At 52.8% G+C, this 56,692-nt stretch carries 55 protein-coding genes and 1 pseudogene (2 of these 56 only partly in view); 30 read left to right on the top strand and 26 right to left on the bottom strand.

Annotated elements, in window-relative coordinates:
* Window positions 1–721, top strand: the 3' portion of a protein-coding gene (fecE, locus tag ABSH60_RS21035; protein ID WP_390975961.1) for a Fe(3+) dicitrate ABC transporter ATP-binding protein FecE. It extends 47 nt beyond the left edge of the window; only the last 721 of its 768 coding nucleotides appear in the window; its start codon lies beyond the left edge, outside the window; it ends in the stop codon at window positions 719–721.
* Between the two features lie 25 nt (window positions 722–746).
* On the opposite strand, the gene ABSH60_RS21030 is transcribed toward fecE, so the two are convergent.
* Window positions 747–1,232 (bottom strand): type VI secretion system tube protein TssD, encoded by a 486-nt coding sequence (locus ABSH60_RS21030; protein ID WP_390975959.1) that lies wholly within the window; start codon window positions 1,230–1,232, stop codon window positions 747–749.
* 185 nt (window positions 1,233–1,417) lie between these two features.
* On the opposite strand from ABSH60_RS21030, the gene ABSH60_RS21025 reads away from it, so the two are divergent.
* The 4 genes from ABSH60_RS21025 to ABSH60_RS21010 all read left to right on the top strand — a co-directional run bounded on the left by ABSH60_RS21025 (window position 1,418) and on the right by ABSH60_RS21010 (window position 4,520).
* On the top strand, window positions 1,418–1,954 hold the full coding sequence (locus tag ABSH60_RS21025) for a tlde1 domain-containing protein (protein WP_390975957.1): 537 nt from the start codon (window positions 1,418–1,420) through the stop codon (window positions 1,952–1,954).
* A complete protein-coding gene (locus ABSH60_RS21020) occupies window positions 1,926–2,180 on the top strand; it encodes a hypothetical protein (RefSeq protein WP_390975956.1) in 255 nt (84 codons plus the stop codon). Before ABSH60_RS21025 ends, ABSH60_RS21020 begins: the two co-directional genes overlap by 29 nt.
* Window positions 2,181–2,371: 191 nt before the next feature.
* On the top strand, window positions 2,372–3,517 hold the full coding sequence (gene lldD / locus ABSH60_RS21015) for an FMN-dependent L-lactate dehydrogenase LldD (protein WP_390975954.1): 1,146 nt from the start codon (window positions 2,372–2,374) through the stop codon (window positions 3,515–3,517).
* A gap of 163 nt (window positions 3,518–3,680) precedes the next feature.
* Complete coding sequence (locus tag ABSH60_RS21010) at window positions 3,681–4,520, top strand: MetQ/NlpA family ABC transporter substrate-binding protein (protein ID WP_390975952.1); 840 nt, start codon at window positions 3,681–3,683, stop codon at window positions 4,518–4,520.
* Window positions 4,521–4,600: 80 nt separating this feature from the next.
* Here the strand turns inward: ABSH60_RS21010 and mntP are convergent, their stop codons facing one another.
* A complete protein-coding gene (gene mntP, locus ABSH60_RS21005) occupies window positions 4,601–5,173 on the bottom strand; it encodes a manganese efflux pump MntP (protein WP_056775123.1) in 573 nt (190 codons plus the stop codon).
* Between the two features lie 354 nt (window positions 5,174–5,527).
* Window positions 5,528–6,604 carry a membrane-associated sensor domain-containing protein gene (locus ABSH60_RS21000; RefSeq protein ID WP_390975950.1) on the bottom strand — a complete coding sequence of 359 codons (1,077 nt, stop codon included), beginning with the start codon at window positions 6,602–6,604 and terminating at the stop codon, window positions 5,528–5,530.
* Window positions 6,605–6,911: 307 nt separating this feature from the next.
* Here ABSH60_RS21000 and kup point away from each other — a divergent pair, with 307 nt between their 5' ends.
* Window positions 6,912–8,786, top strand: coding sequence for a low affinity potassium transporter Kup (gene kup, locus ABSH60_RS20995; protein WP_122096899.1), 1,875 nt, complete (start codon window positions 6,912–6,914; stop codon window positions 8,784–8,786).
* A gap of 45 nt (window positions 8,787–8,831) precedes the next feature.
* Here kup and ABSH60_RS20990 read toward each other — a convergent pair whose 3' ends face one another.
* Window positions 8,832–9,539 carry a hypothetical protein gene (locus tag ABSH60_RS20990; protein ID WP_390975948.1) on the bottom strand — a complete coding sequence of 236 codons (708 nt, stop codon included), beginning with the start codon at window positions 9,537–9,539 and terminating at the stop codon, window positions 8,832–8,834.
* A 207-nt stretch (window positions 9,540–9,746) separates the two neighbouring features.
* Between ABSH60_RS20990 and ABSH60_RS20985 the strand changes: the two genes are divergently transcribed.
* The 8 genes from ABSH60_RS20985 (at window position 9,747) to ABSH60_RS20950 (ending at window position 17,524) form a co-directional block, all read left to right on the top strand.
* Window positions 9,747–10,514: a basic amino acid ABC transporter substrate-binding protein gene (locus ABSH60_RS20985; protein ID WP_056775111.1), complete on the top strand. Its 768-nt coding sequence runs from the start codon at window positions 9,747–9,749 to the stop codon at window positions 10,512–10,514.
* A 60-nt stretch (window positions 10,515–10,574) separates the two neighbouring features.
* On the top strand, window positions 10,575–11,339 hold the full coding sequence (locus ABSH60_RS20980) for an amino acid ABC transporter permease (protein WP_056775108.1): 765 nt from the start codon (window positions 10,575–10,577) through the stop codon (window positions 11,337–11,339).
* A complete protein-coding gene (locus tag ABSH60_RS20975; protein ID WP_056775167.1) occupies window positions 11,326–12,048 on the top strand; it encodes an amino acid ABC transporter ATP-binding protein in 723 nt (240 codons plus the stop codon). The genes ABSH60_RS20980 and ABSH60_RS20975 overlap by 14 nt, the downstream gene beginning before the upstream one ends.
* Window positions 12,049–12,101: 53 nt before the next feature.
* Window positions 12,102–12,989, top strand: a complete 888-nt coding sequence (locus tag ABSH60_RS20970; protein ID WP_390975945.1) for a serine hydrolase — start codon at window positions 12,102–12,104, stop codon at window positions 12,987–12,989.
* 69 nt (window positions 12,990–13,058) lie between these two features.
* Window positions 13,059–14,072, top strand: coding sequence for an ROK family protein (locus ABSH60_RS20965; RefSeq protein ID WP_390975943.1), 1,014 nt, complete (start codon window positions 13,059–13,061; stop codon window positions 14,070–14,072).
* 79 nt (window positions 14,073–14,151) lie between these two features.
* The gene (locus ABSH60_RS20960; protein WP_056775098.1) at window positions 14,152–15,324 is read left to right on the top strand and encodes an MFS transporter; all 1,173 of its coding nucleotides are present in this window, start codon (window positions 14,152–14,154) and stop codon (window positions 15,322–15,324) included.
* 102 nt (window positions 15,325–15,426) lie between these two features.
* Entirely contained in the window at window positions 15,427–16,251 is an 825-nt protein-coding gene (locus ABSH60_RS20955; RefSeq protein WP_390975941.1) for a Cof-type HAD-IIB family hydrolase, read from the top strand.
* A 787-nt stretch (window positions 16,252–17,038) separates the two neighbouring features.
* Window positions 17,039–17,524: a LuxR C-terminal-related transcriptional regulator gene (locus ABSH60_RS20950; protein ID WP_162997903.1), complete on the top strand. Its 486-nt coding sequence runs from the start codon at window positions 17,039–17,041 to the stop codon at window positions 17,522–17,524.
* A 68-nt stretch (window positions 17,525–17,592) separates the two neighbouring features.
* Here the strand turns inward: ABSH60_RS20950 and ABSH60_RS20945 are convergent, their stop codons facing one another.
* The 3 genes from ABSH60_RS20945 to ABSH60_RS20935 form a co-directional block, all read right to left on the bottom strand.
* A complete protein-coding gene (locus tag ABSH60_RS20945; protein ID WP_390975939.1) occupies window positions 17,593–18,177 on the bottom strand; it encodes a helix-turn-helix transcriptional regulator in 585 nt (194 codons plus the stop codon).
* 472 nt (window positions 18,178–18,649) lie between these two features.
* Window positions 18,650–19,189: a glycine zipper family protein gene (locus ABSH60_RS20940; protein WP_056775086.1), complete on the bottom strand. Its 540-nt coding sequence runs from the start codon at window positions 19,187–19,189 to the stop codon at window positions 18,650–18,652.
* Between the two features lie 15 nt (window positions 19,190–19,204).
* Window positions 19,205–19,570, bottom strand: coding sequence for a hypothetical protein (locus tag ABSH60_RS20935; protein ID WP_390975937.1), 366 nt, complete (start codon window positions 19,568–19,570; stop codon window positions 19,205–19,207).
* Window positions 19,571–20,320: 750 nt separating this feature from the next.
* On the opposite strand from ABSH60_RS20935, the gene ABSH60_RS20930 reads away from it, so the two are divergent.
* Window positions 20,321–22,882, top strand: coding sequence for a YadA-like family protein (locus tag ABSH60_RS20930; RefSeq protein WP_390975935.1), 2,562 nt, complete (start codon window positions 20,321–20,323; stop codon window positions 22,880–22,882).
* Between the two features lie 52 nt (window positions 22,883–22,934).
* On the opposite strand, the gene mntR is transcribed toward ABSH60_RS20930, so the two are convergent.
* The gene (gene mntR, locus ABSH60_RS20925; protein ID WP_122096966.1) at window positions 22,935–23,384 is read right to left on the bottom strand and encodes a manganese-binding transcriptional regulator MntR; all 450 of its coding nucleotides are present in this window, start codon (window positions 23,382–23,384) and stop codon (window positions 22,935–22,937) included.
* A gap of 187 nt (window positions 23,385–23,571) precedes the next feature.
* Here mntR and ABSH60_RS20920 point away from each other — a divergent pair, with 187 nt between their 5' ends.
* From ABSH60_RS20920 to ABSH60_RS20895, 6 genes are all read left to right on the top strand, one after another.
* A complete protein-coding gene (locus ABSH60_RS20920) occupies window positions 23,572–24,513 on the top strand; it encodes a metal ABC transporter substrate-binding protein (RefSeq protein WP_122096907.1) in 942 nt (313 codons plus the stop codon).
* Window positions 24,510–25,316: a metal ABC transporter ATP-binding protein gene (locus ABSH60_RS20915; RefSeq protein WP_136377398.1), complete on the top strand. Its 807-nt coding sequence runs from the start codon at window positions 24,510–24,512 to the stop codon at window positions 25,314–25,316. The genes ABSH60_RS20920 and ABSH60_RS20915 overlap by 4 nt, the downstream gene beginning before the upstream one ends.
* Window positions 25,313–26,170, top strand: coding sequence for a metal ABC transporter permease (locus tag ABSH60_RS20910; RefSeq protein ID WP_056775072.1), 858 nt, complete (start codon window positions 25,313–25,315; stop codon window positions 26,168–26,170). Before ABSH60_RS20915 ends, ABSH60_RS20910 begins: the two co-directional genes overlap by 4 nt.
* Window positions 26,167–27,021 carry a metal ABC transporter permease gene (locus tag ABSH60_RS20905; RefSeq protein ID WP_122096909.1) on the top strand — a complete coding sequence of 285 codons (855 nt, stop codon included), beginning with the start codon at window positions 26,167–26,169 and terminating at the stop codon, window positions 27,019–27,021. Before ABSH60_RS20910 ends, ABSH60_RS20905 begins: the two co-directional genes overlap by 4 nt.
* Before the next feature lie 76 nt (window positions 27,022–27,097).
* Complete coding sequence (locus ABSH60_RS20900; RefSeq protein WP_390975932.1) at window positions 27,098–27,685, top strand: flavin reductase; 588 nt, start codon at window positions 27,098–27,100, stop codon at window positions 27,683–27,685.
* A gap of 141 nt (window positions 27,686–27,826) precedes the next feature.
* Window positions 27,827–28,006, top strand: coding sequence for a hypothetical protein (locus ABSH60_RS20895; RefSeq protein ID WP_056775066.1), 180 nt, complete (start codon window positions 27,827–27,829; stop codon window positions 28,004–28,006).
* Between the two features lie 183 nt (window positions 28,007–28,189).
* Here ABSH60_RS20895 and ABSH60_RS20890 read toward each other — a convergent pair whose 3' ends face one another.
* Entirely contained in the window at window positions 28,190–28,921 is a 732-nt protein-coding gene (locus tag ABSH60_RS20890) for a GntR family transcriptional regulator (RefSeq protein ID WP_056775062.1), read from the bottom strand.
* Window positions 28,922–29,228: 307 nt separating this feature from the next.
* On the opposite strand from ABSH60_RS20890, the gene ABSH60_RS20885 reads away from it, so the two are divergent.
* Window positions 29,229–30,875, top strand: coding sequence for an alpha-glucoside-specific PTS transporter subunit IIBC (locus tag ABSH60_RS20885; protein WP_390975929.1), 1,647 nt, complete (start codon window positions 29,229–29,231; stop codon window positions 30,873–30,875).
* The gene (locus ABSH60_RS20880) at window positions 30,875–32,197 is read left to right on the top strand and encodes a 6-phospho-alpha-glucosidase (RefSeq protein ID WP_122096967.1); all 1,323 of its coding nucleotides are present in this window, start codon (window positions 30,875–30,877) and stop codon (window positions 32,195–32,197) included. The genes ABSH60_RS20885 and ABSH60_RS20880 overlap by 1 nt, the downstream gene beginning before the upstream one ends.
* 71 nt (window positions 32,198–32,268) lie before the next feature.
* Here the strand turns inward: ABSH60_RS20880 and ABSH60_RS20875 are convergent, their stop codons facing one another.
* Window positions 32,269–33,210 (bottom strand): aminoimidazole riboside kinase, encoded by a 942-nt coding sequence (locus ABSH60_RS20875; protein WP_390975927.1) that lies wholly within the window; start codon window positions 33,208–33,210, stop codon window positions 32,269–32,271.
* A 251-nt stretch (window positions 33,211–33,461) separates the two neighbouring features.
* Here ABSH60_RS20875 and ABSH60_RS20870 point away from each other — a divergent pair, with 251 nt between their 5' ends.
* The 4 genes from ABSH60_RS20870 (at window position 33,462) to ABSH60_RS20855 (ending at window position 38,955) form a co-directional block, all read left to right on the top strand.
* Window positions 33,462–35,048, top strand: coding sequence for a carbohydrate porin (locus tag ABSH60_RS20870; RefSeq protein ID WP_390975925.1), 1,587 nt, complete (start codon window positions 33,462–33,464; stop codon window positions 35,046–35,048).
* Between the two features lie 74 nt (window positions 35,049–35,122).
* Window positions 35,123–36,493, top strand: coding sequence for a sucrose-specific PTS transporter subunit IIBC (locus tag ABSH60_RS20865; RefSeq protein ID WP_122096912.1), 1,371 nt, complete (start codon window positions 35,123–35,125; stop codon window positions 36,491–36,493).
* Window positions 36,493–37,902, top strand: a complete 1,410-nt coding sequence (locus ABSH60_RS20860; RefSeq protein ID WP_390975923.1) for a sucrose-6-phosphate hydrolase — start codon at window positions 36,493–36,495, stop codon at window positions 37,900–37,902. The genes ABSH60_RS20865 and ABSH60_RS20860 overlap by 1 nt, the downstream gene beginning before the upstream one ends.
* 30 nt (window positions 37,903–37,932) lie before the next feature.
* A complete protein-coding gene (locus tag ABSH60_RS20855) occupies window positions 37,933–38,955 on the top strand; it encodes a substrate-binding domain-containing protein (RefSeq protein WP_056775046.1) in 1,023 nt (340 codons plus the stop codon).
* 45 nt (window positions 38,956–39,000) lie between these two features.
* Here the strand turns inward: ABSH60_RS20855 and mtr are convergent, their stop codons facing one another.
* The 5 genes from mtr to ABSH60_RS20830 all read right to left on the bottom strand — a co-directional run bounded on the left by mtr (window position 39,001) and on the right by ABSH60_RS20830 (window position 44,596).
* Complete coding sequence (mtr, locus tag ABSH60_RS20850; RefSeq protein ID WP_122096915.1) at window positions 39,001–40,245, bottom strand: tryptophan permease; 1,245 nt, start codon at window positions 40,243–40,245, stop codon at window positions 39,001–39,003.
* Window positions 40,246–40,851: 606 nt separating this feature from the next.
* Entirely contained in the window at window positions 40,852–41,400 is a 549-nt protein-coding gene (locus tag ABSH60_RS20845) for a hypothetical protein (protein WP_390975921.1), read from the bottom strand.
* A gap of 457 nt (window positions 41,401–41,857) precedes the next feature.
* On the bottom strand, window positions 41,858–42,400 hold the full coding sequence (locus ABSH60_RS20840) for a DUF3916 domain-containing protein (protein WP_390975920.1): 543 nt from the start codon (window positions 42,398–42,400) through the stop codon (window positions 41,858–41,860).
* Window positions 42,401–42,617: 217 nt separating this feature from the next.
* On the bottom strand, window positions 42,618–43,652 hold the full coding sequence (locus tag ABSH60_RS20835) for an LD-carboxypeptidase (protein WP_390975919.1): 1,035 nt from the start codon (window positions 43,650–43,652) through the stop codon (window positions 42,618–42,620).
* 446 nt (window positions 43,653–44,098) lie between these two features.
* Window positions 44,099–44,596: a hypothetical protein gene (locus ABSH60_RS20830; protein WP_390975918.1), complete on the bottom strand. Its 498-nt coding sequence runs from the start codon at window positions 44,594–44,596 to the stop codon at window positions 44,099–44,101.
* A gap of 192 nt (window positions 44,597–44,788) precedes the next feature.
* Here ABSH60_RS20830 and ABSH60_RS20825 point away from each other — a divergent pair, with 192 nt between their 5' ends.
* Window positions 44,789–45,235 (top strand): hypothetical protein, encoded by a 447-nt coding sequence (locus ABSH60_RS20825; protein WP_056775032.1) that lies wholly within the window; start codon window positions 44,789–44,791, stop codon window positions 45,233–45,235.
* Window positions 45,236–45,472: 237 nt separating this feature from the next.
* Here ABSH60_RS20825 and ABSH60_RS20820 read toward each other — a convergent pair whose 3' ends face one another.
* On the bottom strand, window positions 45,473–45,901 hold the full coding sequence (locus ABSH60_RS20820) for an N-acetyltransferase (protein ID WP_056775028.1): 429 nt from the start codon (window positions 45,899–45,901) through the stop codon (window positions 45,473–45,475).
* A 681-nt stretch (window positions 45,902–46,582) separates the two neighbouring features.
* Here ABSH60_RS20820 and ABSH60_RS20815 point away from each other — a divergent pair.
* The gene (locus ABSH60_RS20815; RefSeq protein WP_390975917.1) at window positions 46,583–46,819 is read left to right on the top strand and encodes a hypothetical protein; all 237 of its coding nucleotides are present in this window, start codon (window positions 46,583–46,585) and stop codon (window positions 46,817–46,819) included.
* Window positions 46,820–46,958: 139 nt separating this feature from the next.
* Here the strand turns inward: ABSH60_RS20815 and ABSH60_RS20810 are convergent, their stop codons facing one another.
* Window positions 46,959–47,981 carry a cupin domain-containing protein gene (locus tag ABSH60_RS20810; protein WP_390975916.1) on the bottom strand — a complete coding sequence of 341 codons (1,023 nt, stop codon included), beginning with the start codon at window positions 47,979–47,981 and terminating at the stop codon, window positions 46,959–46,961.
* Window positions 47,982–48,044: 63 nt separating this feature from the next.
* Here ABSH60_RS20810 and ABSH60_RS20805 point away from each other — a divergent pair, with 63 nt between their 5' ends.
* Complete coding sequence (locus ABSH60_RS20805; RefSeq protein ID WP_390975915.1) at window positions 48,045–49,247, top strand: MFS transporter; 1,203 nt, start codon at window positions 48,045–48,047, stop codon at window positions 49,245–49,247.
* 305 nt (window positions 49,248–49,552) lie between these two features.
* Here ABSH60_RS20805 and ABSH60_RS20800 read toward each other — a convergent pair whose 3' ends face one another.
* The 9 genes and pseudogenes from ABSH60_RS20800 to ABSH60_RS20760 all read right to left on the bottom strand — a co-directional run.
* Window positions 49,553–50,356, bottom strand: coding sequence for a carboxymuconolactone decarboxylase family protein (locus ABSH60_RS20800; protein WP_390975914.1), 804 nt, complete (start codon window positions 50,354–50,356; stop codon window positions 49,553–49,555).
* Between the two features lie 15 nt (window positions 50,357–50,371).
* Window positions 50,372–51,082 carry a putative quinol monooxygenase gene (locus ABSH60_RS20795; RefSeq protein ID WP_217204420.1) on the bottom strand — a complete coding sequence of 237 codons (711 nt, stop codon included), beginning with the start codon at window positions 51,080–51,082 and terminating at the stop codon, window positions 50,372–50,374.
* Between the two features lie 34 nt (window positions 51,083–51,116).
* Window positions 51,117–51,713: an NAD(P)H-dependent oxidoreductase gene (locus ABSH60_RS20790; RefSeq protein WP_156361981.1), complete on the bottom strand. Its 597-nt coding sequence runs from the start codon at window positions 51,711–51,713 to the stop codon at window positions 51,117–51,119.
* A gap of 36 nt (window positions 51,714–51,749) precedes the next feature.
* The gene (locus ABSH60_RS20785) at window positions 51,750–52,127 is read right to left on the bottom strand and encodes a DUF1330 domain-containing protein (RefSeq protein ID WP_217204317.1); all 378 of its coding nucleotides are present in this window, start codon (window positions 52,125–52,127) and stop codon (window positions 51,750–51,752) included.
* A 38-nt stretch (window positions 52,128–52,165) separates the two neighbouring features.
* The gene (locus ABSH60_RS20780) at window positions 52,166–53,185 is read right to left on the bottom strand and encodes an aldo/keto reductase (protein WP_217204316.1); all 1,020 of its coding nucleotides are present in this window, start codon (window positions 53,183–53,185) and stop codon (window positions 52,166–52,168) included.
* An 18-nt stretch (window positions 53,186–53,203) separates the two neighbouring features.
* Complete coding sequence (locus tag ABSH60_RS20775) at window positions 53,204–53,761, bottom strand: NAD(P)H-dependent oxidoreductase (protein WP_217204315.1); 558 nt, start codon at window positions 53,759–53,761, stop codon at window positions 53,204–53,206.
* Window positions 53,762–53,912: 151 nt separating this feature from the next.
* Window positions 53,913–54,947, bottom strand: coding sequence for an amidohydrolase family protein (locus tag ABSH60_RS20770; protein ID WP_390975912.1), 1,035 nt, complete (start codon window positions 54,945–54,947; stop codon window positions 53,913–53,915).
* A gap of 102 nt (window positions 54,948–55,049) precedes the next feature.
* Entirely contained in the window at window positions 55,050–55,997 is a 948-nt protein-coding gene (locus ABSH60_RS20765; RefSeq protein WP_390975910.1) for an aldo/keto reductase, read from the bottom strand.
* A 191-nt stretch (window positions 55,998–56,188) separates the two neighbouring features.
* Window positions 56,189–56,692, bottom strand: a pseudogene (locus tag ABSH60_RS20760) (type 1 glutamine amidotransferase domain-containing protein); its annotated part runs 180 nt beyond the window's last position; the annotation flags it as partial.

The following is a 56,692-nucleotide window of genomic DNA, read 5'->3' as shown; positions in this document are numbered from 1 at the left end:
CATCCTTAACGGCCTGACGCTGACGCTCCCGGCCGGGAAGATCACCGCGCTGATCGGCCCGAACGGCTGCGGTAAATCCACGCTGTTGAAATGCTTTTCACGCCTGCTGACCCCGGCATCCGGCACCCTGTTACTCGGCGGGGAAGCGTTATCCGCGCTGCCTGGCCGCCAGCTGGCGCGCAAACTGGCGTTACTGCCGCAGCAGCATAGTGCGCCGGAAGGCATCAGCGTGCGTGAACTGGTGGGTTATGGCCGCAGCCCCTGGCTGAATATGTGGGGAAGGCTGGGGCAGCAGGATAAGGCCGCCGTCGAACGGGCGATGCAGGAAACGAACATCACGGATCTTGCCGAAAAGCGGGTCAGCGAGCTGTCCGGCGGGCAGCGTCAGCGTGCGTTTCTGGCGATGGTACTGGCGCAGGACACGCCGCTGATGCTGCTTGACGAGCCGACCACTTATCTTGATATCAGCCATCAGGTTGAGCTGATGAACCTGCTACGCAGCCAGAATCAGCAGGGAAAAACGCTGGTGGCGGTGCTGCACGACCTGAATCAGGCCAGCCGTTACTGTGATTACTTGGTGATGATGGTCGCAGGTAACATTATCGCGCAGGGCACACCGGAACAGGTCATGACACCGGCTCTTCTGTCGCAGGTGTTCGATATCGACGCGCAAATCTATCCCGAACCCGCGTCGGGAAAACCGATGTGTATTGTGCGGTGAAAGTGGGGCGCGAGCCCCACATTTTTCATGACCGGACATTCCATTCATCGGTGTACTTCACATTGCCGTCGACGTAGTGCCAGGTAATTTTGTTGTACATCAGTGATACCGATTCCACGTGATTAAGCTGCGAATTTCCGGACATTCTCACGTTGGGCATGCCCGGATTTACGCCGGTAATCTTCACCCCCTCAAGCGTCATAATAAAATAAACCTCTTCCCTGCCGGCATCATTAATGCGATACCAGCGGATTTCAGCAGACTTTAACGTTTGTCCTTTAGCGACTGCTTTATACAAATAAGGGCTCGATGAATCGAAATCTTTTTCAAGCATCATCGGAGAGTGGGTGCGGGTTCCGGTAATACTGCCGCTACGGCTGTCGACGGGAATATTCAGACCGTGGCTGAAACCGATGATCTCAATACTTCCCTCCCGATTTGCAACATCCACAGAACCTTTAATAGCAGCACCACCGTCATCGCAGAGCCACATATAAGCGGGTATTGGCATGGTTGTCATTTCCTTAAAAAAAACGAGCTTTACGTTATGCCCTTAATGCCATTTTTGGCAATGAGTGGATGTTGTAATATATTGACTTTTCAGAAGTTTATTATCAAATAAAGCATTTTAAGTGCCTGTTTTTTGTGGTGTGATTACCGTGTTTTTCTTTAAGCTAAATTTCACAAGGAGTTTTCATGGCTATACAAGGGAAATTTGTGATCAACGATGCCGATTATTCCCCCCTTAGTGTCAATGGTGTGGGGACGTTCATGGCATTTTCAGGGAATGGGGCCTATCACAATCGCGGAGGGTGCGGAAAAATTGCGGGAAATGGACCAATACCCACGGGCCGATATTGGGTTGTTGAAAGAGGGAGCGGTGGTTTTTTTTCAAAAAAAGTCGCGTGGGTAAAAGACAGTTATAACAAATATCACAGTGGCGCGGAGTTTAGACGTTCAGAGTGGTTTGCACTCTATCCTGATGACCGGAGCATAGACGATATGACCTGGATTGAAGGCGTTAAGCGAGAGCACTTTCGCCTGCACCCTGGGATACTCTCTGACGGTTGTATAACACTGGCCAACAATTCAGATTTCGCCCTGCTGAGAAATGCGCTGCTGCATACCAGGCTGATGGAAGTGCCCTGCATGAAAGATCTCATGGCATATGGATATATAGAAGTCGTTTACGGTGGATTTCGCCATGCTGACACTTGTGCGCTGGGTAGCTAAGTCTGCACTCCTGGTTCTCCTGTTCTGCACCGGAGCCATGCTTATTGATCCCGCTACATTTATCAGTCTGGATACGGCCAATAGTTTTGCAGAATGGACGTATGGTGATGTAAATCAGGAAAATTTTGATGATTTGTGGGTTTTGACCTGGATCGCATGCTCGATGCTGTTCTCTTTGGCGGGGTACTTTCTGATTATCAGTATCGCCCGAAAAATGCGCCGTTAGTGGCGCACTCATATTTCGCTCCAATCCCCCATATTTCCTGCCGGTAAACTTCTCCTTCATCCCGCAGTATTTCTGACCTTAAAAACACCCGCATTCGTTGTCATTGTTTTCTCTGGGGTTGTGTTTATCAACTACACTTTTGACACCCCTACAGCGCCGCTAAAAAGAGCGCAAGACAACGAGAAAACATCATGATCATTTCAGCATCGACGGACTACCGCGCGGCGGCAAAAAGTAAGTTGCCGCCATTTCTGTTTCACTACATCGACGGGGGGGCTTACAACGAGCATACGCTCAGACGTAACACCGCCGATCTGGCTGATATCGCCCTGCGCCAGCGCGTCCTGAAAAACATGTCAGATCTGAGCCTTGAGACGCAGCTGTTTGGTGAAAAACTGGCGATGCCGGTGATCCTGGCACCCGTAGGCCTGACTGGTATGTATGCCCGCCGCGGAGAAGTGCAGGCCGCGCGCGCGGCGGCGAAAAAAGGCATTCCCTTCACCCTTTCCACCGTTTCCGTATGCCCGATTGAAGAGGTTGCGCCGGCCATCGACCGGCCAATGTGGTTCCAGCTTTACGTGCTGAAAGATCGCGGATTTATGCGCAATGCGCTGGAGCGCGCTCAGGCGGCAGGTGTCAACACGCTGGTGTTTACCGTGGATATGCCGGTGCCGGGCGCTCGTTACCGTGACGCCCATTCCGGCATGAGCGGCCCGAACGCGGCCGCCCGTCGTATGTTGCAGGCGGTGATGCACCCGCAATGGGCGTGGGACGTCGGCCTGAACGGCAAGCCGCATGACCTCGGTAATGTTTCCGCCTATCGCGGGAAACCGACCACGCTGGAAGATTATATCGGCTGGCTGGGGGCGAACTTTGACCCGTCCATTTCATGGAAAGATCTGGAGTGGATCCGCGAGTTCTGGAAAGGCCCGATGATCATTAAAGGCATTCTGGACCCGGAAGATGCCAGAGACGCGGTGAAATTCGGCGCTGACGGCATTGTGGTGTCCAACCACGGTGGCCGCCAGCTCGACGGCGTGCTCTCCACCGCCCACGCGCTGCCCGCCATCGCCGATGCGGTGAAAGGTGACATCACGATTCTCGCGGATTCCGGCATCCGCACCGGTCTGGACGTGGTACGTATGATTGCGCTCGGCGCAGACAGCGTGCTGCTTGGTCGCGCCTTTGTGTATGCGCTGGCCGCAGCGGGCGAGGCGGGAGTGATTAATTTGCTTAACCTGATTGAAAAGGAGATGCGTGTAGCGATGACGCTGACCGGGGCGAAGACCATCGGTGAGATTGGCGCCGGATCGCTGGTGCGCGGCGCGGGCAGGTGAAACGGCAGCCTCAGTGGCATCTCAATTTTCCAGATATCCAAGAGAGAAATGCGTATAAGTAACGCTGTCCGGATGTGTCAGCATAGGTGTGTCTGGGGTGCGCCCGTCGGGGCGAAAAGCCGCCATCACACTTATTCTAAAGGCTTATCTGAAGGGAATGCTTATGCTGAAAAATCTTGTTCTGCCGTTTTCTGCCCCCGTTTCCATTGCCGGGCGTTTGTCGGCTGTGGCGTTGTTACTTTCTTCCGTTTCGGCCTGGGCCGCGGAGCCGTTGCGGGTGCAGGCTGATGCCGTGCCTCACGCAGAAATTCTGGCGTATGTGCAGAAAATTGACCCCGGCCTGAATCTGAAAGTGATCGAAATTCCCAGCGGGCTGAACCCTAACGAACTGCTGGCGCATGGCGATATCGACGCCAATTATTTCCAGCATGTGCCGTATTTGCTGTCACAGGAAAAGGCGCTGAAGGTGAAGTTTGTCGTGGCGGCGCAGGTTCACATCGAGCCGCTGGGCGTCTATTCCAGCCGTCATAAAAGCTATGCGGATGTGCCGCAAAACGGCACCGTCGCCGTGCCTAACAACGAAACCAATCTGAGCCGGGCGTTGTATTTGTTGCAAAGTCAGGGGCTTATCACGCTTAAGACCGGCTTTAACGATCCGGCTAAAAATCAGGCCACGCCGCGCGACATTGCCACTAACCCGAAGAACCTGAAAATTCTGGAAGTGGAATCCCCGCAGATCCCGCGTTCTTTGCCAGACGTTGATCTGGCGGTGATTAACGGTAACTTTGCGCTGGAAGCGGGGCTGAGCCCGGCGAAGGATGCGCTGGGTCTGGAGAAAGCGCAGGGCAACCCGTATGCCAATATTCTGGTGACCACGGAGAAACTGCAAAACGATCCACGGATTAAGCAACTGGCAAAAGACCTGCAATCGCCGCAGGTGGCGCAGTTCATCAGTGAAACGTTTAAAGGGTCGGTATTGCCGGTGACCGCGGCGAAAAGCTGACAGGATCTGAGCAGGCGTAAAACGCAAAAAAGGGAACCGGCGTTCCCTTTTTTCATGTCTTCAGCTGGCGTTCTGAACGATCAGTTCAGCAGCCCGAGGTGTTCGACCAGGATCGATGTGCCGATGCCTATCAGCACAACGCCACCCAGCACTTCAGCCCATTTTCCGATGGCGGCCCCTAAAAAACGACCCAGCAACATGCCTGAGGTGGCCATGATGGTGGTGGCGGCACCGATGGCGAGCGCCATCACCAGAATGTTAACCTGCAGGAAGGCGAGGCCGACGCCCACGGCCATCGCATCGAGGCTGGTGGCAATGGCGGTGGTGACCAGCAGCCAGAATCCGTGACGGTGCGGTATCTCTGTTTCTTCGCCGGTGTCTTTCTTAAATCCCTGCATAATCATACGGCTGCCCAGCACCAGCAGCAGGGTGAACGCGACCCAATGATCCCACTCCATGATGAACTGAGTGGCTGCAAGGCCAATGGCCCATCCGATCACTGGCGTAATGGCTTCAATCACGCCAAAAATAATCCCGGTGCGTAACGCTTCTTTCAGCGGCGGGCGGTGCAGGGATGCGCCTTTACCGATTGCCGCAGCAAACGCATCCATCGACATGCCGAACGCCAGAATAACGACCGTATAAAATTGCATAAAACAGACCAGTCAGGCCTTTCGTCGAACAAAAGGCACCTTATTAAAAGAGGCGTGCAGTTTGCCACAGAAGATAAAATAAAAAAACCATAATATTCAATCAGTTATAGCATGCGTTAAGAATGTTAGCACAGGCTATATTTGTATGAAAAGGCTTCAAAACTGCAAGGGTATTGGTGGTTAAGGAGGAAAAACGTGAGTTATCATAATAATTTACGCGCCCGCTTAATTATGCAGCGGGTCTTATTTTGAGCAGGAGGCAGCGGCGGGTGACGGATGAGCCGCTGACGGGTGGGAAAGATTTTTTTATGCGTCCGGCTTTCCCTTCGTCTGAATCTGCAAAATCAACGCTGCTTACTGGCACCAGCGGTTGCGGCCCTGTTCTTTTGCCCGGTAGAGCGCGGCATCGGCGGCGGCGATCAGTTCGGCAACGCGTTTTCCGTGATCATAACCAGTCACACCCATGCTGACGGTGACGTGTTCGCTCACCTCCGATTGCGCGTGAGGCATGGCCTGCTCGCTGATTTTGGCGCGAATGCGTTCAGCCACGGCGATGGCTTCCTCAACGGATGCGCCTGGCAGCAGAACCAGAAACTCTTCCCCGCCATAGCGTGCGACCAGATCTTTCGGGGTGCGCACGGCGTCTTTCAGCGCGCGGGCGATCGCCACCAGACAGTGATCGCCAGCCTGATGCCCGTAGTGATCGTTGTAGCGTTTGAAATAATCGACATCCAGCATGATCAGCGCAAACGGCAAACGCTGAGCAACCGCCATATCCAGATGGCTTTCCATTCCGCGCCGGTTGGCGGTTTCGGTCAGCGGATCCTGGCTGGCCAGCGTGTCCAGATAAGAGATCAGCACCAGATTATCCTGATGGCGTTGCCAGTTTTCGTCGAACCAGTGCTGCAAAATATGACGCCCGTAAATCAGAATCAGCGAGAAAAGACACCAGATAACGAAAAACCGCAAATTAAGATCTGAATACAGGCTGATGTTGGACAGTAACGCGGATAACCACAGCGGAGTGGCGTACAGCAATAATCCGCGGGGATAAAAGTACAGTGCTGAGAGTGCCGTGAGGATCAGAATAATGACCAGCGGATAGGACACCGGCAACTGCCATAAGGTGACAAAGTAGTAGCAACTGTATGCCCAGATTGCCCCCGTCAGCAGGAACACCAGATCGAACATAAGACGCCGTAACGACGTCAGCCGCTTTTCCCCGATAAAGACGACGCCGAGGCTGCCCGCCGCCAGGGCGATCACCACGCCCATGGTGATGTCGATGATGTCCAGCACAGAGGCGGGTACCGGGGGAACGGCGGCATCTGCATGGCCGAAAATCTGGCTGCGGCACAGAACGATGACCGCAAAACTGAAGTTGATGAACGCAAACCAGGGCACACTTTTTGAGAGCGCGTAGGCAACCATCTCCTCACGCCTTTTCCACAGCGGCAAATTGATTGTTGGCGGTTTTCTTTTCTCGCTCACCATGGGATTGACCTCAGACATTGGGCGATAAGGACGGACAAACAATGTCACCCCGCAGGGTAACGGCACTAAAGTAATAGACACATTCTTGTCAAAACACCAAACACGGTCACGCTTTGCGCTGAAAAAATCCGCTTATTTCTGTGAGTTATGGGCATTTTTCTGCCCGCAGCAGGGCAAATCCACACCAGCATCTATACTGCGTGAATGGGGCCGCAAAGGCTTCCCCAAAACATGGCGAAGACGCATGAAACACATACAAAATAAGTCGTCGCTGCTCAGCGCGACGACCGCCTGCATCGGTGTCGTTTATGGTGATATAGGTACCAGCCCGCTTTATACCTTGCGCGAATGTCTGACCGGGCAGTCCGGGATCACGCTGACCCAAAGTTCGCTGTTCGGATTTTTGTCGCTGATTTTCTGGTTGCTGATGCTGGTGGTGTCAGTGAAATACATCAGCTTTGTGATGCGTGCGGATAACGACGGGGAAGGCGGGATCCTTACGCTGATGTCGCTGGCGGTGCGTCACCTGAATCCGCGCTGGGTGCCGGTCATTATGTTTCTCGGCCTGGTCGGCGGCAGTTTCTTTTATGGCGACGGCGTCATCACGCCCGCGATCTCCGTGCTTTCCGCCATTGAAGGGCTGGAGCTGATTGCGCCGTCTTTCGATCGCTTTATCATTCCGGCGGCCGTTGCTGTGCTGACGCTGTTGTTCTTCATTCAGAAAAACGGCACCGGCAGCGTGGGGAAAATCTTTGCGCCGGTGATGGTGGTGTGGTTTGTGGTGCTGGCGATATTGGGGATCGGCGGCATTATGCGCAACCCGGACGTATTGCAGGCGCTGAACCCTTACTGGGCGCTGCATTTTTTTGTCGAATTCAAAACGGTGTCGTTCTTCGCGCTGGGCATGGTGGTGCTGTCGGTGACCGGCGGCGAAGCCTTGTACGCGGATATGGGGCATTTTGGTAAGAAACCGATCCGCATCGCGTGGGTTGTGCTGGTTGGCCCGGCGCTGGTGATGAATTATTTCGGTCAGGGCGCGTTGCTGCTCAGCCACCCTGACGCTATTCAGAATCCGTTTTTCCTTCTGGCGCCCGGCTGGGCGCTGATCCCGCTGCTGGTGCTGGCGACGCTGGCGACGGTGATTGCCTCGCAGGCGGTGATTTCCGGCGTGTTCTCCCTGACGCGTCAGGCGGTGCGCATGGGGTATCTGCCTCCGATGCGCATCATCTATACCTCTGACGTCGAATCCGGGCAGATTTACATCCCGGTGGTCAACTGGCTGCTTTACGTCGCGGTGCTGATCGCCATCCTCAGCTTTAAACATTCGAGCAATCTGGCTTCGGCCTACGGGATTGTGGTCACCGGCACCATGGTCATCACCTCTTTGCTGATTGGGATTGTGATGGTGAAAAACTGGGGATGGAAAACCTGGGCTGGCGGTCTGGTGATGACGCTGATGCTGCTGATTGACGTACCCTTGTTTGCCGCGAACCTGACAAAACTGTTCTCCGGCGGCTGGCTGCCGGTGGTGATCGGCCTGACCATTTTGCTGATTATGCTGACCTGGAAAACGGAGCGCTCGCGGTTGTTGCGCCGGTTGCGTCAGGATCCGGAAGCGCTGGAAGCCCTGATCACCTCGCTGGAAAAGGCGCCGCCGAAACGGGTGCCCGGCACCGCTGTGGTGATGTCGCGCGGGTTGTACGAGGTTCCGCTGGTCTTACTGCACAATCTTAAACATAACAAGATCCTGCATGAGCGGGTGATTTTACTGACCATGATCACGGCGGATGTGCCTTATGTGCACAACGTGAGACGCGTGAACATTGAACAGCTTTCACCGACATTCTGGCGGGTGATCGCCAATTATGGCTGGCGTGAAAAACCTAACGTAGAGGATATTTTGTATCGCTGCGGGCTGGAAGGGCTGAAATGTACTATGAACGAAACGTCATTCTTTATGTCCCGCGATACCTTTATTCTCGGCGATCCGCGTCCGTGGTATCTGAAAGCGCGGGGAAAACTGTTCCAGGTGTTGCAGCGCAATTCGCTGCGCGCGCCGGAGCAATTCCATATTCCGCCGAACAGGGTGATCGAGCTGGGGGCTGTGGTGAAATTCTGACGGTTATCACCGCGTATTCAGGCTGAATACGCGGTGATAAGAGGGCTACGCCTGCGGGGTTTGCGTCAGGTTTGTGACGTCCTGCGTGGCAGATTCCTGTGAGGTTTTCGCCTGCTCATTGGTGACCGGTGTGGCTGGCGTTACAGTTTGCGTTTGCTCAGTGGCGGCCGGTGGGGCTGGCGTTGCGGCCTGAGTTTGTTCAGTGGTAGCCGGTGCGGCTGGCGTTGCCGCCTGAGTTTGCTCAGTGGCAGCCGGTGTGGCTGGCGTTGCCGCTTGTGTTTGCTCAGCGGCTGCCGGGGCTTCCATTTGAATATTCGGTAGTGAAGGAACAGGTTCTGCCGGAATGGATTCTGACTTAGGTTTCGGCACCGGTGTGGCGGCACGCACTAAGAAGGTGGGTTTCAGATCCGCCACAGAATAGGTGACATGGCTAATCACATCGCTGGATGTCGTGACGTCGACAGGGGAAATCGACACGCGGCCAATCAGTGAACGGGCATAGCCGCCCACTTTATGTTTGCCCTCAGGCAGTTTGACCTCCAGAGACTCGCCGACGCCGAGCGCTCCGGCGTCTTTGTCATCCACGGTCACGTAAAGTTTGGTGCCATCATCGGTTTTCGTCGGGATATGCGTCACGGTTACCCGCGTCGAGCCGAAATCGAAAGCCGGTGCCTGTTCGGCGGTTTTCGGTTTTGCGCATCCTGTGAGGGCAAAAACGGCTGCAACGGCAGCAAGGGTAAAACGATAACTCATAGTTCGGTATCTTCCTTTGAGGGATTTTTGTGATCTGCGTATCAATATACCCGATCTGAGGAATGAGATGAATGCGATGACGGGGAACTCGGAACAATCTTCTCTTCAGTTTGTAACCGCCACACAACTTTAAGTTGAAGCGCTTCGTCAATTTGTGTATTTTTATGCAAATTATATGCATAAAAACACAATCACACAGGAGTGACCATGCTTAAGTCCTTAATTCTCACCGGGTGTCTGCTTTCTTCTTTAATCACATCAGCCTTTGCCGCACAGACGACCTACGTTGTCGGTTCCGGCGGCACTTACCGTCCGTTCGAATATGAAAACAGCCAGAAACAGCTGGAAGGTTTTGATATCGATATCATCAAAGCCATTGCCAAAGCGGAAAACTTTGACATCAAACTGGTGAACACGCCGTGGGAAGGTATTTTCGCTACGCTGAATTCCGGCGACCGCGACATCATCATTTCCGGCATCACCATCACCGACAAACGTAAAGCGATGGTCGCTTTTTCCGCGCCTTACTTCCCGGCCGAACAGTCCATCGTGGTGCCTGTGGATTCTAAAGTGGATTCCGTTGCCGCGCTGAAAGGCCAGAAAGTGGGCGTGGTGAACTCCAGCACCGGGGATATTGTGGTGTCCGACACGCTCGGCAAAAACAGCACCGACATCAAACGTTTTGATAACACGCCGCTGATGTTGCAGGAACTGGCGGAAGACGGCATCGGCGCAGCCGTCGGCGACGTGGGCGTGGTGAAGTACTACATCAAATCCCATCCTGAAAAAGCCCTGAAACTGGTGCCGGACAGCAAGTTTGAGCGTCAGTATTTCGGTATTGCGGTGGCGAAAGACAACACCGAGTTGCTGGGTAAAATCAACGCCGGTTTGAAAAAAATCGTAGCTGACGGCACCTACGCGAAAATCTACGAAACCTGGTTTGATAAGAACGTTCCAACGCTTCCCGCTCAATAATATTTTCAACACGAACAACGTTAATCAGGGGCGGTAACACGCCCCTGAACAAGGACAGGTATGACCGGATTTCGCTGGGAGATAATCTCAGAATACGCGCCGCTGTTTGTCGAGGGCGCGCTGATGACCATCAAATGCACCATTATTTGCGTCATTTTAGGCACCAGTTGGGGGTTGCTGCTGGGCCTCGGGCGCATGGCCCGCGCCGACGACGGCCCGTGGAAACACATTCTGCGCTTTGCCGTGCAATGGCCGGTGCGCATTTACGTCAGTGCGTTTCGCGGTACGCCGCTGTTTGTGCAGATCATGGTGGTTCACTTTGCGCTGGTGCCGCTGTTTATCAATCCGCGTGACGGCATTCTGGTGGCTAACGGCCTGATGTCTTCGGAGTTTGCCCGCGCATTACGGTCTGATTACGGCGCGTTTTTATCCTGCGTGGTGGCGATCACCCTGAACGCCGGAGCCTATGTTTCCGAGATTTTCCGTGCGGGTATTCAGTCTATCGACAACGGTCAGATGGAAGCATCCCGTGCGCTGGGGATGGGCTGGGGCAAAACCATGCGCAAAGTGATTTTGCCGCAGGCATTCCGCCGCATTCTGCCGCCGCTGGGGAATAACGCCATCGCGATTGTGAAAGATTCCTCGCTGGCTTCGGCGATTGGTCTGGCCGATCTGGCCTACGCCGCACGTACCGTTTCCGGCGCTTACGCCACCTACTGGGAACCCTACCTGACCATTTCACTGGTTTACTGGGTGCTGACTTTCCTGCTCTCGCTGCTGGTTCAACACATGGAAAAGAGGTTTGGCAAAAGTGATTCACGTTAAGGATTTACAGAAACAGTTTGGCGAAACGCACGTGTTGCGCGGCATTTCCTGTGACATCGCAGAGAAAGAAGTGGTGTGCATTATCGGGCCTTCTGGCTCCGGCAAAAGCACCTTCCTGCGCTGTCTGAACGCGCTGGAAAAGCCCAACGGCGGTGAAGTGGTGGTGAACGGTTTTGCGGTGCATGATCCGAAAACCAATCTGAATACGCTGCGTTCCGGCGTGGGCATGGTGTTTCAGCGTTTTAATCTGTTCCCGCACATGACCGTACTGGAAAACCTGATCATGGCGCCCATGTCGCTGAAAGGGTTGTCGAAAGCCGAAGCGGTCACGCGTGCCGAAAAGCTGCTGCAAAAAGTCGGGCTGATCGACAAAATCGACGCCTGGCCTTCCAGTTTGTCCGGCGGCCAGCAACAGCGCGTGGCGATTGCCCGTGCGCTGGCGATGGAACCGTCGATCATGCTTTTCGATGAACCGACGTCTGCGCTGGATCCGGAACTGGTGGGTGAAGTGCTGGCGGTGATGAAACAGCTGGCGCTGGAAGGCATGACGATGGTGATCGTCACGCACGAAATGGGTTTCGCCCGTGAAGTGGCCGACCGCGTGGTGTTTATCGATCAGGGCGTGATTCAGGAACAGGGGCCGCCTGAGCAACTGTTTACCGCGCCGGAAAATCCGCGAACCCGTGAATTTTTGAGTAAAGTACTATAACCCGACGGGCGCTTTCATCAGCGCCCGTTTTCTTTCATGTCATGAGGTCAGTCATGCCTGAATTCCATTCGTATTGTATTTCCGCCTCGGGTGAGGAAAGGAGCGAAGGCGATGCCGATGCCCGCTTTCCTTACTGGAGCTTCACCAAAACCGCGATCGCGATTTGTGCGCTGAAGCTGCGTGAAAACGGCGCGGTGGATCTGGACAGAAGGATTGATGGCGAGGCGTACACGCTGCGCCAACTGCTCAGTCACACCGCCGGATTGCCGGATTACGGCGCGCTGAAGGCTTATCACGACGCGGTGGCTGCCGGGGATCAACCCTGGTCACGCGACAGATTACTCAGTGCCACGTTAGCCAACGGCATGCTGTTTGCGCCAGGCGAGGGCTGGTCTTATTCCAATGTCGGCTACATGTTGGCGAGGGAACACATCGAAGCCGCATCAGGGCGGAGTTTTGCCCAACTGGTGGCTGACTTCATCACGACACCGCTCGGGCTGACCAGCATAACCCTTGCCACCACCCGCGAACAGTTCGCCCGGCTGCACTGCGCCGCCGCCGGCACCTACCATCCGGGCTGGGTGTATCACGGCTGCCTGACCGGCAATGTGCGCGACGCGGCCAGACTGTTGCACGGATTATTTAGCGGCAACCTGCTGAGCGCGACGTCGCTGGCCGACATGCAGGTGACCCGTCGGCTCGGCGGTGCCCTTGCAGGGCGGCCATGGACCGAATGCGGTTACGCGCTGGGGCTGATGAGCTGCGCAATGGGCGAGAGCGGGCGGTCTGTGGGGCATTCTGGCGGCGGGCCGTCGTGCGTGAATGCGGTCTATCACTTCCCGGATCTGCACGAAGCGGTGACCGGTGCCTGTTTTACCGGCGGGCATGACGAAGGCGTGGCCGAGACAGAACTCACCCGACGCGTGCTGAACATGGGGTAACCGCAGGCGCTTACCGGTTCCACTTTGTGCTAAATTACCCGCCATTCTTACCTGTCTGCCCGAGGCCATATGTTTACTCCGCTCAACCGTACAACCCGTGAAATGAAAATCAATAATGTGGTGCTGGTCACCCATGCTTTGAAATCACTGGGCTCTGCGACCAAAGCTGAGCTGGCGGTGGCGACGGGGCTGAGCGTCGCCACCTGCGGCACCGTGCTGAATGAACTGAGTGGCAGCCGTGAAGTGCTGGCGCTGGAACGTGAAGTGTCGCGCGGTGGCCGACCTGCGCAGCGGTATGCGTACAACCCGGATTATTTCTCGGTGCTCAGTATTTATGTGCAGGGAAGTGACGCCGCAGCGCAGATCGTCTGGACCGTGAATACTGCCATTGGCGGATGTCTGGCGCAGGGTGAAGAGCGGTTTCTGCCACAGGACCGGCAGGGGTTTTACTGCCTTGTCGCCGGTATCCTGGCGCAGTATCCGAACATCACCGCGCTGGGGCTGGGGTTGCCGGGGGTGGTGGTGAAAGGGCAGGTCGCGACCTGCGACATCAGCGCCTTCGCCGGTGTGCCGGTGGAGCAGGAGCTGCGCGAGCGTTTCGCTATTTATGTGCAGGTGGACAATGACATGAATTACACCGCCTACGGTTTTTACCGCAGCAGCTGCGCCGGTGTCACTGCGCCGGTGGCCTATATTTTCAAACCGGAAGTGCCTTGCCTCGGCTGCGGCATGGTGATCAACGGGCAGGTGTTGCAGGGTGCCAGCCAGTTTGCCGGTGAGGTGTCTAATCTGCCGTTCAGCGGCATGGATAAACTGCCGGTGGCCGATGAAATGTCAAAAGTCATTGTCTCGCTGGCGGCGATCATCAACCCAATGACTATCGCGCTGTCCGGCCCGAAAATCAGCCAGGCGCTGATCCCGGAATTACTCGCGCGCTGCCACCAGCACATTCCACAGGAGCATATGCCTGAACTGGTGTACAGGCCGTCAATGCGTCAGGATTACTTGCAAGGCATCACCGAACTGACGTTAAACAACTATAACCGTCACGTCGCCTTCAGCACGCAGACCGGCGCGCATTGACTTTAGTTTCCGGACGCCAATATACTCGGCACTTATTAAAAGACTTTTAATAACTCATCTGACCGTCGGAGAACGCCTTTTGTCACTCTCATCTGAACTACCTGATACGCCTGACCACATCGGGAGCCCGGCCAAACGGGTCGCCACCCGCTCAATCTTTTTTGTCACCGGCATGGCGATGGGGTTGTGGGCCGCGCTGGTGCCCTACGCGCAGTTACGCACGCATTCGGAAGCGGGGGATCTCGGCCTGCTGTTGCTGTGCCTTGGCGCCGGTTCGTTACTCTCCATGCTGGGATCCGGACGGCTGATTGGCCGGTTTGGCTGCCGGGGGGTGATCATCGCCTCGGTCATTTTGTACTGCCTGATGCTGCCGCTGCTGGCGCTGTTTAGCGACATCTGGCTGCTGGCGGTGAGCCTGTTCATTTTCGGTATGGGCATCGGGCTGGCAGATGTCTCGGTGAACGTGCAGGGAACGCTGGTCGAGCAGGCCGCGGATAAGCCGCTGATGTCCGGTTTTCATTGCTTATGGAGCGTCGGCTGTATCGCCGGAGCCGGCGGCGGTTCGTTACTGCTGAGCTCGGGCGTTTCACCGCTCGGCAGTACGTTTTACGCCATCGCACTGGTGATTATCGTGACCGCGTACTCCTGTCGCGGCCTGTTGCCGTTTGGCGCGCATGAGGAAGAGCACGTTGAAGGAAAAGCCAAACCACGGCCTAACTTCCGCCTGGTACTGATGGCAGTGATGGCCATGATCTGCTTTATGGCCGAAGGCGCGGTACTTGACTGGGGCGGCGTATTCCTGACGCGCGAACGTGGTCTGGCACTGGAACATGCGGGCTGGGGTTTTGCCGTCTTTGCCGTCGCAATGTCATTGATGCGCATGACCGGCGACGCCATCGTCAGCGCGCTGGGGCGTAAACGTGTGCTGGTGGTGGGCGGCATTTTGGGCATTGCCGGTTATCTGATGGTGGTGCTGTTACCGGGCTGGATCCTGCCATTGTGTGGTTTTGCGCTGGTGGGCATTGGCGCGGCGAATATCGTGCCGGTGCTGATCACCCTCGCAGGGCAGGAGAAAGTCATGCCGGTCAATATGTCGGTGGCGATGGTGGCGACGCTGGGTTATCTCGGTGTGCTCGGCGGCCCGGCGCTGATCGGGTTTATCGCGCATCTCTCCAGCCTGTACGTGGCATTCTCTGGCGTCGCAGCGGCTTTCCTGATCATCACCTTCGGCGCGTACAAATTAAAATATTAATGATTTTGGGATAACTGAGTCACACTGAACCGCGGGCGGGTCGTAAAACGCCCGCTTTTTTTCTATTTTCGCCTTTTATCATCTGACCCTGTAGGAGCTGCAATGGCCGTAAAACTTATCGCCGTCGACATGGATGGCACGTTCCTGAATGAATATAGCGAATATAACCAGGCACGTTTTAGCGAGCAGTATCAGGAATTATTGCGTCGCCGTATCAAATTTGTGGTTGCCAGCGGCAACCAGTATTACCAGCTGAAATCCTTCTTTGATGAGCTGGATGACCAGATCGCCTATGTCGCCGAAGGTGGCGCTTACGTGGTCGATAAAAAACAGGAGCTGTATTGCGCCAGCCTGGAGCGTGAACAAGTCTCTCAGGTCCTGCAATGGATTGGCCGCACGCCCGGCATCAATAACCTTGTCTGCGGCAGAAAAGGGGCATACGTGCTTGAGGGCACCGATGAAGAGTTCATCCGTCGCATGAGCCATTACTATCACCGTCTGAGCAAAGTGCCGACCTACGCGCACATCGATGACACCATTTTTAAATTTGCACTCAGCTATGTGGAAGATGACGTGTATCCGCTGATGGGGGAAATCACCCAGCAACTCGGCAGCATTGTTGCGCCGGTCACCAGCGGCCACGGATCGATTGACCTGATCATTACCGGTAATCACAAAGCGAACGGCCTGAAGAAAATCCAGCAGCGTTATGACATTCGCGATGAAGAAGTGATGACCTTCGGTGACAGCGGGAACGACCTGGAAATGCTCAGCTACGCCGGATATGGTTTCGCGATGGAAAACGCCTCTGAACCGGCAAAAGCGGCTGCCAAATACCGTGCGCCATCCAACCGGGAAGAGGGCGTGCTGAAGGTGATTGATGACTGGCTGAATGGCCGTGCGCCATTTGACGTTAATCACGACTGACCAGCCCATGCAGCCACGTCAGCGGCCAACGGCCCTCTGGCGTGGTTGTGCGTGAGCGATTCGTGCGGAAAATCTGATACATTTCACTAATTAGAAATTTCGCGAAAAAAACGCGAAAATTCCTAGTCAGCCTGCTCGAATGCAGTGAGAATGTTTATGTGCTGTGACATGGTGTAAATGACAGGTTAAATTTAAACGCCATTTATTTTCAGCATGTAAATGTCAATCAGACTGCAATAATAATTCCTCAACAATTCCCCCAGGCACTATATCTGTCAGAACAGCCTTCCTGCTGGCATTATTCACCTTTCGTTTTCTGTTTTGCGGTTTTTAATTCTGCGGGCAGGGCTTTTTTGTAGATTATCGCGAAAACTTCTTAATAATCTGAATTCCACTCTCTGCCGGTACGGGCTCTCGACAATGTTAAGACTGAGAATTATGATTGTTGCGTTGAGAGAATTATCCTAAGGCAGTAAAATAAGGCACTGACATATTATGTAGTAATGTGTTAGCAAAGAGAACGCATAAGGGGTTCTGGTTTAGTTAAGGTTTAACAGGGAAGGGCAAACACAGTTTATATATCGCTTACGCAACCCTGCATGGCGCGGCGGGCGGAAGGTATTACTGATATTGCAGTTTATTTTCAATGGAACAATTTATGAAAGACACAGTGATAATCCATTCCGGCCATTATGAAATGCTGGCGATTTCGCACATTCTTAAAGAAGCAAAAGTGAAGCCGCGATCTTATTCATCATTAACGGAATTCTTTCGTTCAGGGCCTGGAATGAGCGTGGGTTTTATTATTCTGGAAGTGAAAGAAGAGTCCTCAAACTTTGATGCCGCCATAAAGTTTTTGCGCAGGCTGAGCTTTTATTACACCCCGCCACAAATTATTGTCATGACCAAAATAGAGAAAGCCGAGAAACTCAGTTTACTGGCAGAACTTCAGGTAGATATGATTATCTCCGAGCAGGAAGATTTTTCTATTCTCAGAAAAATGTTGATCACCGGCGTAACTGATCTTAACTATCACATGGCGGTGAGTCCGTTCCTCAAACAGAAAGATAATGATTTTACCCGCGCGGCGAAAAAGCATTTAACCGAGATGGAATGGCAAGTGCTCAGTGCCATACAGCAAATGAAAAGCAATGCCACCATTGCCTGTAAACTCGGACGCAGCGTTAAGACGGTCAGCACGCATAAAAGAAATGCGATGAAAAAGCTGGGGCTGAAAAATTCGATTGAGCTTTATAAATACCTGATGCAGTAACCGGAGAAAGGGCGTGAGGATGAGGGTGTGATGAGGACCCTCACTGCACGGGCAGAGAGGGGGTGGCGTCAGATGGAGTGGTTGAGCACTTTATTTAGGTAGTTGAACAACTCTTTTGTACTCTTCAGTTTTAACTTCTTCATGGCGCTGTATTTGTAGTAATAGAGATTTGAGGCCGGTATTGCGGTGATTTTCTCGATATTTTTCATCTTAGCGTTCTTCGACAAACACCGCAGTAAAATCGCTTCATTTTTCGTCAGAATGAAGTCCTCAATGAAAGGCAATATAGATTCATATTTCCCCGTCAGCAGGCTATCGAAAAAGAAAAACACTTTAGATAATGCATTGTTTTTGCACAGGTGAAAGTCTGACAACCGGCTGTTAACAATAACATTATCGCTAAGAATGATTATCTTGCAGTCTTCTTTGGTGTTCGTTTTTAAGTTATAAATAAACTTGTCTATGTCGTATTCAAAACCCACTGCGCCGGGTTCGATAATGTAAATATCGAATTTCTGGCTATTCTTATCTAAGGCGTATTCTGCGCTGATTTGATTAAAAATAATGCTCTTTGATGTGTTAATCAGAGAGAAGACATTCTCCAATCCCAAAAAAGTCAACGTGCATGAGTCAATAATTGCAATCCGCAACATTAATTCATTCCTTTAAATTAAAAAAATTCCATTTGATAAACGGGTTGTGACTCTGATGGTTTACCTCCGTTATATTCATCCATCATTCTGGCATTTATAATATATAGTATTATTCCTACCGTCAATGTAAGTGAATTTAAAACATTATATAAATGTCATTAAATGTTTCAAAAATAATTTCGCAACAGGTTGAAAATAAAAGAATTTTAAATGACAGTGAATGAAATATATTATTGGCGTCGGATTATTTTGCAAATCTTTATTGAATACTAGAATATTCCTACATAAGCAGACAAACCTTACAAAGATATACCCCCTCCCGTTGATTGAAATCAACGTATCAGCCAGGGTCTTTTGGTTCATTTCTCAGGGCGGTGCAAATATGGCCAGTGTGCGGCCAATAATGAAATAAGGCTGCCGGAAGCGGGCAGCCTTTAAGCGGTGTTTACAGTGTGTCAGTGAACCTGAGCGGTCAGGGGACGTAATCAGGTGGGACGCCGCTGTCCTCCTGAGGCGCCGGGTTGTAATCCGGCGGTACCGGCGACTGCGGCGGGGAATACTGATTATCACTGTAACCGGCGTCAACCGGCACTTTGTTGCCTTTGGCATACATGCACTGGGTGTAAACCGTGTCGTACTGATCTTGCAAATCGCCGCTGCTGGCTCCGGCGCTGTTGCTGCCCATGGCGCTGCCGATCAGTAATCCGCTGCCCGCGCCGATTAGCGCTCCCGGTCCGGCATGACCGGAGGCGGCGCCGAGCAAGGCACCTGCCGCTGCACCGACCACCGTCCCTGCCGCCGCCGTGCCCGCCGCATTATTACTGGCGGTTTCTGCGCCACCGTTAACACTGCCGTAAGCGGCGTTGCGGCAGGACATTTCATCCATCCGGAACGACTGATAACTTTTACCGGTGCCCGGCAGCACCATTACATCAGGCCGGGTAGGAGGCGAAACGCAGCCCGTCAGCGCTGCGGCCAGGGCGAGCATTGCCACCGGAGTAAACCTGTTCATCACTTTTATTACCTGTTAACGGGGTGCTGAATCGCCCACTACCACTTTCATCCATCCCCGCGGACAAGCGGGGACGCGCGGGTAATAGCCCGCCGGATTCTGGCAGTAGTACGCATAGTTTGGCGTTTTCTCAACGTAAGTCTGTGGTTGCGCGGGCGCAACATAGACCACTGGCGGCGGCGGATAATAGACCGGCTGCGGGATGCCGATCACCACGTTCGGACCATACCAGCCGCGGCCATAGCCACCGTGCCGGTAATAGCCATGCCCATAATAGCCGTGTCCATAATAACCCTGTCCGTAATAGCCATAGGCGAACGACGCTGAACTGACGGACATCAGTACGCCAGCGGTCAGCATCAACAACAGCAGCCTCTTCATAACCACCTCTGAGATAGAAAACCCGTTGCGCGGAGTCGTAAAAAAAGCCACTTCTCCTGAGGCTAAAGATACTCTGCTGCCAGCGGAAAGGTTGGCGTGGAATTAGGGGGAACAGGACAAGGATGCGTCAGCAATTGTGTGTAAAAAATTCCGGAAACGCGAAATACTGACGTTCGGCTGCAATAAAACCCTCTCCCTTTCCTCCGCCCGCAAAGATAGCGAAAATGAATGCCATTCACCGGTATTTTCCTCGCTTAAAGTTCGCTCTTAAATATCCGGCTCATAAAACATTTTATTTATTGAATAATAACTGGTGTAAATCAAAAATAAACGATTTTACAATTTAATTACCTGTGTAAGTTATATTATTAAAGCGTTACGGCAGGTAATTTAAAATTGATTTTTTCGGGTTTACCTTTTTAAAAGTTGTCTGATAGCATAATCGCTTTTCCTGAAATCCTTTTTAAGGTGCTGAGTGTTTTTGTTGTTAAGTTCAATAAAATCAATACATTGTGGATTTTGTATTTTTCTTATTTTTATTTCATTGAATTCAGGGTTGAAGCCGTTATTGCATAACTGAATGACGGGGCGAAATATTTGTAAAAACGTTAACGGCATTCAGGTGTTAATTATTTCATCGTTCAATAAATACCGGCATTGAAATATGCCCGCCTTTGGCCGCAGCGGCCTTATCCGCTGCAAATGATCTGTACACACTACTCATGGCATGGAGCCACAAAGGGAGTTGAAATGAATAAAATATCTCGTCTGACCTGGAATTTTGCATCGAAAGTCCAATTTGTCGCGGGTGAGTTGGCAGGGCAAAAGATAAAACGGATAAGTGGCCTGACGGGTATCGTGGCCGCGACGCTGATATCTTTACCGGCCAATGCGCAGGGTGCCGTACAGGCATCAGGGGGTGCGAAACCTGAAGATAAGGTGGCTGCGGGCAAACGAGCCACCGACGGGCTTAGCCTCCTGCAACTCCAGGCCGTCACCGGCAGCGATGTGCAATACGATACCAACCCGGACGGATCCTTTGACTACAACAACATCACGTTAGGCGGAACAACGTACAGCAGTACGACCAAAAGCGGAGGAACGCGGATCACCAATGTCGCTGCGGGCACCAGTGGCGGTGATGCGGTCAACGTTGATCAGCTCAATGATTCAGTGACGAAAGTCAAAACGCATTATTCCAGCGTGAATGATGGCGGCACGGCGGGAGCGAACTACAACAATGATGGTGCGAAGGGGGCGTATTCGCTGGCCACCGGTGCGGGCGCCACTGTCGATGCCAGTTCAGGCAATGGCGTGGCTATCGGTAAAAATGCCACGGTGAGTTCGTCAAAAGGCAGCGTTGTTATCGGCGGCGATGCCACCGGCAGCTACAGCGTTGCCGGCGCGAATGCTAATCAGGTGGTGATTGGCAACGCGGCCTCAGCCACGGGTGTGTCTTCCATTGCGCTTGGCGATACCGCCAGTGCGACAGCCTCCTCAACCATGGCCTTCGGTTCGGGGGCCAGCGCCAGCGGCACCGGGTCGGCAGTGATGGGCTGGCGTGCGTCAGCCAGCGGGCAGGCGGCGGTGGCGTTGGGTGCGCAGGCATTGGCATCCGGTACCTCCTCCCTTGCTTTTGGCTATGGTGCGACCGCCTCAATCAACAACAGTGTGGCCCTCGGTGCGGGTGCGGTAACGTCTCCGGTAGTGGCGACAACTGGCACGAAGATCCGTGGGAAGGATTATGTTTTCGCCGGAGGGGCGCCCGCAGGCACAGTGAGCCTTGGCGCGCTCGGCAGCGAGCGCACGCTGACCCGCATGGCGGCCGGGCGGCTGAGTTCAGACAGCACCGACGGCGTGAACGGTTCACAACTGTTTGCCACCAATCAGGCCATTGAGAATCTGAATCTCAGCTTCACCGATCTCGATAACCATGCGTTGAAATATGACACCAACGCCGACGGTTCAGTGAACTACAACCGCATGACGACAGGCGGCAGCGCCTATAACAGCAGCACCCACACCGGCGGGACAATATTGACCAACGTGGCGGACGGCTCCGCGCCGAGTGATGCAGTGAACTTCTCTCAGCTGACCGAAACCAATAACAGTATTAACAGCATCTACAGCAGCGGCACGAAATACACCCACGCCAATTCAACCGGTGCTGATTCCTCGGCGACGGGGGCGGACGCCGTGGCGATAGGGCAGAGTGCTGCCGCCAGCGCAACCAACGCGGTCGCTATCGGTAACGGAGCGCAGGCGGGCACCGCGAACAGCGTGGCGCTGGGCGATGGCGCAAAAACACAGGCGACGGTCGCCACTTCCGGCGTCACCCTTCAGGGGAAAGACTATGTTTTTGCAGGCAGCTCGCCGGTGGGAACGGTCAGCGTCGGCGATACCGGCACGGAACGCACCATCACGAATGTGGCCGCCGGGCAGATCAACGCCACCAGCACCGACGCCGTCAACGGATCCCAGCTGTACGCGGTGACGGATGCCATCAACAACATCAACGGCGGCATGGCGAGTCTGGATACGCTTTCCGTCAAATATGATCTCAACAGCGACGGCACGACCAATTACAGCAAAATCACGCTGTCCGGAGACCCGACCACCCTCACTAACGTTGCGGCAGGCACACAGGACAGCGATGCGGTGAATTACGCCCAGCTCAGCGCGGTTTCTGCCGGGGTGAACAATATCGCCAGCGGGACAGAGGGCATGTTCCAGGTCAGCAACACCAGCAAACGTGCGAAACCGGTCGCCAGCGGCAAAGAGGCCACTGCCGGGGGCGCCGGCGCCGTCGCGTCCGGGGATAACAGTACCGCCCTCGGCTCGAATGCCCGCGCCTCTGCCGCAAATTCCGTTGCGCTGGGGGCGGATTCTCTTGCCGATCGCGCCAACTCGGTATCGGTAGGTTCTGCGGGGGCGGAGCGTCAGATAACTAACGTGGCGACAGGCACCCGCGGTACCGATGCGGTCAACGTTCGCCAGTTAACATCGGGCGTTACCCAGGCCAACCAATACACGGATAACAAGTTCGGCGCGTTGAAAAACCTGGTGGATGACAACAATGACAAGCTGAGTGCCGGTATCGCCGGGGCCATGGCGATGGCCAGTCTGCCGCAGCCTTACGCGCCGGGCGCCAGTATGGTGAGCATGGGGGGAGGGACGTATCAGGATCAGTCCTCCGTCGCGCTGGGGGTGTCCACTATTTCTGAAAATGGCAGATGGGTAACTAAAATGTCCGGCAGCAGCAACTCGCAGGGGGAAATGGGCGCCGCCGTCGGGGTAGGGTATCAGTGGTAATGGCGTAAGGTATCGAAGGAATGCCCCTGTTGACGGGGGCAAACCTTCAGGATCAGGACGAGGATTTCTGACTTGCGGTAAAGCGCCGGAACGCCTCAAGCGTTTCATCACTCACGTGATGCTCGACGCCTTCGGCATCCAGCCGTGCGGTTTCGGCACTGATGCCCAGCGCAATAAAGAACGCCTCCACCACGTTGTGACGCTCGCGGTTTTCCGCCGCCAGTTTCTCGCCTTCCGGCGTGAGGAAGGTGCCGCGATAAGGCAACTGATGAACCAGCCCGGCGTTCGCCAGACGCTTCAGGGTTTTCGCCACGGTGGGTTGCGAAACGCCCAGACGTGCAGCCAGATCCACCTGACGCGCTTCGCCGAACTCGCGGATCAGATCAGAAATCAGTTCAACGTAATCATCCATCAGTTCCCGTCGGTGCGCCTCGCGCACCTGTAAAAAACCCTGAGCGTGTTCTTCAACATCCAGCAACGGATTTAATTTTTTATCTTTCACTGCGCCTGCCTCTTTCTTGCTCAACGGTTTCTTACCGCCGCCGCTTTGCGCGACAACGAACCGCATTGTAAACCAACAACACATATCTACCAATTTCTGCGAACTTTGCCTTGGCTATGGAGTATAGCCTGTGCTATACCTGAATAATAAACCGCCGACAGCCGGACAGAGTGACAGGAGAAAATTCATGGGAAATGGACAAAACATTGTAAAACTATTCAGTCAGTCGCCGTTCCGTTTACGGCTGATGCTGATCGGCATGATCGTGGCACTGATCACCGGCAATGCAACGGCGGCGGAGAAAGACAAAAAAAAGTTTAAAGTGGTGACGACCTTCACGGTGATCCAGGACATCGCGCAGAACGTTGCCGGTGATGCCGCCACGGTGGAGTCCATCACCAAACCCGGCGCGGAAATTCATGATTATCAGCCGACGCCGCGTGACATCGTAAAAACGCAGTCTGCCGATCTGATCCTGTGGAATGGATTTAACCTCGAACGCTGGTTCGGGCGCTTCTTTGCTAACATCAAAAATGTGCCGTCCGCGACCGTCACCGACGGCATCGCGCCGCTGCCGATCCAGGAAGGCCCTTACCTCGGCAACCCAAATCCGCACGCGTGGATGTCGGCAAAAAATGCGCTGGTGTACGTGGAGAATATCCGCGCTGCGCTGGTGAAATACGACCCTGAGAACGCCGCGACCTACGACCGCAACGCCAAAAGCTATGCCGAAAAAATCACCCGGCTGGATGCGCCGCTGCGCGAACGTCTGGCAAAAATTCCGGCTCAGCAGCGCTGGTTAGTCACCAGCGAGGGCGCGTTCAGCTATCTGGCGAAAGATTATGATTTGAAAGAAGCCTATCTGTGGCCGATCAACGCCGAAGAGCAGGGCACGCCGCAGCAGGTGAAAAAACTGATCGACCTGGTGCGCCAGCAAAACATCCCGGTGGTGTTCAGCGAAAGCACCATCTCGGATAAACCGGCCAAACAGGTCAGCAAAGAGACCGGCGCGAAATATGGCGGTGTGCTGTATGTCGATTCCCTGTCTGCGGCGGATGGCCCGGTACCGACCTACATTGATTTGCTGAAAGTCACGGTCGGCACCATTGCGCAAGGATTCGGCCAATGAGTGATACCGCGCTGCATCTCGACGTCGATAACATTTCGGTGACCTACAACAATGGTCACACCGCCATAGAGAATGCGTCGTTCCGCCTGAGCGGCGGATCGATTTGCGCGCTGCTGGGCGTCAACGGCAGCGGCAAATCCACCTTGTTTAAAACCATCATGGGCATTATTCGCCCGACGCACGGCAGCGTGACGCTTGATGGCCTGAACGTCAGCAAAGCCCTGAAGCAGAATCTGATCGCTTACGTGCCGCAGTCTGAAGACGTGGACTGGAACTTTCCGGTGCTGGTGCGTGATGTGGTGATGATGGGGCGCTACGGCAAAATGTCATTTCTGCGAATTCCCTCGCAGGAAGATAAAAAACAGGTGGCGTCGGCGCTGGCGCGTGTTGGCCTGACCGATCTGGCACAGCGTCAGATCGGCGAGCTTTCCGGTGGTCAGAAAAAACGCGTGTTTCTTGCCCGTGCGCTGGCACAACAAGGGCGCGTGATGTTGCTCGACGAGCCGTTCACCGGCGTGGATATCAAAACAGAAAACGCCATTATCGATCTGCTGCGCCAGCTGCGTGAAGAGGGGCATCTGATCCTGGTGTCGACCCACAACATCGCCAGCGTGCCGGATTTCTGCGACCGCGTGGTGTTGATCAACCGGACGGTGATCGCCGCCGGGCCACTTGACACCACCTTCACCCATCCGAATCTTGAGAATACGTTCGGCGGCGCACTGCGCAATATCGGCTATTTAGTCCCGCAGGAAACGGCCGCGATGCCAGAAACCCTGTCACCGATAAGGCGGGTGAAATGATTGACCTGCTGCTTGAGCCGTTTCATTACAACTATATGGTGAAAGCCATCTGGGTCAGTGCGGGGGTGGGCGCGGTGTGTGCGTTTTTGTCCGCGTACCTGATGCTCAAGGGCTGGTCGCTGATGGGCGATGCGTTATCGCATTCCGTGGTACCGGGCGTGGCGGGCGCGTACGCGCTGGGCTTCCCTTACGCCATTGGTGCCTTTGGCACCGGCATTCTGGCCGCGCTCTCCATGACGTTGCTACGTCATTTCACCAAACTGCGTGAAGACGCCATCATTGGCTTTGTTTTTTCCACCTTCTTCGCCCTCGGCCTGCTGCTGGTGTCCCTGAATCCGACCTCCGTCAACGTGCAGTCGATCCTGTTCGGTAACATTTTAGGCATCGACGACGCCGACATTTTGCAGGTGCAAATCATCGTCGGCATTTCCCTGCTGGTGCTGTGTGTCATCTGGCGCGACCTGCTGGCGGTCTTTTTCGATGAAGCGCATGCGCGCTCGGTCGGCCTTTCTCCGCTGTGGCTGAAGGTGATTTTCTTCACCATTTTCAGCGCGTGCAGCGTGGCGGCGCTCCAGACGGTCGGCGCGATTTTAGTGATCGCCATGGTGATCACGCCCGGCGCGACGGCGTATCTGCTCTCCGACCGCTTTTCGCACCTGCTGATTATCTCAGTGATGATCGGCGCGGTAACCAGCGCGGTGGGCGCATGGCTCAGTTATTACCTCGACGGTGCCACCGGCGGGGTGATCGTCTGCCTGCAAACCACCGTTTTCCTGCTGGCATTTTTGTTCGCACCGAAACACGGCTGGCTGGCGAATCATTTCCGTCTTAAACGTTCAGGGAGCCGCGCATGATGGCCTGGATGGATGTGCTGATGGAGCCGATGAGCTTCGACTTTATGCAGCGCGCGTTGCTCACCGCCGCAGCCACCAGCGTGGTCTGCGCGATATTTTCCTGTTTTCTGGTGCTCAAAGGCTGGTCGCTGATGGGCGACGCCATCTCTCACGCGGTGCTGCCCGGCGTAGTGCTGGCCTATCTGGCGGGGATCCCGCTGGTGATCGGCGCGTTCGGTTCCGGCCTGTTTTGTGCGGTCGCCACCGGTTTCATCAAGGAGCATTGCCGTGTAAAAGAAGATTCGGTGATGGGCATCGTGTTTTCCGGCATGTTCGCCGCCGGACTGGTGCTGTTCTCGCGGGTGAATACCGAGCAGCATCTCAGCCATATTCTGTTCGGTAACGTGCTCGGCGTCACCGACAGCGAAATGCTGCAAACGCTGATCATCGCGTTTATCGTCACCCTGGCGATTATCATCAAATTCAAAGACCTGATGCTGTTTTGTTTTGACCCGGTTCAGGCGAAGGTTATCGGGCTGCCGGTGCGTTTTTACCACTATGCGCTGCTGTGTCTGCTGGCGCTGACCATCGTTGCCGCGCTTCAGGCCGTCGGCGTGGTGCTGGTGGTGGCGATGCTGATCACCCCCGGCATCACCGCCTTTCTGCTGTGTAAAACCCTGCCCAAAATGATGGCGGTGGCGGTCACCGCGTCACTGCTGGCGGCGGTGTCCGGCACCTTTATCAGTTTTTATATCGATGCCGCGACCGGCCCGACCATCGTGCTGATTCAGGCGCTGATTTTCCTGCTGGCGCTGACGGTGCATCTGCTGCGCAAGGCGGTCAAACCGCGTCAGGCCGCCTCAAATCCCTGACAGCGCACCGAATGAATAGTGTTCCGGCGGAAGTTTTGCGATGCTGCACGCCGGACATTTTTTATGAGAAACGCCAATGACCCCACAATTTGCTCCCGTTGAACTGGAAAAAGCCTACCGTCTGATTAACCACGGCACGACCGCGCTGGTATCTGCGCATCACGAAGGCGTGGACAACGTGATGTCTGCCTCGTGGGTGTGCGGTCTGGATTTCAGACCGGCAAAACTGACCGTGGTGCTGGATAAGATCGCCAGAACGCGCGAGCTTATCGAACAGAGCGGATACTTCGTGATTCAGGTGCCTACGGTCGCGCAACTGCAAATGACCTACGATCTGGGCAACCGCACGCTGCGCAATGACCCGGATAAACTCGCAAAATGCGGCACGGAGCTGTTTCGTATGGCAGGCCAGGGGGATTTACCTTTCGTCGCCGGTTGCACTGCGTGGCTGGCCTGTAAGCTGATCCCGGAGCCTCATAACCAGCAGGCGCATGATCTGTTTATCGGCGAGATTGTCGGTGCCTGGGCGGACACCCGCGTGTTCAAAAACGGACACTGGCATTTCGAAGAAGCCGATCCGTCGCTGCGCAGTTTGCACTACATCGCAGGCGGCCAGTTCTACGCCACCGGCGAACCGCTGAACGCCAATACTGATCTGAAATAACCCGCTGATACACCGGAGCTGGCGGTTTTATGACTACACCGCTGGCTACCTGGCACATAAAGGCCTACCATCGACCCGCACCATGCATTAAGACGTACCCTGGTTTTTTGAAGTTCCATGCACCACGAGTTAAGGATTGTTATGAGCGAAGTCGAAAGTTCGATCAGTGTTGGCGATAGTTTTACTGTCAAGAACGGCTCAACCCACGAAGTCACTGGCTTTGTGAAGAAAGGAGAAAGAATTTATCCAACGGTTAAAACTGACCACGGCGATTCTAACTTCACCTTCATTAAAGAAATTGTTTCAGTGAACAAAGCGTAACGTTAACGACCTTACCGAAGATCGCGGCCTGTTGTCTCCCTACGCAGAGCAGGCTGCGTGACGATGCCCCTTCAGATTCTATTTTCCGCTCCCTCTCTGACCTCCCCTTTTTTTCCTGATGACGTCTCAGCCAAACCGCACATCATGACTTTCCAGACATCCTCTTCAGACAGTGCAGACCTCTCAGGCTGGCCGTATGTGACCGGTACAGGATTTGTTGCGCTGCAAATGGTAGTCCACATGGTATTCGTTGGCGTTGCGGATCATCACTGAGTAATTGATGTAATCGCCGGTATCGCTGTAAGACAGCGACGTCAGGCGCAGCAGCGGCGTGCCTTCGGCGATGTGAAACAGGGCGGCGACGGTGCTGTCGGCGAGGATCGGGCTGAAGCTTTCATAGTTTCCGGCGATGCAGATATGGCATTCGTCTTCGATGTAGGAAAATTTAGAGCCTTCCAGATGCTTCACCGAAAGATTGCCAAATAAACGGCCTGGCATGTAGCTGTCTTCCAGCACCAGCGGTTTGCCCTCCACCGACCGCAGGCGGCGCGAATAGTAGATGCGCTCATCGGTTTTGATGCGCAGCTGGCTGGCGATGGCCGGGGGCGCGCCCATGATCTTAAACTCCAGCACTTCGCTCACCGTCGGGCGGCCCAGTTGTTTCATCAGTTCACAAAACCCCATCAGCCCGCGCGTTTCATGCTGGACATCCTTTTGCGCGACGAAGGTTCCGCTACCGTGACAGCGCCGCACCAGCCCCCATTCGATCAGCAAGTCCACCGCTTTACGCAGCGTCATGCGCGAGACGCCAAACTCCGTTGCCAGCTTTTTTTCGCTGGGTAAAGCATCACCGATGCCGAAATCGGCAGAATTAATGCGAATTCTTAAGCGTTCAGCAAGCGTTTTGTAGATCACCGGCAGACCTCTTTCTCCGTGCGCGAATCTCCGTAGCCGGGCCTGAAAAGCCGGTTACGCCCCTGTAAATCCTCAATAACCTGTTCTGGCCTTGCGGGGTTTTAAGACCCGCTAATTTCAGTGTATAGAAAAAGCCTGAAAAGTAGATCACTTCACCCGCAGAAAAAGCATGAATGCGATCACGAAACGATTAATCATTTTGCGATCTTATTTTTCATTATTCCTACTCTCTGATCAGAAAATAAAAAACGTCATTAAAAACATTTTAATAAAAAACTCTGACCCCGAAGTAAAATGAGGATTATATATGCTCAGTCAAATCCAACGTTTTGGCGGTGCGATGTTTACGCCGGTATTACTGTTTCCGTTTGCGGGAATGGTGGTGGGCATCGCGATTATGCTTCAAAACCCGATGTTCATGGGCGAAACGCTCACCGCCCCTGACAACCTTTTTGCTCAAGTTATTCATATTATTGAAGAAGGCGGCTGGACGGTGTTTCGCAATATGCCGCTGATTTTCGCCATCGGCTTGCCTATCGGGCTGGCGAAACAGGCACAAGGCCGTGCCTGTCTGGCGGCGCTGGTCAGTTTTATGACCTGGAATTATTTAATTAATGCCATGGGATTAACCTGGGGAGATTATTTCGGCGTTAATTTCAACGTCGAACCCGGCGGGCAAAGTGGGCTGGCGATGATTGCCGGAATTAAAACGCTCGATACCAGCATAATTGGTGCGATTATTATTTCCGGTCTTGTTACCTCAATACACAATCATTTTTTTGATAAACAACTTCCCGTTTTCCTCGGTATTTTTCAGGGCAGCTCCTTCGTGGTGATTATTGGTTTCCTGCTGATGATCCCCTGCGCGTGGCTGACCCTGCTGCTGTGGCCGAAAGTGCAGAGCGGTATTCTCTCGATGCAGCATTTCATGCTGGTTTCCGGTTCGCTGGGCGTCTGGGTCTACACCTTCCTCGAACGCATTCTGATCCCGACCGGTTTGCATCACTTCGTCTACGGTCCCTTTGTCTTTGGCCCGGCGGCGATTGAAGGGGGCATTCAGGTTTACTGGGCTGAACATTTGCAGGCCTTCAGCCAAAGCACCGAACCGCTGAAAAACCTGTTCCCGCAGGGCGGCTTTGCGCTGTTCGGTAACTCGAAAGTCTTCGGGTCGATGGGGGTTGCGATGGCGATTTACGCCACCGCCGCACCGCAAAACCGCGTGAAAGTGGCGGGGCTGCTGATCCCGGCAACGCTCACGGCCGTGCTGGTGGGCATCACTGAACCGCTGGAATTTACCTTCCTGTTTATTTCCCCGCTGCTGTTTGCGCTCCATGCATTACTGGCCGCCACGCTGGCGACGCTGATGTACATGGCCGGCGTGGTCGGCAACATGGGCGGCGGCCTGCTCGATTCGTTCCTGCCGCAAAACTGGATCCCGATGTTCCACAATCACGCGGCAATGATGTTCACTCAAATCGGCATCGGGCTGGTGTTTACCGGCATCTGGTTCCTGGTGTTCCGCACGGTGATCCTGCGCCTGAACCTGAAAACGCCGGGGCGCGAAGACAGCGAAATCAAGCTCTACAGCAAAGCCGATTATCAGGCGCAGAAAAAAGCCAGCGACCGCAAGGCACCGTCTTCCTCACAGGGCCAGGCCGCCGGGTATCTGCAGGCGCTCGGCGGTCACGGCAATGTTATCGACCTCAACAACTGCGCGACGCGGCTGCGTATCACGCTGGGCGATATGGCGCTGACGCAAAGTGACGACATCTTCAAAGCCCTCGGCGCACACGGCGTAGTGCGGCGTGGCAACGCCATTCAGGTCATCGTGGGTCTGCACGTTCCTCAGGTGCGCGACCAGATAGAGACGCTGATGAAGCAAGACGCTTTCACACAATCATCCACATCCGGGGCGCGTTCCCCGACAGAAACATCCCTTACGGAGGCAGTATGATGAAGAAATTCTCAGTCGTTGTGGCAGGCGGTGGCAGCACATTTACACCGGGTATCGTTCTGATGTTACTGGCAAATCAGGAAAGATTCCCGCTGCGGGCCATCAAATTTTATGACAATGATGGCGCACGTCAGGAGATTGTCGCCGAAGCGTGCAAGGTGATCCTCAAAGAGCAGGCGCCGGAGATTGAGTTCAGCTACACCACCGATCCCCGTGCGGCATTCACGGATGTCGATTTCGTGATGGCGCACATCCGCGTCGGTAAATACCCGATGCGTGAAAAGGATGAAAAAATCCCGCTGCGTCACGGGGTGGTCGGACAGGAAACCTGCGGGCCGGGCGGGATCGCCTACGGGATGCGCTCAATCGGCGGCGTGCTGGAAATCGTCGATTACATGGAAAAGTATTCACCGGATGCCTGGATGCTCAACTATTCCAATCCGGCCGCCATTGTGGCGGAAGCGACGCGCCGTTTGCGCCCGCAGGCCAAAATTCTCAACATCTGCGATATGCCGATCGGCATTGAAGGGCGCATGGCGGAAATTGCCGGGCTGAAATCCCGCAAAGAGATGCGCGTGCGCTATTACGGGCTGAATCACTTCGGCTGGTGGACATCAATCGAAGACGCGCATGGCAACGATCTGATGCCCAAAATCCGCGAGCATGTGGCGAAATATGGCTATGTTCCCCACACCGGTGAACAGGCAAGCGAAGCCAGCTGGAATGACACCTTCGCCAAAGCCAAAGATGTCTGGGCGCTGGATCCGTCCACTTTCCCGAACACCTATTTAAAATATTACCTCTACCCGGATTACGTCGTCGCGCATTCCAACCCTGACCATACCCGCGCCAATGAGGTAATGGAGCATCGCGAAAAACATGTGTTCAGCGCCTGCGCCGCCATTACTCAGGCCGGGAAATCGTCTGCCGGTGAACTGGAAATCGACGAACACGCGTCTTACATCGTCGATCTGGCGACGGCCATCGCGTTCAACACGCAGGCAAGAATGCTGCTGATTGTGCCGAACGAGGGGGCTATCACCAATGTCGATCCGCAAGCGATGGTCGAAATTCCCTGTCTTGTCGGCAGCAGCGGGCCGGAACCGCTGACGGTTGGTAAGATCCCACTGTTCCAGCAAGGATTGATAGGCCAGCAGGTGGCGGTGGAAAAACTGGTGGTCGAAGCCTGGGTGGAGAAATCCTACCTGAAACTGTGGCAGGCGATCACGCTGTCAAAAACCGTCCCGAGCGCGTCTGTCGCCAAAGCCATTCTGGATGATCTGATCGAAGCCAATAAAGACTACTGGCCGGAACTGAAATAAAACAGGAGGTTAAGAGAGAAACGGCGCAGCCATCGCGGTTGCGCCGTTTTTTTATACGCCAGATGACATGTTTAAAACGCCTGACTACTAAAGGCGGCCAGCGCCTGCGCATCCGGCAGCGCCGTCATTGCGCCGCGTGCGGTGGTGGCCAGCGCGCCGCAGGTGAGTGCCTGACGGATAATGGCGTGCCACGCCTCGGGTGACGGTTGCGGGCCGTGCTGTGCCAGTCCGGCCAGCAGCCCGGCAACAAACGCATCGCCCGCGCCGGTGGTATCGACGGCCTGCACTTTCGGCGCGGGATACTGCATCAGCGAGGCATCCTGTTTGCGGTACACTGACACGCCGTCTTTTCCCTGAGTGACCAGCAATAACGCCGGATCGTGGCGCTGACAAATCCGCATAATGCCTTCTGACAGCAGCGATTCACCGGTCAGATACGCGAGTTCATCCTCAGACACTTTGATCACGTCTGCCAGCGACAGTGCCTGCTCGAGGCATTCGCGCAATGCATTTTCATCCGGCCATAAATCGTGACGGATATTCGGATCAAAGCTGACCTGACCGCCTGCCGCTTTCATCTGCGCCATGGCTAAAAAGGCGGAAGAACGCGAAGGTTCAGCGGAAAGTGAAATTGAGCACAGGTGCAAAAACTCTCCGGCGGAAAACGCAGGAATATCGACAGATTGCAGAAACAGATCGGCACTCGGGCGCACCATAAACGTAAACGATCGTTCGCCGTCAGCATCGTTTTCCACCACCACGGTGGAGGTCCGGTGGTGCGGATCGCGGTGCATAAATTCGGTGTTCACCGCTTCGTCATCCAGCGTTTTACGCAAAAATGCACCGAAAGGGTCGTCGCCCACGCGGCCAATAAAACCGCTGTTTCCGCCGAGACGGCTGATGCCGACCGCCACGTTGGCCGGTGCGCCGCCGGGGCACTTCAGTAAACGGCCATCTTCTTCGGGGATCAAATCCACCACGGCATCGCCCAATACCCAAACCCGGTTATTCATCTTCATTCCCTTTTTCTCATCCTGATAAGTCATCTGTCGATAAAGTAGAAGAACCGGTTTAGCTAATCAAGCACAAATGAATTATTAGGATTCGGTGACGATTTGCCAGCAAGATCACAATTCCACTACAAGACTGGCGAACTTCGTTGCCTAAAGGCAGGGGGAGTGCTTATTGTGCTCAGGAAAACCAGTTTAGCAATTTAGCTAAACAGTTTTTCCCATAATAATTACATTTCTTCTGAGGGATAAAAATGATGATGAAACCTCGCTATCTTGCTGTTGCTATTGGACTTATTCTTTCTTCTGCGGCTCAGGGGGCCGATATTTCCGCCAGTGCGATTGAAGCCCGCTTCAACGCCATGGAAAAACGTTTGCAACAGGCTGAAAGCCGCGCCGCCAAGGCCGAAGCCCGCGCAACGCAGGCAGAACAGCAGGTTAAGCAGCTGGAAACACGCACCGCCAGCAACGAGCAGCAAACCCGTCAGGTGGCGAAGACGGCAGAAATTACCCAGCAGCAAACGGCGGATGTGGCAAAACGCACCGAAACGTTAGCCAGTAATACCAAAACCAGCAGCAGCGATAACAGCGGGTTTAAATTCACCGGTTACGCCCGTTCCGGCGTGATCATGAATGATTCCGCCACCTCGACGGAAAGCGGCCCTTACGTGACGCCCGCCGGACAAACCGGGGGCGCGGTCGGCCGTCTGGGCAACGAAAACAACACCTACGTTGAGCTGAATCTGGAACACAACCAGACCATGGCCAGCGGCGCCACCTCACGTTATAAGGTGATGCTTGCCGACGGCCAGCGCAGCTATAACGACTGGACCGGCGCGACCAGCGATCTGAATATTCGTCAGGCGTTTGTGGAACTGGGTTCGCTGCCGACGTTCACCGGCCCGTGGAAAGACTCCACGCTGTGGGCGGGTAAACGCTTTGACCGCGATAACTTTGATATTCACTGGCTCGATTCCGACGTCATTTTCCTCGCGGGTACCGGCGGCGGGATTTATGACGTGAAGTGGGGCGATAACCTGAAAAGTAACTTCTCGCTCTACGGGCGCAACTTCGACGATCTGGACGATAACAACAACAGCAATGACGACACCCGCATTGAGAACTACATCGTCACGGCGAATAACTTCGCCGGGCCGTTCCAGTGGATGGTCAGCGGGCTGCGTGCCAAAAACAATCAGGATCGCGAAAACACCGGTACACAAGGCGTCACCAACGCAGCGGATACCGGCTTCCATACCCTGCTGGCCTACCACGGCGCCAGCTTCTACGGCCTGCGCGAAGGGACATCGAAAACCGCGCTGTTGTACGGTCACGGTTTAGGGGCAGAAGTGAAAGCGCTGGGCTCGGACGGGCATCTGACCGACGACGCCAGTACCGTACGTCTGGCCACTTACGGCATCACGCCGCTGAGTAAAAACTGGAATATCGCCCCGGCGATCCTCGCGCAGCAGAGCAAAGACCGTTACGTCTCCGGCGATGATTATCAGTGGCTGACCTTTAACACCCGTCTGATCCAGCAGATCACCGAAAACTTTGAACTGGCCTATGAAGGCAGCTATCAGTACATGGATCTCGATCCGCAGGGCTATCAGAATAACAACAAAGTGAAAGGCGGATTCTACAAACTGACCTTCGCGCCGACGTTTAAAGTGGGGGATATCAGCGATATGCTCAGCCGTCCTGAAATCCGTTTCTTCGCCAGTTACATGGACTGGAGCCACAAACTGGACAGCTACTCTTCCAGCGACTCGTTCGGGACGGACGGTTTCACCTCCGGCGGCCAGTGGAATTTCGGCATCCAGATGGAAACCTGGTTCTAAAAAGCAGGGTGTGAATCACCATGATACGCCTGAGCACATCGGGCGTTATCGTTCAGGGTAATACAAGGAACATTATGAATATCAATGCAATCGCGACTGAACTGCTTCCGTTACTGGGAGGCAAAGACAATATTGCCAGCGCGGCACACTGCGCCACGCGTCTGCGCCTGGTGCTGGTGGATGACAGCCTGGTGAACAAAAGCGCCATCGAAAAAGTCGAGGGTGTGAAAGGCTGTTTCAGCAATGCGGGTCAGATTCAGGTCATTTTCGGCACCGGTCTGGTGAACAAGGTTCACGCCGAGTTTATTAAAGTGGCGGGGATTGGCGAATCCAGCAAATCCGAAGCGGCCAACATTGCGGCGCAAAAGCTCAATCCGTTCCAGCGTATCGCGCGCGTGCTGTCGAATATCTTCGTGCCGATCATTCCGGCCATCGTCGCCTCCGGCCTGCTGATGGGGCTGCTCGGTATGGTGAAAACCTACGGCTGGGCCAACCCGGACAGCGCGATTTTTATCATGCTCGACATGTTCAGTTCGGCGGCGTTTATCATTCTGCCGATCCTGATCGGGTTCACCGCGGCGCGTGAATTCGGCGGTAACCCGTTCCTCGGCGCCACGCTGGGCGGCATTCTCACCCATCCGGCGCTGACCAATGCCTGGGGCGTTGCCAGCGGTTTCCATACCATGAATTTCTTCGGTCTGGAGATTGCGATGATCGGCTATCAGGGCACGGTGTTCCCGGTGCTGCTGGCGGTCTGGTTTATGAGCTTCATCGAAAAACGTCTGCGGAAAGTCATTCCCGACGCGCTCGATCTGATCCTGACGCCTTTCCTGACGGTGATTATCTCCGGTTTTATCGCTTTCCTGATCATCGGCCCGGCAGGCCGTGCGCTGGGTGATGGCATTTCCTTTATTCTCAGCACGCTGATCACCCATGCGGGCTGGGTCGCGGGGCTTATCTTTGGCGGGCTGTATTCGGTGATTGTTATCACCGGGATCCACCACAGCTTCCATGCCATTGAAGCCGGGCTGCTGGGCAACCCGAACATCGGCGTGAATTTCCTGTTGCCGATCTGGTCGATGGCTAACGTGGCGCAGGGCGGTGCTTGTCTGGCGGTATACTTCAAAACCCGTGATGCGAAAATTAAAGCGATCGCCATTCCTTCGGCATTCTCGGCTATGTTGGGCATTACCGAAGCGGCCATTTTCGGTATCAACCTGCGCTTTATGAAACCGTTCATTGCCGCCTTAGCCGGCGGTGCGCTCGGCGGGGCATGGGTGGTGGCGATGCACGTCAACATGACCGCCGTCGGCCTGACCGGTATTCCGGGGCTGGCGATTGTGCAGGCCAGTTCGATGGTCAGCTACCTGATCGGCTTAGTGATCGCTTTCGGCAGCGCATTCCTGCTTTCCCTGCTGCTGAAATACAAAACGGAGAGTGAATAATGTCGGAAGTGAGTTTGCTGAAACAGGCGTTGTGCAGCCTGGTGGCGGGGCAGGTGAAGGCCGCCGCCGACCCTTACCGTCCCGGCTGGCACCTCGCGCCGCCGGTCGGTCTGCTCAACGATCCCAACGGTTTTGTGCAGCACAACGGCCGCTACCATCTTTTTTATCAATGGAATCCGCTGGCCTGCGCGCACGGGGCAAAATTCTGGGGGCACTGGAGTTCAGCGGATTTACTGCACTGGCAGCATGAGTCGCTGGCGCTGGCACCGGCAGAAGAGTATGAGTCGCACGGCTGTTATTCCGGTTCAGCTGTCACAGACAACGGCCAACTGACGCTGATCTACACCGGCAATGTGAAATACCCGGACGGCAGTCGCACCGCGTTTCAGTGCCTGGCGCGTGAAAACGTGCGCGGCGAGTTTGAGAAAACCGGGCCGGTGCTGGATTTACCCGCCGGTTACACCGGCCATGTGCGCGACCCTAAAGTCTGGCAGCACGAAGGCCGCTGGTACATGGTGCTGGGCGCGCAAGATCTCAGCCTGCAAGGCAAAATCCTGCTGCTGCGCTCTGAAGATTTGCTGTCATGGGAATCGCTGGGTGAAATCGCCGGTTCCGGCCTGAACGGGCTGGGCGAGTTTGGGTATATGTGGGAATGCCCGGATCTGTTCCGTTTGTCCGGCAGCGACGTGTTGATCTGCTGTCCGCAGGGGCTGCCTGCACAGGCCGATCGCTATCTGAATACGTTCCAGTCCGGGTATTTCGTCGGGCAGCTCGATTACGCCCGCGGGACGCTGGCGCATGGCGAGTTCCGCGAGCTGGATCTCGGCTTTGAATTTTACGCCCCGCAAACCACTCAGACCGACGATGGCCGCCGTTTGCTGATCGGCTGGATGGGCATTCCCGACGGCGATGAGTTTTATCAGCCGACCGTCGCGCAGGGCTGGATCCATACCATGACCTGCCCGCGTGAACTGACGCTGGAAGACGGCAGGCTTATTCAGCGCCCGGCGCGTGAACTGCGCCAGTTACGCGGTGAAGTGCAGGCGTGGCGGGGCATCGCGCAGGACGCGCCGGTGTGGACCATCAGCCGTGCGGAGGTGGAAATCGACACCTCCGGGCCGTTTGCCGCGGATTTGGGCGGTAATCTGCAACTGGCCTGGGACGGAGAATGGCTGCGTCTGACGCGTCAAAACCGTCGCAGCGGCGAGCAGGAGCAGCGCGTCTGGCGCGGCGCGTTACGCTCCCTGACGCTGTTGTGTGACAGTTCATCCGTTGAAATTTTCATCAATGACGGAGAGGCGGTGATGTCGTCGCGCTATTTCCCTGCGTTACCGGCGCAACTGACCTTCAGCGGGGCACAGCAGATAGCGCTGCGTTACTGGTCGTTGACGGATTGCGTGATAGACTAAACGTCTTTCCGGACAACAGAATATGGCGCAGTGAAAAAGACCAAACGCATTACTATCAGCGGCATAGCCGAACTGGCTGGCGTGTCGAAATCGACTGCCAGCCAGGTGCTCAACGGACACAGCAAAAAGTTTCGCATTTCCGATGTCACGCGCGATCGCGTGCTCGCGGTGGCCGCTGAGCAACATTATCAGCCGAGCATTCACGCCCGTTCACTCAACGCGGCGCGCAGTTACACGCTGGGGCTGGTGGTGCCGGAAATGACCAACTATGGCTTCGCAGCCTGCTCAAACGAGCTGGAAACCTTGTGCCGCGAGAACGGTATGCAGTTGCTGATCGCCTGTACCGATGAAAATACCAGTCAGGAAACCATGGTGGTGAATAACCTGATCCAGCGCCAGGTGGATGGGCTGATCGTCGCCTCAAGCATGCTCAACGACGCCGAATACGTCAAAATCAGTCAGCAGTTGCCGGTGGTGCTTTTTGACCGCCACATGCAGGACACCCAGCTGCCGCTGGTGGTGTGTGAAGCGATCGAATCCTCCGCCGAACTGGTCGCCCGCGTGGCAAAAAACCATGCCGATGAGTTTTATTTTCTCGGCGGGCAGCCGCGAATTTCCCCGACGCGTGACCGTCTGGCGGGCTATCAGCTGGGCCTTGAACGTGCCGGTGTCAGCCTCCAGCCTGAGTGGATCATGTACGGCAATTATCATCCGAGCTCCGGCTATGAGATGTTTGCAAATCTCTGCGCGCGTCTGGGGCGTCCGCCCAAAGCGTTGTATGTCGCCTCGTGCGGCCTTATGGAAGGGGTGTTGCGTTATATGAGCCAGCACAAACTGCTCGAGAGTGACATTCACCTGTGCAGTTTCGATGACCATTATCTTTATGATTCGCTGTCAGTGAAAATCGACACCGTGGCACAGGATTGCCGCGAGCTGGCGATGCACTGCTTTGACGTGGTGATCGGTCTTATCAATGAGCAGCAGCCTGAAGAACTCCGCTGCTACTTAGCCCCCCGGCTGCACTGGCGGCACCCGGATTCTCTCCCCGCCTGAGACGAACCCGTTCCCGATACCGCATCAGGAACGGGTGCCTGCGCATTACCGGTATACCGGCAACAGATTCACGCTCGACAGAATATGCACCACCGCGTTGAGCACCCCGAACAGCAGCACCAGCACAATCATTTTATTCCCGCCCCAGACCCGATACAGCGGGCTGCCAAAGCGTTTACGCGATTTGCGCGCCATCAGCGCGGGCACGATCACCGCCCAGACCGTGGCCGCCAGCCCGGCGAAACCGATGGCATAAATGAAGCCGTCCGGGTAAATCACGCCGCCAATCATCGGCGGAATGAAGGTGACCAGCGCCGTTTTGAAACGTCCGGTTTTGCTGTCGTCAAACTTAAATAAATCCGCCAGATAATCGAACAACCCGAGCGTGACGCCAAGGAAAGAGCAGGCGACGGCGAAATTCGAGAAAATCGTCAGCAGTAAATCCAGGCCTTCGCTGTTGAGGATCTGGCTCAGTGACTGCACCAGCACATCAATATTGCCGCCGCGTTCAGCGATACCGATAAAATCCGGACGCGGAATATTGCCCATCGTCCCCAGCATCCAGATCACATACAGCCCGAGCGCCATCAGCGTTCCGAGCAGCAGACATTTTTTGATCACCTGCGGGTTCTTGCCGTAATACTTCATCAGGCTCGGAACATTGCCGTGATAGCCAAACGACGCCAGACAAAACGGCAGCGTCGCCAGCACATAGGGCATATAACTCGGATGGAGTTCCACGCTGTTGAGCAGATTGACCGGCCTGATGTGCCACAACAGGCTGCCGAAGGTCAGGAAGAACGCGATGATTTTTGCGCCGAGCACGATGGCCGTCATCCGGCTGACCGCACGGGTGCTCAGCCAGACGATAAACGCGACGGCCAGTGCGGTCAGCATTCCGCCCAGACGCGGTGAAAAGCTCACAGACATTTCACGCATCGTATGCTGGATAACCGAGCCGCTGGCCGAGATATAGGCGTAAGTCAGAATGTACAGCACGAAGGCGATGGTGATGCCGTTCAGCCGGTTCCAGCCTTTACCGAGCAGATCGCGGGTTACGGTATTAAAACTGGAGCCAATCGGGTAATTGAGGTTGGCCTCGAGGATCATCAACCCGGAATGCAACATGCAAAACCAGGTGAAAACCAGTGCGGCGACCGACCAGAAGAACCAGGCGCCGGACATCACCACCGGCAGCGAAAACATCCCGGCACCGATGATGGTTCCGCCAATAATCATTGCACCGCCAAAGACGGAACGGAGTGGGGCTTCCCTGGAAAGCGTCGCCATAGTGCGGATCCTCGCGTGGCTTTTATCACGATTCATATAACGAATTGCTGTAAAAGAAGAGATGGTAAAGGACGTCAGAAAGCACGTGATTATTCTGCGGCTCTGACCTTAAGCGCGACAATATAGTGCAAACGAGCCATATTGTACACCGTGAACTAGTTCACTGGTACGAAAGGCAGCCTGAGGAGTGCAGTGCCCCCGAGCCTGTAGACAAATCTGGGCCTACATCTTTACTGTTCAAATGCTCTTATTAAAGAGAACGTGATATTTTTAAATATCGCTAAGACTACACCTCTTATCGCGGAGAGATTGCCGAATACCCTGACAGCTGGGTACATAAATAATTACGAATAGGGCAGGCGGCAAAAGTCCGTTAGTTAAATGAAATATCTTAGTGCTTTCTGAATTCGGAAACGCTTGCCAATCAGAGTTACTATTTGATGTCAGGGTTACATTCATCATTATTGTCGCATACGAGCGGAATAGACGATGTAAACTGATCATCACCGTTATCGGGTCAAGAATAAAGGGGCTTACCTCACATCAGAAGAAAAACGGAGTTGAGGAGATTGTAGCTAAGAGTATTCCCTCAGCTACATGAATAACTTATTTCACCAGAATAGTAGTAATATGTTTTATTCGTGATGAAGGTATTGGGCCATTGATATGCAGTTCATCGACAGAACAGTATAGATTCTCAATGGCTTCTCTTGCGAAAAGCCTGGCCTGATCTCTCGGAAACTCAACGAGTGCCCTTTGCAGAGTAAACTCAGCGATATTTTCAATTAACGCATCAGAGTTAATATTTTTATTTTCAACGAATGAAAATGTCGGCATCCCTTTTGTATTAATTTCATAAAGATGCTGGATTTTTTCCCGTCCTACATACTGATTAATGTCTAAAAATTTTTTCGCCCCTTCTTTGGAACGCGAAGCAAATACGTTCTGTTCCCCAAAAACGCGAATCTCTTCAGTTTCACGACTCAGTGTACCAGCAAATCCATTCTTTTTGATTTCATCAGGTGATCGGGAATCGTAGCGATAGGCCAGTTTATTATTGATAGAAATGTAAGCGCCAGTGTAATTAAAATTGCCTGTGGTCCTTTCAAAACTATTTTTTGGAGTCGCTACTAAAGATTTAAATCGATTAAACATATCCATGTCCTGAGAATTAAAAATGAAATTTTAACACGGTGATGTTATACACGTAAAGTAGCCACCGCTCTAAGCTAATGTTGTCAGATGGAAAATTGTTAATAAAATAACTTCCAAAAATCATTCCAGATACCTTATTGCCATGTTGTTGTTACATCGCGGTGAATTAATCACTCGTTATCTCGCTTTTCGTCACTTAATGCGACAGCCAAACCGCAGCTAATCTTGCGGTTGCAAAGAAGATTGCTTTAAACACCGATATAAAATTGTTTGGTTGCGACGCTCTTCATGTAGCCCAGAGAAAATATGTGGTTATCAGTCAGGAATGAACGTTTGTTCCTCGCTCTTTGCGGACCTGTGCAAGTTACCTTCAGGGGTGTGCCAATAGCAGACGTTGAAAATCAGTAACACTGATAACGTTTTAATTAGTTGATCACTAGATAATTTATTAAAAACATCATATTACTTGACCATAATACCAGCGTTCTCCAGTAAACCATTCTTCGCGGTCCTCACTCCCATAGTATTCGAATGCGATACCCAACTCTTGCACATTCTCAGGTAGAATGAGCCCCCACTCAGCTGCAAGGCTGCGATCTTTGATCAACGCATAAGCATCATTATCAGAACGCCTTTGTGTTATGAAGCTTTGGTAATAGTCTTCTGAACGATACAGACAGACTTCGCTCGTAAACATATCGGGAAGACAAATAACAGTGGTAATCCGGGGGTTATAGTACATATCCGCAGTTGCGGCAATGAGATTCGAACATGCATTAATTAAAGCTTGCGCGCAAGAAGCTTTGGTTTTAACCGTACTATATTTACCCTGAATAAGATTGATCGCCACAGGAATTTTAAAATTCCAGTAATGTTCATCTTCAGAAAAAATAGCACGTTCCGGGTTGCAAAATGTACCAGCCCAACGGTTAAGAGCATTTATGCGCCTGGGAATATTTCTGACTTTGCTTCGATTATCTCTGTTAAGTCGTCTGCTCATGAGTTTTTTCTAATGATCCTTTCAAACGGTTCGCGTTGTAATGCTCTAAGGGCATCAGCTATCATAAGGTGTTCAACCTATCGTTGCATCCTCTAATTGGTGCTCCTTTAGCGATTGAGATGCTATATGTCCGCTGCTCACTCATGGCGGGCCATTCACGCACGTAATTCTGCTGCGTGGGGGAAGCGGACATCGTTCTTTGAATGTGTGCTAACCATCAGGAGACATATCTGCTTAAGTATTCCTCTTTTATTACGACGCTGCGATTGTCAAAGTTTATGCTCAATAATACGCCAAGCGGCAGAGTTAACATAGGATGTGTATGGCAGCAATCAAAGCCGTCCACTATGGGTAAAGACCTGCCGCCCAATACTTCCTGTAGAATATCAAAAGGCTGCCGCTCACTTCCTGCATTATCAAAAAGCTCATGTTTTCCTAAAATAATAGCACTGACCTTGTCAAATATACCGTTTATTTTTAGCATTGAAAATGAGCGCTCAACTGTAGCAATATCTTTTAGGCTATCTTCTAGAAATAATATATCGCCGGGCTTTACTTCAGGCATCCATTTGCTGCCCATAATTCCTGAAAGTGTGTTGAGGTTACCCCCTATTACTCGTCCTTCAACACTCCCGGTTCCCAAAAAACGGCACTTGTTCTCATAAAGTATCTTGTCCCTCACTTTCTCAATGCTGTCCCAATTCAGTCGCTCATCCGTCCATTCTTTTGGCAAAGTGTAACAATAGGGGACGTTAAAAGGCTCCATTAGTATTTCGCTAAATGAATGATATGTCTCGTCCACTAATGGAGAGAATTCACCAAAAGAAGCAACGAGTGCTGGCCCATAAAATGTAACCAATCCTGTTCTGGCATAAATTCCTGCTAGTAGAGCAGTAGCGTCAGAGTAACCAATGATTATTTTGGGATCCTGAATAAGGGTGTGGTAGTCAATATATGGTAAAAGTGAGTTGCTGTTGCTTCCACCAATGGTGGACATAATGCAACGTACTTCAGGGTCGCGAATAAGAGCATTGAGCTCATCAGCACGTTCTTTAATGGTACCTGAACGATAAAAGTCTGACTGGCCTGTCAGGTTACCTGCTTTAAGGTGAAATCCTTTATTCACAAGAAAGGATTTTGCGCGATTAAACCGGTTGGGTGCCGTCACTGTAACGGGAGAGGACGGGGAAAAAAAACCAATCGTATCACCAGTTTTTAAAGGTGGAGCCAGCAGAGTCTGCTTTATAGACATATATTTTCATCCTTAAATTATGGCTTTTTGATCATTCTAAGATCAGAGAGCCTAAAGAGAAAAATCTTAATAATGTTGACGTGAATTGTTCAGGCCATACTCTGTAACACAGATATTTATTGCAAGACAATCGTTTAAAATAAAATAAAGATATCTTATATGTATGTAAAGAAGGCGGATAAAATCAGCATGTTAGCTTTTGTTGGACATGTTGATAGTTGATTACAATGCCAAGTGGTTAGCACAGAACAAATGCGAGCTTCCGCTCCTCGCTCAAAGCGGACCCTTTACACCCGCATGTCTGCTTGGTGCCTGAAGCGGACATCACCAGTATTAAGAATCTGGTCACTCCAAATCTGACTCTTAACCGTCCAGAAGAATAGGGCATCTTCATTAGAAGTTTTCTGGAATTTGTCGAGATAAATGAGGGTGCTTCGCCGTACTCGCTACTCCGGCTGCTTTTTTCGGTTCCATCCAAAAGTGTCGGCGCAGGGTGATAACCATTGACGGATTTTGGAATTGCACCACAGCGCCTCGGGTTCGAGCAAGCGCGCTCCAAAATTGGCATGCCGCAGGAAGCGCACATCCAGGCATTGCTCCAGTTGTCCAGCCAGCAGGGGAAAATCCATGAGGCTGTATAGTCGGGGCCATTTGATCAATTTTCGGTAGCGCAGTTGCTCCGACTCGATGCGCAAGTCATCATTTGGGCGCCACTGAATGTTGAACATCTTGTCATGACGCGACAGGTCGACCAACCAGTTCCCGTTAGATGGGATGCGCAAATCCAGTTTCAGGCTTTCAGGCCGCAACTTGTTGCGCTTGTAAAACCAGTGCTCAGGCGGTTCGTTGGTTAGGTCGACGGAACACCCGCTATATGACACCTCGGCAACACCGAACCTTGCAAACCATTCGGCGACGTCGGGGTGGGTAGAATGGTCGAACATATTTTGCATGCTCCTTAAAAAGCGTCATATAGCACAATAGCTTATCGCTCATAGCAGCCCAATAAAATCCTTTTGGGCTGCTGAATGCCAGGAGCGGAATTTCATGCCATTATTTAAATGTTCTGGTAGCGGATTCAGTTAAAATTAACAAATTGCCGTTGAAAGGCGCAGAGCAACCAACTAGGTGTTTTCATGAAGAAAGGTCAGCCCAGATTGATAATGGATCCCTACGAGTGGCTACCAGGATATGGTGAGTCAAGGGTATCGTTCCACTCCGTTGGACTAGATGTAATACTCGATATTGATTATGAAAAAGAGATTTTAGTTGATAACGAAGAGGTGGTACTGGCTTTAAGGCGGGAAATTACATTCAACTATGTGCGATGTTTCATCCGGGGGCCGTTCCCTGGAGGCTCTCTTTTTGAGTTAGATAGTGTTCCAAGTGAGTTTAAGCTTGGTAAGTTGACGGAGTTTGCAGATTCAGAGTGGCTGAGAGACAACTTGAAAACGTGGAGTCTTGTGTCGAGTCATGAATCGCCGAAGTTCAGACATTTCAGCATTCAGTTTTTATCAGAAAATGTTGCCTTTGATGTACTTGCTGTAGATGTGTTTTTATCCGATGAGCTGCCGGTCCGTTGATTTTTTTCTGATATGAAATCAACGGGAATCGCTTCAGTTTGACCCTATCCTCGATATCAATGACACTGTTTGGACTGTAAAGTGAGCACTTTAACCGACAGCCTTTATCCTGAGGTTGCTATAAGCGAAAAAGGACGTTTATTTTGTAGCAAATAATACTTAAGATTCTAGATGACCTGTTGGGATTCATTTTTCTTTGAACTCACCGTTCGTATATTAGCCAAAATTCAATATGTCCTATAATGATTTTTTCATAAAAATACGGCTTATTCCTTCCGGTTTACTGTCAATACGCCCAAACTCTTCCCAGCCATACTTTTTATAAAAATGAGGAGCCTGAAAGCTAATTGTATAGAGAAACGCAGCAGAGCAGCCTCTTTTTCGCCCTTCATCTTCAAAGCGATGGAGGATGTCTGAACCTATCCCCATTTTTCGCAACTCTGGTGGAAGATAAAAAAGATCAATAAACAGGAGTCCCAGTGAAGACCGCCCTTGCATTCCGCCAAGGACCTTACCCGTGCTGGTTGATTTTACTAAGACAGAAAGGGGTTTACGATCGTTTATACCCGTCATAAGATCGTTAAATTCATTTAGCCCTTCTTCAATTGGCAGCAATTTCGCTGCATCTGAATCTTCACATACCTCAAGACTGATTTCTTCCGCCATTCCCTATACCCTTTCAAAAGTGATAGACCCAATGCTTATGTCGTTAGTGAGATTAGCGCGGACAGCTCGGATTTGCCATCTGCCAGCCTTTTAAGCTTGGCTTTAAAATTGGTTGTAGCCCAAGGCAGTAACGTCTGCTATTGGCTCTAACAGTCGAAGCCCTTTAGGCAACTCAGTGCCAAAGGAGGATATTGCTCTCTCGGAACATTATGTGTTGATCACTGGGGAGCAGGTCGTTTTCTATAAGGTCTATGCGTTTTCTGAATGCTAATTGGTCGAACCGAAACAGGTGATCATTTTCGGTTGAGGCGTGAATGTCTGAAACCTGCGCTATCAGCATATAGACCTCATACGATTATTGTGTGGTGAACAAGATCGTGATTCATGGTCATGAATCCGGTTCAAATTTCATGTTTTTCACCACTATGGCAACAATGGACAGATTAGTTAGGATCAGTAATTCAAAAGTTATGGTGAATCAGGCTGGCTACAAAGGCGGTAGGGAATTCACAATGAATCGCAAAGTTCAATTCCCACTGCTCAGAGCCAATGTTAGCAGGGATGCGTAAGGTCCGCTTCTCGTTCACAGCGGACCTGTGCAAGTTATCTTCTGGGGTATGTTTTACGTTTTATTGCGCTCGAACAGAGGCCCCATTAATAGGGAAATGGAAAATTAAATTTATGGCTAAGATCCAATACAATCTAACCCGTGGAAGCGATGTCATCCGTGATGGTATGTACCTCGAACTTTCTGAGGCTGGAACATCCCCGCTCCGGCAAATTGCTGAAGTCTTCTATTCCGATGTCACTCATGAGTTCTCTTTTTCTTGCTACGAAGGATGCATCCCTCTGGAAGAGATTGAAAAGCTCATTCATGCAGCTAAAAAATTGCTTCCGCCAGCAAAGCAGGAATTTTGATGGGTCTGAATGTCTGCTCCGTGCCAAAAGCGAACATTAAGAAAATTACGATACCTTGAGTGTTAAAAGCCGTTTCCGCTCAGTTTTTAATGTTGAGAGCAGCCTCATACAGTGAGTCCAATAAATATAAAGACAACATTCACTCATTTATTGTATTAACGCCTCGCGCTGGTCGCTGACGCATAGCGCCCGGCGGATATCCATTGATGCGCTTAAAAGCTCTGCTAAACGCTGCCTGTGAGGCATAGCCGAGGCGAAGAGCAACAGTCTCAATTGAGATCTTTTCGTGAATAATCCAGTGACTTGCGATGCGCATTCGCACCTCCCTTGCATAGCGCTGAGGAGGTATGCCGATGATTGATTTAAAGCGTTCAGCAAAAACAGAACGTGACACATGCGACTGGGCAGCAAGCTCGGCAACAGACCACTCCCGACCCGTATCGCGATGAATGGCCAGAATTGCACGGGCGAGTCGTGGATCACGTAACGCAGCGATCAGGCCAGCGGCGTTCTCACTGCCGTTTTCGATCCATCCTCGCACAATCATGGCAGCCGCCACTTCTGCGAGGCGTGCCAGAATGCCCGCGAAGCCAGCGCGTCCGGAACAGATTTCAAATTTCATCGCGCCCAGAATGGGAACCAGCCCCGGATAGATCTGTTCATTTGCCTCAACCACTATGGCTTGCGGCATCAGTTTACCAAGACCCTGCATTCCACCGAGATCGAACTCCATACAGCCATAAAATAGAACCGTGCTGGGTGTCGGATGCGAACTCGGGCAAGTATTGATTCCGCTGACGGCTTCACCTAAGGGAGCAGAGCCTAAGGTGTCGATATGTTGAAATGAACAGCTGACATCCGATACAAGCTGATGATCCTCACCCTGCGGCATGAATACCATGCTTCCGGCTTTCAGTTCGTGCAACGTACCGTCGTTTGTGCGAAGCAGAGCAGTACCCACAGCGATGTAATGAAAATAGGCATGTCCCGGTCTGTTGCTAAAACCGACGCCAAACTCAGAGCCAGTCTGTAAACGGCGATACTGCACACCACGCAGCCGCATTTCCAGCAGCAGTTCACTGATGAGTTCGGATGACAGGGCGAAATGTTTATTCACAGGCATAATCGGCGTTTCGGGTAAAAAATCAGGATGTGGCATCATAGATCGTCCAGCTGCTCAACTCTAGACTTGGTGTTGTCATTTTTTCCCCAAGAAGAGTGTGTTATGAGAAATGAAGCAACTGTAGCTGTATCCGCGAGTTTGAAGAGTGCGGAACCCAAAGAGTCCGCATGGATGGCCGTTATTTCACTGACTATGGGCGTGTTTGGCTTGCTGACTGCAGAATATCTTCCTGCCAGCCTGTTGACACCCATGGCTGCCGATCTCGGTGTGACCGAAGCTCTTGCTGGTCAGGCTGTGACGGTAACCGCTGTGGTGGCCCTGTTTGCTGGTCTGATGGTTCCCCGCCTGACGCGTAATTATGATCGCCGAAATGTTTTGCTTAGTTTTACCGTGCTGATGATTGCCTCCAACCTGCTTGTCGCACTTTCATCCAGTCTGGCTGTTCTGTTAGTCATGCGCATTTTGCTGGGCATCGCGCTGGGAGGCTTCTGGAGTCTGGCTGCTGCCGTAGCTATGCGGCTGGTCCCAGCTAAAAGCGTCCCGCGTGCTCTCTCCGTTATTTTTAGCGGTATTGCTGTCGGTACCGTAGTTTCGATCCCGCTGGGGAGCTATTTAGGGGGGCTTTATGGCTGGCGTAGTGCTTTTATCGCTGCAACCGCAGTAGGCGTGCTGACACTGCTCTTTCAGCTGTTTACCCTTCCTGGAATGGCTCCGCGTAAAATGATGATAACGGCTTCTGTCATGGATTTACTCCGCCGTCCAGGCATTGCGATGGGAATGACGGGGTGTGTGATTGCCCATACGGGTCAGTATGCACTGTTTACCTATATTCGTCCGGCTCTGGAAAATATTGCCCAACTGGATGTGGATCGTTTGTCTTTGATACTGCTTGGGTTTGGCATCGCTAATTTTATTGGCACGCTGCTGGCCGGGTGGATGATGGAGAGAAGCCTGCGTCTTACCCTGATACTCATGCCAGCGCTTGTTGGTTTAGCGGCATTAAGCATGATTTTGCTGCCACTAGAGGAAAAAGGATTGATGTTGTTCGTCGCGTTATGGGGGATGGCATTTGGTGGTGTACCCGTTGCGTGGTCAAACTGGGTAGCGCGATCCGTTCCCGATCAGGCTGAAACTGCTGGCGGCATGGTAGTCGCAGCAGTTCAGTCCTCAATTGCTGCGGGTGCTGCGTTGGGAGGATTACTCTTTGGTTTCAGCGGCGTAACAGGTGTTTTCATTACCGCTGGTTGCATAATGTTTTTTGCCACACTCGTTATTGGACTAAAGGTGAGGGTCGCGCTGACCTGACCCGTTCCCGTATAACAACGTTTCAAATGAAGGCCAGCTGAACCACGTGGCTGGCCTGAAAAAAAAAGCGAGATTTCCTATCCTCTTTCCGCTCTATTTTTGTTGCCCGCTCCTCGCTCAAAGCGGACCATTTATGCCCGCATGTCTGCTTTGTGCCAGAAGCGGACGTTGCTCACATTACGGTGAGATAACCATCTCCGGGCAGGTTAAGGTGTATTACGTAGTGATAGCCACGATTTTCTGTATGAAGAAGCAGAGAAAAAGATATGGAAGGAACCACTAAAAGCGGGTCCTTCCTGAACATTTTATTTTTTGCTGAATGACCGATTACGTAATACCTCACCCACAACCGGCGCTGCGGTAAATGCATTTGGCCAGCCAGCGTAGAACGCGGCCTGGGTAACGACTTCACCCGCCTCTTCGGCTGAAAGTCCATTATCCATAGCTCTATTAAGGTGATAGCCAATCTGCGCGCTCTGTCCGGATGCGATTAATGCGCTGACCGTAATCAGGCTTCTGTCGCGGGGGTTCAGCGCGGGTCTTTGCCAGAGATCCAGGAACAGTGGGTCAGCAGTGAATTTAACCAGGCCTGGAGATATTGGGCCCACATTATTTCCCACTGTTTCTGAACGCTGTTTTTCTGCTTCCTGGTTGAGGGGGAGCAGATCCGGAGAAGCTTCAGGAAGTGCATCTGCCGTGACGCCACGAGATGCAAAAACCGCTTTGGTCACGCTGACGGCTGACATTGCATTTGGCCAACCTGAGTAGAACGCCAGATGGGTAATGATTTCTGACACTTCCGCTGGCGTCACGCCATTATCAAGGGCAATGTCTATATAGTGTTTGAGGTCGCCAAGCTGGTTTCTGGCAATCAGCATGGCGACGGTCACCATACTACGGTCCCTGGGCGAGAGGGCATCGCGTGTCCACAGATCTTCAGTAATAGCTTCGCGACCAAAGCGTGCCAGAGCCGGTGAGACAGAACGAATATCAGCTTCCGAAATCGCTGAAGGTTCAATTTTCATCATAGCTTTACCTCTTGTTTCCTCAGCATTAGCAAAATCAGAAATAACAAGCGACATGGCCGCCGCTGCAATTACGCTTTTCATGTTAATCCTCACTGGTCAACGGTGCGGATCCTGTTTGATTCCGCCTTTGTTACGAAGAAATACCGGTTTTACCGGGATAGCGTTCTTACTGGCGCTCATATGCGCCGTTTGCCTGAGATAGTCCCGGAAGTGTGGCGTTTGTCGGTGCAGTTGATACGCTTCCTCACTGGCGTAAATCTCATAGAAATACCAGCGGTTCGGAGTGTGTGAGTCTGTAGCGGCATACATGGCTAACACGCCTTTCTCTACTTTGAGCGACTCCGCCATTTCAGGCAGGACGATGTTTTTAAATTCGGTCTGAAATTCAGGCTTAACTTCGACGATCACCAGATTATTGATGGTCCGCTCGTCCGGTATGATGTGTTTGTCCCCCAGAAACTGTGGCTCCAGGGTGATTTTCTTTTTCCGATCGATAATGTCAGGTGCACGAGCAGCGAATGCCTTGTACGGGTCGGCATTCAGATGTTTGCGGTAAGCACCCTCGTTTTCATAGAGTTCGACCATGAATGCCTGACGTGGATTGTCGCTGCGTTGCAGGGCGTACATCGCCAGCGTACCTTCTTCATGTTCAACCGAAGCGGAAATCGTTTGTCTGGCCACGTCATCAAAATCCCTGTCCCGGGCGGGTCTGACGCCAAGCTCGAAGATATTCATCACGGGCTTATCCTGCGTGTCCGGTTTTGTTGCAAAGACAGGGCTGCTTACTAGCAGGCAAATTAAAAGCATAAGGCTCTTTTTCACGATGATCCTTTTACTGACATTACTGTTTAAGACGTTCAATCAACTGGTGTTGGTAGGAGGGAAGCCGATCGCTACTCGCGCTCTCAAAGACCAGGGGAGGAAGCCACGTCATACCGGCGTGCAGGGCGCTGGCCTTCATCGGTAAAAACACATCCGCAAGGGATACCCCGATCCTGCCGTCCGGCCCGTAAGTGGAGCTTCCCCCCGCAGCCGTACTGACAACAAACATCTCCTTTCCCTGCCACAGACCGGGGCCGACACTTCCCCAGGTTTCATTCAACCAGGCTTTCATCATCGGCGTAATATTGAACCAGTGTGTTGGGAAGATAAAAACGACACGACGGTTCTCACGCATCATTTTTCGCTCCGCGTCGCCATTAATCCGACGTGTGTCATAGCCATACAACGTCTCAAGGTTGCGAACCGTCACGCCTTCCAGACTCTCAGCGGCTTCCTGCAGCCCTTTTGTCAGAACTGAGCGTTCCGGATAAGGGTGAGAGACGATAACGAGCGTTTTAATGTCGGTCTTTTCACGGCTATGTGCATGACTAACGGGCATGAGGAAAATAAATGCAAACAAAAATAATGCTGCTGCTCTGCGCTGACGTAACACCATCATAAAACCTCCTTTGTTTTAACTGGACTGTAAGCGCTATGGTGTAACAGGGGCCAGTTCCGGTAATCCTTCTACGATATAGGTTCGCGAATTGCCGGCACGGTGACGGATAGGGATGATCTTCTGGTACGCTGCCGAGTGATACCAGTCCTGGGCATTTTTGAGACTCTCAAACTTAATAACAACCAGTCGGCCCTGTGCTCCGAACCCTTCTTTAACATCGGGTTCACCTCCTCTGACGATGAAGTGCCCACCAAATGGCCTGAAGGTTGATTCGACCTGAGCGCTGTACGGTTTGATAGCTTCACGATCGGTCACCTGAAACTCTGCGATGTAATAAGCAGGTGTTGCCGCCACTGCTGAAGCGAGCCCAGAGATGATGAAAAGAAAGGCTACAGCTGTTTTAAAAAACATGCTCCCTCCTGATTACATTTAATGAAGGTGAATAAGGGCTACCGCGTCCAGACCTGCTTAACGTCTTTCGTTTGCGGCGTGTTTTGCGCCATAATCCCCGTCAGAACATGCGGCTGGTAGGCTTCTTCCAGAAACTGGATTTCCTCCGGGCTCAGTTGAAGATTTACTGCATTTACCGCGCCATCGACGTGATCTTTTTTTGTGGCCCCTACGACAGGTGACGTGACTTTTGTCAGCAGCCAGGCGAGAGATATTTCCGTCATGGACACCTGATGCCTTTCGGCAAGTTCGGCTACACGCTCAATAATGATCCGATCCTGTTCAGCCGTGCTGTCATATTTTCCACGCGCATAGTTATCCTCCGTGGCTCGCAGAGTGTGGCCTTCTTTACGGGAGAGACGGCCGCTGGCCAGCGCGCTATAGGGAGTCATTGCGATATTATCTTCAGCGCACAGACCGAAGAGCTCTCGTTCATCTTCACGCATAATCAGGTTGTAGTGGCTCTGTACGGAAACAAAGGACGTCAGCCCTTCGCGCTCGGCAAGGGCGTTCGCCTTCGCCAGCTGCCAGGCATAGCAATTTGAAATACCAATAGCGCGCACTTTGCCCGCAGTAACGGCGGTATGCAGCGCTTCAAGCACGTCAATAACAGGCGTGTTGTAATCCCAGATGTGGTAGATGTAGAGGTCTATGTAGTCCATCCCCAGATTCTGTAGGCTCTGGTCTAGCGATCGGGCTATTGCCTCTTTTCCGCTGATCCCTCCGGCAATTTGCGCGGTGGTTCGTGGCAGAAACTTGGTGGCCAGCACGACTTCATCGCGTTTCGCCATCTCCCGTAGCGCCCGGCCAACGTACCGCTCGCTGGAGCCGTTCTGATAGGCGATGGCGGTATCATAAAAGTTGATACCCTTTTCGAGGCCGTAATGAATGATGTCGCGGCTTGCTGTTTCGCCCAGCGTCCAGCGATGCTGGCCCGTCAACGGATCGCCAAACCCCATACATCCCATGCAGATGCGGGAGACCAGTAAGTCACTTTTACCGAGCCGGGTATACTGCATCGTTATTCTCCCTCTGGATTATTCACGAACGGTATTGAGCAGATAGACAAGCCTTGAAGCGTGTTCCCGGGCAAGCGTTTTTTGCTGTGCGATTTTGTCAGCATCCCGGTCGGCATAGCTGATACCGCAGGTATAAACCGGCGCCAGCAACTTAAGATTGCACAGCCTTGCCGTGGTTTCGAACGGAATAAGATACTCTTCAATGGCATGGCCAAAGAAACCGTCAGCGGTATAGAGCGCCAGTGGCGCCCCTGTAGTGAAGGAGAGGATCAGCTTTTTGCCACCCAGTTTTGCCGTTGAGCCATGCGCGAAGCCGTGGACAAAGACCTCGTCCAGCCATTGTTTCATTAACCCGGGCAGCCCATACCAGGAAAAAGGGAACTGCCAGACAATCACATCGGCCCTGAGCAGGCTTTCTTGCTCCGCAGCGATATTGAATTTGCCGTTCGGATAGAGCCTGTCCAGACGACGAATCTCAGCATCGGGAAGAGCGGTCGCCACTTCATCAAGGATAGTGGCGTTTGCTACGGAACAAGTAAGTTCAGGATGACCTGAAACAACAAGGATATTTTTCATTTCAATTAGTTAAACATTATTTGTGAATATTTAACCCATTATAGAGTGACAACATTATTTTTTTTAGAACAGTAAAGGCTCATTCACTTTTAGGCAAAAACTAATAATGGTCGATTGTTCTCATTGTGTTCAGTCATCATGAACCAGTGAACTAAGCCGTGATGCCAAGTAAACGCTCTGTGTTGCGAAACGCGATGGCCTCTTTTTCAGCCTTGTTGACGGGGAGACTTTCGATAAATGTTTTTACACCGTCCAGGGTCTGATAGGGATAATCAACGGAGAACAGGATCCTTTCTGCCCCCATTAATTCGTAGATAAACTTGAAGTGCGGCAGTGTCAGCATACCTGACGGGGTAACGTAAACGTGTTCCTGGAAGGTTCTCGTTAGCGTTCGTGACAGACCCGTTGCAGCCAGTGGAAGACTGTCGTCAAGACGCTGTAGCCAAAATGGTAGCATCTCCCCCCAGTGGCCACTGATTACCTGCAGCTGGGGATATTTATCAAATGCGCCCGATAACATCAGCCTCAATAAATGGATCCCCGCTTCATGATGCCAGCCCCAGCCAAACATAGAGAGCCTGGCGTTGACCTCTGCGCTGAAGCCAGTGAAATAGGCCTGTTGTACGCTTTTTAACGGTAATCCGGGATGAAGATAGAGTGGCACATTCAGTTTATTAAAGCGGGAAAGCAGGGAGTCATAATCAGGATGATCGAGAAAGCATGAAGAGGGTCTGCCACTCAGAAGTGCCCCTTTAAACCCCAATTCTTCAACTGTGCGGACAAGCTCTTTTTCGGCCTCTTTCGGCTGTGCCCAGGGAAGTGTGGCAAATGCCGCGAAGCGTTCCGGGTGATTTCTTACCGCTCCGGCAAGGCGTTCGTTTGCCGCCGTGTTTAATGTTACCGCTTCATCCTCGGGTGCCAGTTGGGGGAATCCTCCCACAGAGAGGATCTGCATGGTAATTCCAGCCTCATCCATATCTCTGAGACGACGGCTTCCCAAATCAACGCCTTTCTGGTTTATCCGCGAATTCTTTTCTATCTGCGGCCGGCTTCGGTCCGGATTATGACCATCAGTGACGGTTTTCCCCCAGTCGCCAAGGAAAGGCGCCTGCTCAAGCGCAACAGGCATACACGCTCGCCCTAACTCGCTGTCGAGATAATGTTCTTCGAGGCAAATGATTTTCATATTCTCACCATTCATACAAAGCAGTAAAAGTGATGCAGATTAGGATTACCCGGAACAGCCCATATGTGAGTGTCATTCATGACAGTCTGTCCCGGACGGGGTTTACACCATCGGTTTTTCCCAGGCGCCACGTGTATCCACTCTGGTCTCTGTGGCGAGTTGTTCCAGCAGGATGATTTCATCATCGCGTAACTGGATGTCTGAAGCGCTGGCGGCGTCCAGAACGTGATGGACTTTAGTCGCACCGATGAGTGGAAGGGTACCTTTCGCAATAGCCCATGCGATGGCTATCTGCGCAACGCTGGCATTCCTCTCGGCTCCCATTTTTTTCATGGCGGCGGTTAATCTCTCTATCTGCGGCAGCACTGCGTTATAACTTTCTGCCCGGCCACTCCCGGCAGGCATGGGATGATTTGAATCATAACGACCACTGAGCGCGCCTTGCTCCAGGACCATGTAAGCAAAGAACGTGATATTATTTTGTCGGCAATACTCAAGGATCCCAGCCTCTTCAGAAGCGCGATAGAGCAGGCTGTAATGATTCTGTACTGCACTGATGGAATTACCGGAGGCGTTAAGGATCTCGTTGGCTCGTCTGATTTGTGCCAGATTATGGTTGGAAACACCGACGCGTTTTACCTTACCGCTTTGTAAGAGCGGGATCAGTCCAAGCGTCCATTTCTCGACGTCGAGGGGATTATGGATCCAGTAGATATCAATCGCTTCCACGCCCAGGCGTCCGAGGCTGGCCTCAAGCATATCGCTGACAGGCTGCGCTGACTGTTCGTCCGCAATCTGCGGCGTGAATTTGGTGGATAAAATCATATACTCGCGGGAGAACTGACGGACTAATGCTCCCAGCGCTGCCTCGGAACTCCCCATGCCATATACTGCTGCGGTATCCCAGAGATTGAGGCCCTTACTCATGGCCGTGGTGAACACTTCTGCCATCTGAGTATCAGAAAGATGATTGCCGAAGACGGTGTCGCCACCGGCAAAGCCTGTGCCCCAGGACCATGTGCCCAGCGCGACGGGAGGAAATGTTTTCATATTCAGCTCCTGAAAAAAAGCCGGATCGTTGCTAACTTAAACCGGCCAAAGAGGGTGAGTAACGGTGAAAGGCAGATGAATGAATTAAGTTGGCTGGCGGAGGGCATTTAACAGCGCCACACCTACACCGTGCGCTGAAGCGGGATTTTGCCCCGTGATAAGGCGTCCGTCGGTAACCACATTTTCAGACCAGTTCGGTGCTTCATGATGAAGTGCGCCACACCTACACCGTGCGCTGAAGCGGGATTTTGCCCCGTGATAAGGCGTCCGTCGGTAACCACATTTTCAGACCAGTTCGGTGCTTCATGATGAAGTGCGCCATGCTCGCGGAGTGCAGTTTCAAGCAGGAAGGGAACCACATCTGTGGTGTGAACTTCTTCCTCTTCCTTGTTGGTAAAGGCCGCCACGTTTTTGCCTTTCACCAGGTATTCGCCGCTACTGAGCTTTGCGTCAACCAGTGCCGCAGGCCCGTGGCAGACGGCTGAGATAATCCCATCACTTTCATACACTTCGCGGATAATACGCTGGGCATCCTGGCTATCGCGAAAATCCCACATGGTTCCATGCCCGCCCGCAAAGAAAACGGCGCTGTAATCGGTACCGTTCAGCTCGGATAACGCAGGCGTTGTAGCCAGGCGCTGCTGAAAATCGGTTTCGTTCCAGAACCATGAGTTGACAGGGTCACTGAGGTCAAA

Origin of the sequence: Rahnella sp. R3(2024) (genome assembly GCF_042920125.1) — a bacterium.
GTDB lineage: Bacteria > Pseudomonadota > Gammaproteobacteria > Enterobacterales > Enterobacteriaceae > Rahnella > Rahnella rivi.
Note: the sequence above shows the minus strand (reverse complement) of the source record. Positions and strands in the feature narration are given on the sequence as shown.

What these genes read in the sequence shown, in the direction of transcription:
- ABSH60_RS20780 (WP_217204316.1), bottom strand. Translation starts at nt 53,185, where the DNA reads ATGCAGTATACCCGGCTCGGTAAAAGTGACTTACTGGTCTCCCGCATC.
- ABSH60_RS21025 (WP_390975957.1), top strand. Translation starts at nt 1,418, where the DNA reads ATGGCTATACAAGGGAAATTTGTGATCAACGATGCCGATTATTCCCCC.
- ABSH60_RS20825 (WP_056775032.1), top strand. Translation starts at nt 44,789, where the DNA reads ATGAAGAAAGGTCAGCCCAGATTGATAATGGATCCCTACGAGTGGCTA.
- ABSH60_RS21010 (WP_390975952.1), top strand. Translation starts at nt 3,681, where the DNA reads ATGCTGAAAAATCTTGTTCTGCCGTTTTCTGCCCCCGTTTCCATTGCC.
- ABSH60_RS20800 (WP_390975914.1), bottom strand. Translation starts at nt 50,356, where the DNA reads ATGAAAAGCGTAATTGCAGCGGCGGCCATGTCGCTTGTTATTTCTGAT.
- ABSH60_RS20770 (WP_390975912.1), bottom strand. Translation starts at nt 54,947, where the DNA reads ATGAAAATCATTTGCCTCGAAGAACATTATCTCGACAGCGAGTTAGGG.
- ABSH60_RS20765 (WP_390975910.1), bottom strand. Translation starts at nt 55,997, where the DNA reads ATGAAAACATTTCCTCCCGTCGCGCTGGGCACATGGTCCTGGGGCACA.
- ABSH60_RS20845 (WP_390975921.1), bottom strand. Translation starts at nt 41,400, where the DNA reads ATGTTTAATCGATTTAAATCTTTAGTAGCGACTCCAAAAAATAGTTTT.
- ABSH60_RS20795 (WP_217204420.1), bottom strand. Translation starts at nt 51,082, where the DNA reads ATGCTTTTAATTTGCCTGCTAGTAAGCAGCCCTGTCTTTGCAACAAAA.
- ABSH60_RS21020 (WP_390975956.1), top strand. Translation starts at nt 1,926, where the DNA reads ATGCTGACACTTGTGCGCTGGGTAGCTAAGTCTGCACTCCTGGTTCTC.
- ABSH60_RS20965 (WP_390975943.1), top strand. Translation starts at nt 13,059, where the DNA reads ATGTTTACTCCGCTCAACCGTACAACCCGTGAAATGAAAATCAATAAT.
- ABSH60_RS20930 (WP_390975935.1), top strand. Translation starts at nt 20,321, where the DNA reads ATGAATAAAATATCTCGTCTGACCTGGAATTTTGCATCGAAAGTCCAA.
- ABSH60_RS20805 (WP_390975915.1), top strand. Translation starts at nt 48,045, where the DNA reads ATGAGAAATGAAGCAACTGTAGCTGTATCCGCGAGTTTGAAGAGTGCG.
- ABSH60_RS20900 (WP_390975932.1), top strand. Translation starts at nt 27,098, where the DNA reads ATGACCCCACAATTTGCTCCCGTTGAACTGGAAAAAGCCTACCGTCTG.
- ABSH60_RS20815 (WP_390975917.1), top strand. Translation starts at nt 46,583, where the DNA reads ATGGCTAAGATCCAATACAATCTAACCCGTGGAAGCGATGTCATCCGT.
- ABSH60_RS20785 (WP_217204317.1), bottom strand. Translation starts at nt 52,127, where the DNA reads ATGTTTTTTAAAACAGCTGTAGCCTTTCTTTTCATCATCTCTGGGCTC.
- ABSH60_RS20980 (WP_056775108.1), top strand. Translation starts at nt 10,575, where the DNA reads ATGACCGGATTTCGCTGGGAGATAATCTCAGAATACGCGCCGCTGTTT.
- ABSH60_RS20920 (WP_122096907.1), top strand. Translation starts at nt 23,572, where the DNA reads ATGGGAAATGGACAAAACATTGTAAAACTATTCAGTCAGTCGCCGTTC.
- ABSH60_RS20970 (WP_390975945.1), top strand. Translation starts at nt 12,102, where the DNA reads ATGCCTGAATTCCATTCGTATTGTATTTCCGCCTCGGGTGAGGAAAGG.
- ABSH60_RS20840 (WP_390975920.1), bottom strand. Translation starts at nt 42,400, where the DNA reads ATGAGCAGACGACTTAACAGAGATAATCGAAGCAAAGTCAGAAATATT.
- mntP (WP_056775123.1), bottom strand. Translation starts at nt 5,173, where the DNA reads ATGCAATTTTATACGGTCGTTATTCTGGCGTTCGGCATGTCGATGGAT.
- ABSH60_RS20880 (WP_122096967.1), top strand. Translation starts at nt 30,875, where the DNA reads ATGAAGAAATTCTCAGTCGTTGTGGCAGGCGGTGGCAGCACATTTACA.
- ABSH60_RS20875 (WP_390975927.1), bottom strand. Translation starts at nt 33,210, where the DNA reads ATGAATAACCGGGTTTGGGTATTGGGCGATGCCGTGGTGGATTTGATC.
- ABSH60_RS20990 (WP_390975948.1), bottom strand. Translation starts at nt 9,539, where the DNA reads ATGAGTTATCGTTTTACCCTTGCTGCCGTTGCAGCCGTTTTTGCCCTC.
- ABSH60_RS21030 (WP_390975959.1), bottom strand. Translation starts at nt 1,232, where the DNA reads ATGCCAATACCCGCTTATATGTGGCTCTGCGATGACGGTGGTGCTGCT.
- ABSH60_RS20820 (WP_056775028.1), bottom strand. Translation starts at nt 45,901, where the DNA reads ATGGCGGAAGAAATCAGTCTTGAGGTATGTGAAGATTCAGATGCAGCG.
- ABSH60_RS20870 (WP_390975925.1), top strand. Translation starts at nt 33,462, where the DNA reads ATGATGATGAAACCTCGCTATCTTGCTGTTGCTATTGGACTTATTCTT.
- ABSH60_RS20940 (WP_056775086.1), bottom strand. Translation starts at nt 19,189, where the DNA reads ATGAACAGGTTTACTCCGGTGGCAATGCTCGCCCTGGCCGCAGCGCTG.
- ABSH60_RS20790 (WP_156361981.1), bottom strand. Translation starts at nt 51,713, where the DNA reads ATGGTGTTACGTCAGCGCAGAGCAGCAGCATTATTTTTGTTTGCATTT.
- ABSH60_RS20885 (WP_390975929.1), top strand. Translation starts at nt 29,229, where the DNA reads ATGCTCAGTCAAATCCAACGTTTTGGCGGTGCGATGTTTACGCCGGTA.
- ABSH60_RS20950 (WP_162997903.1), top strand. Translation starts at nt 17,039, where the DNA reads ATGAGCGTGGGTTTTATTATTCTGGAAGTGAAAGAAGAGTCCTCAAAC.
- kup (WP_122096899.1), top strand. Translation starts at nt 6,912, where the DNA reads ATGAAACACATACAAAATAAGTCGTCGCTGCTCAGCGCGACGACCGCC.
- ABSH60_RS20830 (WP_390975918.1), bottom strand. Translation starts at nt 44,596, where the DNA reads ATGTTCGACCATTCTACCCACCCCGACGTCGCCGAATGGTTTGCAAGG.
- ABSH60_RS20915 (WP_136377398.1), top strand. Translation starts at nt 24,510, where the DNA reads ATGAGTGATACCGCGCTGCATCTCGACGTCGATAACATTTCGGTGACC.
- ABSH60_RS20860 (WP_390975923.1), top strand. Translation starts at nt 36,493, where the DNA reads ATGTCGGAAGTGAGTTTGCTGAAACAGGCGTTGTGCAGCCTGGTGGCG.
- lldD (WP_390975954.1), top strand. Translation starts at nt 2,372, where the DNA reads ATGATCATTTCAGCATCGACGGACTACCGCGCGGCGGCAAAAAGTAAG.
- ABSH60_RS20955 (WP_390975941.1), top strand. Translation starts at nt 15,427, where the DNA reads ATGGCCGTAAAACTTATCGCCGTCGACATGGATGGCACGTTCCTGAAT.
- ABSH60_RS20810 (WP_390975916.1), bottom strand. Translation starts at nt 47,981, where the DNA reads ATGATGCCACATCCTGATTTTTTACCCGAAACGCCGATTATGCCTGTG.
- ABSH60_RS20895 (WP_056775066.1), top strand. Translation starts at nt 27,827, where the DNA reads ATGAGCGAAGTCGAAAGTTCGATCAGTGTTGGCGATAGTTTTACTGTC.
- ABSH60_RS20775 (WP_217204315.1), bottom strand. Translation starts at nt 53,761, where the DNA reads ATGAAAAATATCCTTGTTGTTTCAGGTCATCCTGAACTTACTTGTTCC.
- ABSH60_RS20985 (WP_056775111.1), top strand. Translation starts at nt 9,747, where the DNA reads ATGCTTAAGTCCTTAATTCTCACCGGGTGTCTGCTTTCTTCTTTAATC.
- ABSH60_RS21000 (WP_390975950.1), bottom strand. Translation starts at nt 6,604, where the DNA reads ATGGTTGCCTACGCGCTCTCAAAAAGTGTGCCCTGGTTTGCGTTCATC.
- mtr (WP_122096915.1), bottom strand. Translation starts at nt 40,245, where the DNA reads ATGGCGACGCTTTCCAGGGAAGCCCCACTCCGTTCCGTCTTTGGCGGT.
- ABSH60_RS20945 (WP_390975939.1), bottom strand. Translation starts at nt 18,177, where the DNA reads ATGTTGCGGATTGCAATTATTGACTCATGCACGTTGACTTTTTTGGGA.
- ABSH60_RS20905 (WP_122096909.1), top strand. Translation starts at nt 26,167, where the DNA reads ATGATGGCCTGGATGGATGTGCTGATGGAGCCGATGAGCTTCGACTTT.
- ABSH60_RS20835 (WP_390975919.1), bottom strand. Translation starts at nt 43,652, where the DNA reads ATGTCTATAAAGCAGACTCTGCTGGCTCCACCTTTAAAAACTGGTGAT.
- ABSH60_RS20865 (WP_122096912.1), top strand. Translation starts at nt 35,123, where the DNA reads ATGAATATCAATGCAATCGCGACTGAACTGCTTCCGTTACTGGGAGGC.
- ABSH60_RS20935 (WP_390975937.1), bottom strand. Translation starts at nt 19,570, where the DNA reads ATGAAGAGGCTGCTGTTGTTGATGCTGACCGCTGGCGTACTGATGTCC.
- ABSH60_RS20910 (WP_056775072.1), top strand. Translation starts at nt 25,313, where the DNA reads ATGATTGACCTGCTGCTTGAGCCGTTTCATTACAACTATATGGTGAAA.